Source organism: Nostoc sp. CALU 546 (assembly GCF_048836525.1).
In genome coordinates, this window is record NZ_JAWJTF010000050.1 from 1 (window position 1) to 57,421 (window position 57,421).

Below are 57,421 nucleotides of genomic sequence, written 5' to 3' on the forward strand. Positions count from 1 at the left end.
AAGACTTTTGATTTTTTCCAATCCTTGTGGTCGGAACATTTACCAAAAACTCTAATCCAAAATCGGCAGTCAACAGGTCAGCCTTGCTGCAACAGTCGAAAACAAAATTGAGAAAGTCTGAGGGTTGGATTCCACAGCTTTTAGTTTCCGGTGTCTGATAGCATATAATTTCGTTGCCAATTCCGAATTAAAGGTGAAGTATGTCTCGTCGTGGTGTTATTCAAAGGCGCCCAGTTCCGTCTGACTCCGTATATAACAGTCGCCTTGTGAGCATGATTATCAGACGGATCATGCGTCATGGCAAAAAATCACTTGCCGCACGTATTGTTTATGATGCATTAAAAACTATTGAGGAACGCACTGGTGCTGGTGCTTTGGAAACCTTTGAAAGAGCAGTGCGAAATGCCACGCCTTTAGTAGAAGTAAAAGCTCGACGAGTAGGTGGAGCAACCTACCAAGTACCAATGGAAGTGCGTACAGAACGGGGCACTACCCTAGCACTGCGTTGGTTAGTGCAATATTCCCGCTCTAGACCAGGCCGGACAATGGCAAGCAAACTGGCAAATGAGTTGATGGATGCTGCCAATGAGACTGGCAATGCCATTCGGAAACGTGAAGAAACGCACCGGATGGCGGAAGCTAACAAAGCATTCGCACACTATCGTTACTAAGTAGAAAAGCGATATATCGCCTTGCCGAAGCGGTATATCGTGGATTTACAAAACAAAGACGGTTTTCCGTAAAAGTATAGAATCTTAACAAAGAGTAATATACAAGATATCATGAGGCAAAAACTATAGGAGGTAGCTGTGGCACGCACGATCCCGCTAGAGAAAGTACGCAACATTGGTATTGCGGCGCATATAGATGCGGGCAAAACAACAACAACAGAGAGAATATTATTTTACTCTGGGATAATTCATAAAATTGGCGAAGTTCATGAAGGAACTGCCGTCACAGACTGGATGGATCAGGAGCGGGAGCGAGGAATTACCATTACTGCCGCTGCAATCAGTACCAGTTGGAAAGATCATCAAATTAACATTATCGATACTCCGGGTCACGTAGACTTCACAATTGAAGTTGAGCGTTCCATGCGTGTGTTGGATGGTGTAATCGCGGTATTTTGTTCTGTGGGCGGCGTGCAACCGCAGTCCGAGACAGTGTGGCGGCAAGCAGAACGCTACAAAGTTCCTCGGATAGCCTTTATTAACAAAATGGATCGCACCGGAGCGAACTTTTATAAAGTTCACGAGCAAATCCGCGATCGCCTGCGGGCGAATGCGATCGCTATTCAACTACCAATTGGTAGTGAAAACGACTTCCAAGGTATTGTTGACCTAGTACGGCAACGTGCGTATATTTACGCTAATGACCAAGGAACCGATATTCAGGAAACTGATATCCCCGAAGCATTGCAAGCTCAGGTAGACGAATTCCGCACCAAGCTAATAGAAGCAGCGGCAGAAACCGATGATGCTCTGATGGCTAAGTACTTCGAGGGAGAAGAACTTACAGAACAGGAAGTTCGGACTGCCCTGCGTAAAGGCACAATTGCGGGGACAATTGTACCAGTACTTTGCGGTTCGGCATTCAAAAACAAAGGCGTGCAATTGATGCTCGATGCAGTTGTCGATTACCTGCCTGCGCCAAGTGAAGTACCGCCAATTCAAGGCTTACTGCCAAATGGCGATACTGTTGAGCGGCGGGCTGATGACAACGAACCTCTAGCAGCTCTGGCATTCAAGATTATGGCTGACCCTTACGGTCGCCTGACATTTGTTCGTGTTTATTCTGGTGTCCTGAAAAAGGGCAGCTACGTTCTCAACGCTAGTAAGAATAAAAAAGAACGGATTTCCCGCTTAGTTCTAATGAAGGCAGATGATCGGCAAGATGTCGATGAACTGCGAGCGGGTGATTTAGGAGCAGCTCTGGGATTGAAAGACACCTTGACAGGTGACACGCTCTGTGATGATGGATCGCCAGTAATTCTGGAATCCCTATTCATTCCTGAGCCTGTAATCTCCGTGGCGGTTGAACCCAAAACCAAGAACGACATGGACAAGTTGTCCAAGGCTCTGCAATCTCTCTCCGAAGAAGACCCCACATTCCGTGTCCGCGTCGATCCGGAAACAAACCAAACCGTGATCGCGGGGATGGGAGAGCTACACCTAGAAATTCTAGTAGACCGGATGTTACGAGAATTTAAGGTGGAAGCGAATGTAGGTGCGCCCCAAGTAGCTTACCGAGAAACAATTCGGAAAGCTGTGAACAAAGTTGAGGGCAAATTCATTCGCCAAAGTGGTGGTAAAGGTCAATACGGTCACGTTGTGATCAATTTGGAGCCTGGAGATCCCGGTACTGGCTTTGAATTCGTCTCCAAAATTGCCGGTGGTTCAGTACCTAAAGAGTATGTTGGCCCCGCAGAACAAGGGATGAAAGAAAGCTGCGAATCCGGTGTTCTAGCTGGATATCCGTTAATTGACGTCAAAGCGACGCTAATTGATGGGTCATACCACGATGTAGACTCTTCGGAAATGGCTTTTAAAATCGCTGGCTCAATGGCGATGAAAGAGGCTGTGCTGAAAGCTTCACCCGTCCTCTTAGAGCCTATGATGAAAGTTGAGGTTGAAGTTCCTGAAGACTATATCGGGAACGTCATTGGCGACCTCATCGCCCGCCGAGGGCAGATTGAAAGCCAAAGCACCGAACAGGGACTTGCTAAGGTCGCATCCAAAGTTCCACTGGCGACCATGTTTGGCTACGCCACTGATATCCGGTCAAAAACGCAAGGTCGGGGTATCTTCACGATGGAGTTCAGCCACTACGAAGAGGTGCCTCGCAGCGTAGCTGAAACTATCATTGCAAAAAGCAAAGGGAACGCTTAGTTAAAATAAGGAAATGAGTATTCATGGCACGCGCAAAGTTTGAAAGGAATAAACCCCACATTAATATCGGTACAGTTGGCCACGTTGACCACGGTAAAACTACCTTGACAGCAGCCATCACCATGACCTTGGCAGCGATGGGTCAGGCTGTAGCCAAAGGCTACGACCAAATTGATAATGCCCCAGAAGAAAAGGCACGGGGTATTACCATCAATACCGCTCACGTAGAGTATGAAACTGCAAATAGACACTATGCTCACGTAGACTGTCCAGGACACGCTGACTATGTGAAAAACATGATCACCGGTGCTGCTCAGATGGACGGAGGTATCCTCGTAGTTGCTGCTACCGATGGTCCTATGCCCCAAACCCGCGAACACATCCTGTTGGCAAAACAGGTAGGCGTTCCCAGTCTGGTTGTCTTCTTGAACAAAGAAGATTTGATGGATGACCCAGAACTCTTGGAACTAGTAGAACTAGAACTTAGAGAACTGCTTTCTAGCTACGATTTCCCTGGCGATGATATCCCTATTATCAAAGGCTCTGGTCTGCAAGCTCTGGAAGCAATGACCAAGAATCCCAAGACCCAACGTGGTGAAAATCCTTGGGTAGATAAAATCTATGAACTGATGGATGCTGTAGATTCTTACATCCCCACACCTGAGCGGGATGTTGATAAACCCTTCTTGATGGCTGTAGAAGACGTGTTCTCAATCACAGGTCGTGGTACTGTCGCCACTGGTCGGATTGAACGGGGTGTAGTCAAAGTTGGCGATAACGTTGAACTAGTGGGTATCAGAGATACTCGTGCTACTACCGTAACTGGGATTGAAATGTTCAAGAAGAGTCTTGAGCAAGGTATGGCTGGAGATAACGCTGGCGTACTACTTCGGGGTATCCAGAAGGCTGATATTGAACGGGGTATGGTAATTGCCAAACCAGGTTCAATTAAACCTCATAATGAATTTGAAGGTGAGGTGTACGTCCTAACAGAAAAAGAAGGTGGTCGTAAGACTCCATTTTTCGCTGGCTACCGTCCCCAGTTCTACGTGCGGACAACCGATGTAACTGGTACTATCAAAGCCTACACTTCCGATGAAGGTAAAGAAGTAGAAATGGTGATGCCAGGCGATCGCATCAAGATGACAGTAGAATTGATCAACGCGATCGCTATTGAACAAGGAATGCGCTTCGCTATCCGCGAAGGCGGTCGCACCATCGGTGCTGGTGTCGTTTCAAAAATTATCAAGTAGCAAGCACCTTTTTGCTCATAACGAAGGAGCAGAGATGGTATTTATTTTGCCTCTCTGCTCCTTTCTCTTCCCCCTATAAATAAGGTAATAGGTTACAGGGGACAGGCAATAGTTTTCTGTAACCTATAACTTGTAACCTTTAACCTGTAAATACTCCCCTAATTACGCAGAACCTGGAAAATTAAAGATGGCAACTCTACAGCAGCAGAAGATTAGAATTCGTTTACAGGCCTTTGATAGGCGCTTATTGGATACATCTTGCGAGAAGATTGTAGACACAGCTAACCGCACCAACGCTACAGCCATAGGCCCAATTCCTTTACCAACAAAACGCCGGATCTATTGTGTGTTGCGATCGCCTCACGTAGATAAAGATTCACGGGAACACTTTGAAACCCGTACTCATCGCCGGATTATTGACATTTACCAACCCTCTTCTAAGACTATTGATGCCCTGATGAAATTGGATCTACCATCGGGCGTAGATATCGAAGTCAAACTTTAATTTAGTCATTAGTCATTGGTCATTTGTCATCAGAAAAGACAAAGGACGAAGGACAAAAGACAAATTACATTAGTATTAATATTTACATAGCCCTGAAGAAATATATCTCAGGGCTTTTATTTAGCTAGGAAACAAATGATAGAATGTAGACAAAATACGGGAAAAGCAGAGAAAAGGAAAATTTTAAAGATTAAGTTTATACTAAGGTAACAATGACATCATCTTCTAAAATTGCAGTTCGCGAACTACCTCTGTTCCCGTTACCCGAAGTAGTTCTGTTTCCTACAAGGCCATTACCCCTGCACATCTTTGAATTTCGCTACCGAATCATGATGAACACGATTTTGGAGAGCGATCGCAGGTTCGGTGTTTTGATGTTCGATCCAGTCAAGGGTACAATTGCAAGCACAGGTTGCTGTGCTGAAATTATTCATCACCAACGGCTGCCAGATGATCGGATCAAGATGTTGACTTTAGGACAGCAAAGATTTCGTGTATTAGAATATGTTCGTGAGAAGCCATACCGTGTTGGCTTAGTAGAGTGGATTGAAGACCAACCACCTACTAAAGATTTGCGACCTTTATCTTCTGAAGTAGAACAACTACTGCGAGATGTTGTGCGTTTGTCAGCCAAGTTAACTGAACAAAATATCGAACTGCCAGAAGATTTGCCTGACCTACCAACAGAGTTATCTTATTGGGTAGCTAGTAACCTTTACGGTGTCGCTCCAGAGCAGCAGCTCTTGCTAGAAATGCAAGATACTGCAACTCGTCTAGAGCGAGAAGCAGAAATTTTGACCTCTACTCGTAATCACTTAGCAGCTCGTGCTGTTCTCAAAGACACATTTAATGAAAAGTGAGGAGTTAAAAATTAGGAGTGAGGAGTTAGGAATTAGGAAGAAATAACAAAAAATAAAAGATTGGCAACTTATAATTTATATTCCCTAACTGAATCACTGATAACTCTTAACTTCTCAAGTAACAGTGCTGATCGATAAAACATTGTAAGCACCAAGAATTTTTAAAATCTCTGTGTGGGTAGTTAATTCTGCTAAAGCAGATTGCATCTGTGCCTCCTTGGCATCCGCTTCTAAATCCATAAAAAATAAATATTCGCCTAGCGATCGCTTCGTCGGACGAGATTCAATTCGGCTGAGGTTAATTCCTAGTTGAGCAAATATTTGCAAAGGCTTGACTAGTGCTCCCGGTGTGTTGGCAGGCATACTAAAAGCCAGCGATGTGTGACTAGCAGACGCTTTTGATGTCTGGTATCCAGCATTAGCTTCGCCATGACTGACTACCCAAAAACGAGTAAAGTTTTCTGGATAGTCGTTAATGCAACTAGCAAGTATGGGTAATTTGTAGAGTTGAGCAGCTCTACTAGAAGCGATCGCTGCCGTTGTTGTATCTTGCCCTAATCGCTGTAATGCTTCGGTTGTAGAATTGCTGGGAATAATTTGTGCAGTCGGCAGAAACCGCTCTAACCATCCCTGACATTGTGCCAAAGCTTGCGGGTGAGAGTAAACAGTTTTTATCTTATCTAAATTAGACGCGCAGGAAATTAACATATGGGCAATGGGTAATACCAAAGCCAATTGAATTCGCAGACTGTCTAATTGCCAGAGTGTATCCAGTGTTGTGGTTACACTCCCTTCAATAGAATTTTCCACTGGCACAACAGCCAACTGGGCTTGACCATCAGCAACGGCGTGTAGTGATTGGGAAATACTGGGATAAGGGCATAATATAGCTTCAATTCCCGTACTTTTGCTCAACCAGTTGACATAAAAAATAGTTGCTTGTTCTGCGTAAGTGCCAGGAGGCCCTAAATGTGCGATGGATAGAGTCATGCCTTTAGCCTTAAGTTACGAGTTTAATCAGTAAATAGAGGTATGGTATTTTCGTCTTGGCAAATATATCTAAAATTTACGCACTAAAGAAATAGACAGAAATATGTATCCAGGAAAACAAGTCATGGAAATCAGTCTTTTTTCAGATAGATTTCCTGGCAGTTTTTTTGCTAAATTTCTCTGAAGATTTCAAAAGAATTATATTAGTTTCTGTATAAAAAATGATGCACATTTTGATTTTTGTGTCAAGAGTCAATTCCTAATGTATATTTATTGAACTAAAGATAGTAATGGGAGTACCAACTTTTTGCTAATGATGGATAGTTGAGAAACAACAATCATTTTTATGGTCAATAAATTTTATACTTTTCTCATAATCAGAACTAAGTTGTTAAAAAATATTAAAATTAAGAAACAGATATTTTTATTCGCTCATGGCTACCCGGTTTACTGCCTCCCAATCGGTTGAAATCGCTGTTCCAGAGCAGCCTATTCCCATTCAGCACTACTTGCGTCAGCCTCAACGTCTAGTTAAGGCTTTGGTTGACAATAGCCGGATTCAGCAGGTTTCTGAGGAGGTATTTCGCTTGAAAATGCGCCCACTAACTTTTATGTCACTAAGTATTCAACCTACTGTGGATATGAGAGTTTGGGCAGAATCAAATGGAATAATTTATTTGCGATCGCTAGGTTGTGAAATCCTGGGTTTCGAGTATATTAACCAGCGCTTTGCTCTCAATTTAAAAGGCTATTTGTCTCCCAAAGAGTTTAGCACTGGCACTCGCCTGCAAGGAAAAGCTGATTTAGAAGTGCTGGTGGATTTCCCGCCGCCATTTTCCTTCACGCCTAAGCCGATTTTAGAAGCTACTGGAAATGGTCTGCTTAAAAGTGTGCTGTTGTCGGTCAAACAACGGTTATTAAATCAACTTTTGGCGGATTATCGCTACTGGGTGATATCACAAACCAAAGATAAAGAACTTGATGGTGATAGTAATGAATTGCCAATCCTGAATGCTGAGTAATTTTTTAACAAACAGAATTCAGGAGTCAAAATTTAATTCTGTAATTAGTGGCACGACTGAATCCCCGACTAATTTATTCTGAATTCTGAATTCTGTATTCTGTATTCTTCTTCAATCACTCAACACTCAGGCGTTTGATTTGGCAAGGACGAAAAGACTGACGATGCAGAGGCGAAGGCCCGTATTGTTGCAAAGCCAGCAAATGCCGCTGACTACCATAACCCTTGTTACTTTCTAGGTTGTACATAGGGTATTTTAATGCCAGACGCAGTACCAAATCGTCACGCCAAACCTTAGCAACAATACTAGCAGAAGCAATAGCAAGCGATCGCTCGTCTCCTTTAACTATTGTTTGTTGTGGCAATAGCAAGTCTTTTATCAACTGATTGCCATCAACCAAGCAAATTTCAGGCTGTACCTTTAACTTCAGCACAGCCCGCTTCATTGCTAATAGCGTCGCTTGCAAAATATTTATCTTGTCAATTTCGGCAGTAGAAGCAAATCCAATTTTCCAGTCTATAGCCAGCTCGCAAATTTGCTGCGCTAGCTGAGTTCTTCGAGAACTAGATAACTTTTTACTGTCTTTAATTTTAGCTGCCATTAGTATTGGCAAAGCGTGATCTGGTAGAATCACTGCTGCCGCCACCACAGGGCCAAATAAAGCACCTCGCCCTACTTCATCCACACCTGCAACCAACCCTGGAATCCCTGACAAGCTAGAAAACTCTAGCCAAGTGGATTTTTCCAAAGGCGTTGGCGATGTTTCTACCATAAAGCAAATTAATTATCCTCGATCGCTGAGGAACGACGACGGCGGCGACGGCTGGCAGTAGCGCTACTATTAGCTTCGCTTTCATCTGCGATCTCGTTCGCGGCTGCGGCTTTCGCAGACAAGCGTCCCGAAGGCTTCACAGTTAACTCTGGTGATTCAGTTGTCTCTTCGATCAAAGATTTTTGTTCTGGTTCAATAACTTTTGGTGTCGGTATTTTGCTTGCGGTTATTTCAGGTGTTGCTTTTTGTGGAATAGGAGTTATTTCAGGTATTGCCTTTTGGACAATAGCGGTTATTTCAGGTATTGCTTTTTGGACAATAGTTGATTCTGAGGTTGATTCAGTTGGGGTCGTTGGCAATTGACCGGGCTGAATCACATTAATAATCACAGACTTGGTATTTTTAACCTCTTGCTCTAACTTCACCAAGGGAGATATGCCCATCAAGGCAAACATATCCTGTTCTTGGAGGCTCATTTCTACAGTTCTAATCTCCGGTGGTTCTACCACTGGTTTAACTGGTTCTGCCTTGATGATTTTAGTGCGCTCTACTCTTTCACTCCAACCTGGTTTACCAAGGGTGGGTGAGGGAATTTCTGGTGCAACTCCTAGTTCTGGTTCCATATCAAGGTCTAAGTCTGGCTCGTTGACAAAAGCCAGTGGATTGGGAACAACCCGAGCTTCATCTTTCCCGTTTAACCCATTGACACCAATGCGACTGCGGCGAGTGCGGGTACGACGCTTATCATTAAGCTCTTGATAACTAGGATGATTGATCAGATTTAGGTTACTCAATTCCGAGTCGCCGTCAAATGCTTCCCCAAATCCATCGTATGTTTCTCGTGGTTCAGGGGTGCGGGCAGATGGCTGACGTGGTTCTCGGTGAGGTAAGGATACAAAACGTTCGCGCTCTGGTGTCTCTGCCGGTATCGGTAATCGGTTTTCGATTTCTCCAGGCAGACGCACGGTATGTCCTAAACCACCACAGGTTGGGCAAGTTTCACCAAACAATTCGTAAATATTTTGACCCTGACGTTTGCGAGTCAGTTCTACTAGACCCAGTTCAGTAAGTTGGGCAATCTGGGGACGAGCTTTGTCTGCTTTGAGTGCTTTATTAAAGTGTTCGAGAACTTGTAATTGGTCACGTCGCGATTCCATATCGATAAAATCAACAACGATCACTCCGGCGATATTCCGTAGACGCAACTGGCGAGCAATTTCTGTTGCCGCTTCGCAGTTTGTCCACAAAACTGTTTCTCTAGCTGTTGCCGATCGCGTGAAGGAACCTGAGTTAACATCGATTACGGTTAATGCCTCCGTCGGCTCGATGATGATGTAACCTCCAGAAGGTAAGTCTACCCTTGGTTTCAGAGCTTCTCTAATGGCAGCAGTGATGCGGAAGTATTCTAAAATTGGGGAGCGATCGCGATGATGGTCAATCAACAATCCCTGCGGTGTTTGACCACCACTCCAATTCTGCAAGTACTGTTTGACGCGTTTCAAACCAGTACTGGAATCTACGACAATCCGATTTACATCCGCGCCGTACATATCCCGCAATACGCGCTGAATAAAATCATCGTCTCGGTTGAGCAGTGCTGGAGCACGGGTAGAATGGGCTTCCTGCTGAATGGCCTCCCACTGCTTTTGCAGCAACTCCAAATCTTCCATAATTGCTTCTTCGGGTTTGCCTTCTGCTTCTGTACGCACAAGCAAACCCATTCCCGCCGGTTTGACCAAAATCGCTAATGCCCGTAAGCGGTTGCGCTCACTTTCACTTTTAATTCGTCGGGATAAATTTACGCCCCTACCGTATGGCATCAGTACTACGTAGCGTCCAGGTAAGGTGATATTACCCGTGAGTCTGGGCCCTTTTGTCCCCGTTGGCTCTTTCATTACTTGCACCAAAACTTTCTGTTGTGGTGCAAGTAGTTCTGTAATTGCCGCTGCGGTACGCTTGAGCTTCAATGGCCCCAAGTCGGTGACGTGAATAAAACCGTTGCGCTCTGGGTCGCCTATATTGACAAAAGCCGCATCTATCCCAGGCAAGACGTTTTCTACTACTCCTAAGTAGATATCACCTATTTGATGATGACCTGTAGCAACAACGAGTTCCTGTATTTGATCTTCAGAAAAAACCGCAGCAATTTGGTGCTGCTCCGCGATGATAATTTGTTTCGGCATTCAATTTCCTCAAAAATTGGCAGCACTTACAGGTTTGAGGTTTGTTGTATCAAGTCCGGTTAATTACTTGTAATTCAAAACTCCCTGCGTCTCCGCATCAGTTTTAATTATTAGTATTTTCTCGGTTTGATATTATACTTTTGCTGCCCTCACAACCCTCAAAAGGCGCTACTGATAATAAAAATCGCAAATCTGAGCTTCTAAGTTAAATAGCTATTGGCGCTCTTAAGAGCGTTTCCACGGCTGATTATTCCAGAACGGCTGCATATCGTTTAAGCAATTAAATCAACCGTCCGTGGTTGATTTGTGATGCAATACCCTCAATTAAGAGAGTTCTGAGTTGAAAGTTCTAAATCCTGAGTGAGCATTTTAACTCAGGACGCTTCATTTGATAGTAACCTACTGAATTCGTGAAGAAAAAGAAACTATTTCTATTTTCCATTCCCCGGATTTATCTTAGGGTTATACTCAGCAGCGCCAGTTGCTACCCTGCCTTGAGCCGCTCTAGCCTAAGACAAGCCGCGCTTTGCGCGTCTGTGAAAGTCTACAAGTCGGCATAACCGACAGCAGTTGCTTTAACTCTAAAAAGTAATGCACTAGCTCTTAGGCACTACGTGGATTAGACATTCAGCAGTTGTTTCAAAAGCATGAATTTGGAGAAGCTAACCGAGCCTGCTGTTAGTTACTGATTCACAAGGTAGCTATAGAGAGAGTGTGCATTCTTTAATCTGCTTTTTGTTTGTCTGGGATAAAATCCTAGAAGTTGCACTCTAATATCTTTGCTTTCGCCCCCTGAATACCAGGGTAGTGAACCAGCTAATTCAATGCAGCGCCAGAAAATTTCTCTTCAACCCATTCTAACGCAACCTTGCTAAAAATCAATTCATATTAAATGCAATGTTAGGACAACTACTAGCAAGTTGCCCTACAGGGATTATACCCCTAAAATTAGCCGATTGCGGTGGATGTGTAGGAGTTGGAATTCTACATTAGCCACTGTCTCTAGCATAAACAGAATTTGTTCAGGACGCAACAGCAAACCGTCCTGGCGATAGCTACCTAGATAACGGATCACAGATGACATAGATTCTGCTTTGCTATTGGAGGTTTCTACTAATTCCAGTTCAAATAAGCGATCGCGCAGATTTATTAACTGGCTCTTGCCTGACTTAGTTATTTGCTCGTACCAAAGTTCCTCTTTCGCTTTGATTGTATCAATCCAGTTTTGCCATTGTATGGGTGTTGTTTCTGCAAGTGCTGCTACAGTAATCAAATACTCTGCGGACTCTAGCAGTTGGGTAGCGGCACTAGCTTTTAAATCTATCTGCTCCACATTATATATAGGTATGTCTGTGGGCATTTCACGAGCCAACTGTTCTTGGAAAGTATCAATTTCCATTGGCACAGTTAACTCAAAATCTGCAATTTCACCGCTGCTAGTAGCCCCTAAAGCCAAAGCAGTTGCTAGAGAAATCCGCGGCATTGGATGAAATCCACCAGTGAAAGCGATTGGTAAGCCTGCTCGCCGCACAACTCGGTCAAAGAGACGAATTAAATCCAGATGACTCATCAAAGCCATGTTACCCTGTTTACCAAACCAAAGTCGCAGTCTTTGCGCCTTTGTTGTGTTGGGGACAAACTCACCAGCGAATTGTGGGATAGCAGGTGATTCAATCACGATGTTATGCCCAAAGTCTGTGCCACAGACGCCACAGTGAGAACAACCTTCAAAGGAGCAATCGGGTACAATTGCAGCTTCTAAGGCACGTTGCAAGTCTTCTTGGAGCCACTTTTTGTCAATCCCGGTATCAATATGATCCCAAGGCAGGGGAATATCGAGGGAGTGGGGAGGGACGCGATTAATCGTGTCTGTACTAGGGAGTGAGGAGTTAGGAGTTAAGAATTGGTCATTTTCCGCATCTTTCGATCTCTTCTGCTCTTGGACATGAAATAAATTCCATTCACCATTCTCTATTTGACGGTATTTCCAATCTAGATCGGCTTGGGCGATCGCAGACCCCCAAGCACTAAAAGCTTGATCTAAATTTTCATACCAGGAATCCATACCTGCTCCCAATTCCCAGGCACGGCGGACGACTTTGCTCAAATTGCGATCGCCTCGTCCCACAAAATCTTCCATTGCCGAAATGCGGACATCAGTAAAATTTACCTTCACTGCCTTGATTCGGCGGAATTCTTGCCGTAACAAGTTTTGTTTACGCTTAAATTCAGCGGTAGAAACTGAGTGCCACTGGAATGGTGTATGGGGCTTGGGCGTAAAGTTAGAAATTGTCAGGTTAAAGTTTAGGGGTTTTCTACCCTTACCTCGACATTCTCGCTGTAGCCAGCTTACTGTTTCGGCAATGCCCAAAACATCAGCATCTGTCTCACCCGGCAAGCCAATCATAAAATACAACTTTATTTTATCCCAGCCTTGCTCCCAAGCGGTTTTTACTCCCCGCAACAATTCTTCATTCGTCAAACCCTTATTTACGATGTCTCGCATCCGCTGAGTACCAGCTTCTGGAGCAAAAGTTAGTCCACCTTGGCGCGTACCTCCAAGGATGTTGGCAATATTCTCATCAAATCTGTCTACCCGTTGGCTTGGTAGAGTCAGAGAAATGTTTTCATTTTTTAAGCGATTTTTGATTTCCATCCCCACTGCTGGTAGGGACAAATAATCAGAACAACTCAGAGATAGTAGAGAAAACTCATTGTAACCAGTTGCCCGCATTCCCTGTTCAATTGCTTCTACAACCTTATCGGGTTCTACATCCCGTGCTGGTCGAGTCAGCATTCCTGGTTGACAGAAGCGACAGCCACGAGTGCAACCACGTCGAATCTCAATGGTTAAACGGTCATGCACCGTTTCTACATAAGGAACTAAACCAATGGAATATGCTGGTATGGGAGTTGCCACCCTTCGCAGAATTCGCTTCGGCACATCTAGGCGACAAGGATGAACTGAGCCATCCTTTGCCATGTCGTAAAACTGAGGCACATATACGCCTGGTATCTGTGCCAAATCCAGTAACAGATGTTCTCGACTTAATCCTGCTTGTTTGCCTTCTCCCAATACCAAACCAATTTCTGGCAGTAGTTCCTCTCCATCTCCAAGGGCGATAAAGTCGAAAAAGTCAGCGTAAGGTTCAGGATTTGATGTCGCTGTTTGCCCACCAGCGAAAATCAACGGAAATGAGGACTGGGTATCGGTAGATTCCCTACCCCCCTGCCCCTCTGCTCCTCTGCTCCCCTGCCTCTCTCTCCACGTCAAGGGAATTCCAGCCAAATTCAACATTTCGAGGATATTAGTTGCACCCAGTTCGTAACTGAGGCTAAAGCCTAAAATGTCAAATTCTGTTAGCGATCGCTTTGACTCTACCGCAAACAATGGCGTATTAGTTTCGCGTAGTTTGTCTGCCAGGTCTTTTCCTGGGAGGTAGGCGCGATCGCACAATTGACGTGGTTGGGCATTCAAAATGTTATAAAGGATGATGTGCCCTAAATTAGATGCACCGACTTCATACACTTCCGGGTATGTTAAAACCCAATGTATTGCTGTCGTATCCCAAGGTTTATGTACTGCTAACAGCTCGTTACCCAAGTAACGAGCTGGTTTTGAAATACCCGACGTTATTAATCTTTCAACTGCAACAACCACTGTGCTATCTTCTAGCTACCTTAATTACAGCTACTCAATCCCAACCTTAGCATTGAATTAGGTCTTCTAACAGAGTTTATCGTTGCAACTTACAACTCCTTTACATAAACTCCACTTAAATTTCCCGAACCTTTGTGATTTTACATAAATTTATATTTGGGACAACTCGGCTTCACCGTCTAATATTTCAAATACCCTATCGAGTTGCGTCAGTTCAAAAATAATTCTAATTGTTGGAGCAACAGCGCAAAGCTGGCAACTCCGTCCTAAAGTAAGAGCCAGCTTGTGTGTAGATAACAATGCCATCAACCCCGCACTGTCTAAGGATTCTACTGCTGCTAGGTCTACTACCAAGATGGAAATACCATTTTGTGCCAACGCTGTGGTCATATCTCGTTCAAATTCCAAGGCGTTTGCAGCATTCAAACACCCTTGGGGGCGAATAACTGCAATCTTGGGATAGTTAAGCACTGCTTGCATAGTTACATCCTGTTGAGAATTGTCGAAGCGTCAAGCTAAAGATTATTTGAACATAAACTCTATTTTGTTGCATCGACCATACGTCTTAGCTCTCTTTGCTGAATCTTTATTGGTTTAGTATGTCTGTTTAAAGATTGTTATAATTCCAGGTTAAAATGTGTTTATATATACTTTTTTTTTATCTCAGTTCAAAAACAATCAACTATAGACAGCCATAGAGCAGACAAATTATCAGTAACTATGCTGAGAAACCTTGCCTAGTCTATAACTAGAGCTAATTTAGCCAAGTCTTAACGGTAGGTTAAATCTCCCACTTTAGCGTTGCTAATGGTATACCGGAAAGTCATAGCGAATTATCTATCTAACTAATTAAATTGTGATATATATCACTAGCAAGTTAGTATTTGGATCACTCTTTATACTGAGACTGATCTGGGATGATTAGTATCATATTACAGTTGGGTTATTACTTATGAGAACTCAGTACGCTATTCGTAAATTGGTAGAAAAAGCTCTTGACATTAAAAAACTAACTCCTGAGATAGAAAATGAAATAAACTCAGAACTGACGGAACTTGGTTACATTTCTGATGTTGATTACGAAGCCTTAGAATTATTAATGGCAGAGATGGATGCTGGACGAGTCCAGTTGGTTCCTAGCCTGGGATTTTAAAATAATTTGTAATTCGTAATTCGTCGTCATGATGCTCTCTCTCTAAGAGAAGCTCTCGATAGCTTGCTTCTCTGTAAGGATAAGTAGACTCGCTACCGTTACGCTAACGTAATTAAGTTTTGTAATGGGGATTGAAAAAGAGCCATGAAACTTGTTTATGACGAGAGATTCTTGACTTAAAAACTTTTCTATGAGGCTAATTATTTAAATATTTAAGGTGGCGTAAACTTTGATAATGAACCTCTACATCGTGCATTCATAGTAAATCGCCAGTCATTGCTAAGTAAAAAACTCAGCACTTAGCACTCAGAACTATCTTGGTATGCTTGCCAAAGTTGGTGAATAAACTGATTGAGTTGCTGTTTGGCTACTGAGTCAGGTTCAGTTTTTGGTTCTTTTGCTAAAAGTTGGCTCAAGAAGGTAATCACTTCTGTATCTAAAGCTGGTCGAAATAAATTGGCAGGCCAAAGCAAGTCAGATGCATCTCGCAAATCGGTAATTAACGGCGATTCTTGAGTCCACGTGACCATTAATAAAGGACGCACCCAGCACAGCTGGCGGGAAACTACAAATTGAATAACTTCTGCATACAAATTTCTGTCGCCATACTTTAAAGACACAATTTGTCCCGGTTGAAGAAAATCTAGGCTCATGTCTATCATTATGCAGTTTGGGCAGGGGCAAGGATTATTTTGCAACTTCCTTAATCTTAAAAGTGAAAATGCGCTACGTTAAGGAAAGCTTCTGTAAAATTAGGGTAGCACTCTTATGGCAGCCATGTCTTAGACATCTGTCTCACAAGTGGCTACGCAAAACTAATACAACCAATCCCTGGCAGCAAAGAGTTTTCCTAGCATAGTATCTGAGCAGAAATACTATAGAATAGGTAAACGACTGTTAAGCGATCGCAAAACAGAGATTTTGTTGTAGTGAAGTAACGAGAAAAGAGCAAAGAGCCGTGTCAGTTGAAACTATTCAAAAGCCTTCCACAACCCGCAAGCTCGCGCCTCGGTATCGCGTTTTGCTCCATAACGACGACTACAACTCTATGGAGCATGTTGTACAGTCACTAATAGCCACTGTACCAAGCCTTACCCAACCCCAAGCTGTGAGCATCATGATGGAAGCCCATACTAACGGGCTAGCTTTAGTCATTACTTGCGCCCTGGAACACGCTGAGTTTTATTGCGAAACATTGAAAAGTCACGGTTTAAGTAGCACGATTGAACCTGATGAATAGTCATTGGTCATTGGTCATTGGTCATTAGTAGAAATATAGAGTATTGACTGGTGACTTAACATTGGTATGAAAAAAAACCTTGTCCATTTAGCTGAACGCCCTGCCCCTATTAGGCTGGGTGCTTTTATTTTGACTTTACTGTTGCTATGGTTGCCATTTGCTACACCAATATACTTACTAGTGCATGATTCAAACTTAGAAAGTATATTGACTTTGGTATTGTTATATGGAATATTTATTTTTCTCCTGAGACTATGGGGTAAATATGTCTACCAGCAGCCCCAAATTCTGAGGCATTATGGCTTAGAATTCACGCGGCAAAACGGTGTGGATTTACTGCGTGGCTTGGCTCTGGGGATAATTAATATTCTGATACTTTTTGGGGTACAAAGTTTGTTGGGTTGGTTGGTGTGGCAACAACCGAAAGTTTTTTTGCTGAAAGTTGTTTTTGAGGGTTTACTTGTTGCTTTGGGCATCGGATTTGCTGAGGAATTGTTATTCCGAGGCTGGTTGTTAGATGAGTTACAACGAGATTACAGTCTGCGTGTGGCACTGTGGACAGATGCAACTGCGTTTGCTACATTGCACTTTATTAAACCTTTGGAGGCAATTATTCATACACTGCCGCAATTTCCAGCTTTAGTACTACTGGGGTTAACGCAAGTATGGGGAAAGCGTTGGCGGAGGGGACGCTTGGGTTTTCCAATTGGTTTACATGGTGGTTTAGTTTGGGGTTACTACATTATTAATGTAGGTAAATTAGTGAAATATTCTGGTCAAGTTCCTGATTGGGTAACTGGTGTGAATAATAATCCCCTACAAGGAGTTATGGGAGTGTTGTTAATGAGTGTACTAGCTTTGTGGATACGAGGAAGAACAGAGCGATCGCTTGTCTGATAAGATAAGCGTTAGTTTTTTACGGCAGCAAAAGAGTCAGTTAGTATCTTCTTAAAATTATCTTGATACATATTTACAGGAAATAGTATTCACACCAAATTAATTGATTTTGCTATTATGCATCCCATGATTAAATTGTACAGTGCGTAAGTAAGTCCTAATATTAATGCTTAATTGCTGTGGCAATAGAGTAGTAAAGATAGGATTGTAAATTTAAAAATGATTTAATGAGCTTATGGAAGATAGAAGAGAAAATATCAACAGTCGAAAGTTACTCAAAAGATATGCGGCAGGAGAAAGAGATTTTGCTGGAATTCGCTTCAGTTCGTCAGCATTGGATGGAGTCGATCTGCGCGAAATTGACTTGAGTGAAGCTGATTTGATCAGGGTTGATTTAAGTGGTAGCAACTTGAGTCATGCCAACTTGAGTGGAGCCAGATTGCTGTGTGTAAATTTGTATGCTGCTAATCTCGAAGGTGCTAATTTGCGTGGGGCTGACTTGAGTGGTGCAGATTGCATAGGAACTAACTTCAGAAATGCAGACCTGAGCGAAGCTATTTTAAGTGGTACTGATTTCACTGGGGCTGACTTGTATGCGGTAGAAATGGATGATGCTATTTTGATTGCAACCGACTTTAGAGCAGCCCAAAATTTTAGCAGTCCCGGACAAGGTTCTTTGATTTGTAAAACCTTTTGGGCAGACGGTGAATTCTTCAAAGGCCCCGACTGGCTCGAATGATGTATTTATCAATACTTTTCGATTATGCAGTTTATTAAGTTAATACTCTACTGTTAATTCTCCATAAAATTCGGATGGGAATAAAAACGATCGCCATAATTCACCTTGCGCGATCGCACCTACGCCACATTTTTGACTGAGATAATTCCTTCACTACACCACTGGATCATGGGTAACTGGTGTGAATAAAAATCCCCTGCTAGGAGTGATAGGGTATTGTTAATGAGTGTACTAGCTTTGGGGATACGAGGGCGAACTGAGCGATCGCCTCTTTGATAGGATAAGCACTGGCTTACATACACACTAGTAATCAAGCGGACATGATATTAAAGTGCTTATCCAAACCGTATTAAAATGTATTTGACATTCAAACAAATATAGCTGTGATGTTTTTCATAAAAATTGCCAAGGAGAAAAAACAATGATACAGCCAGTCATTTTAGAAAAATTAGAAGAACTCCCTGAGTCTCTTCAGACAGAAGTGCTTCATTACATTGAGTTTTTGATAGAGAAGCACGTTAAAAACTCTACCGAAGAAAAGCAGACAAACAAGCGTCGCGTTGCTGGAACGATGAAAGGAATGTTTGTTCTGCCATTGCCTAATGACTTTGATGAGCCGCTTCAAGATATGAAAGAATATATGGAATGAATAGATTACTATTGGATACTCATGCTTTTATCTGGTTTGTCTCGAATGATGCCACCCTGCCAGTGTTAACTAGAGAAAAAATTGAATCTGCTGAGGCTGTTTTCTTTAGTATTGCCAGTCTTTGGGAAATGGCGATTAAACTCAACATTGGAAAACTATCCCTACAGGGTGCTTTTGAAGAGATTGAACCTAAAGTAATTGCTGCGGGTATAACGATTCTCCCTATTACCTTTCCCCATACTGTTCAATTCCGTTATTTACCACTCCATCATCGAGATCCGTTTGATCGTATTCTGGTGGCACAGGCGATAAATCATTCCCTTGTTTTGATTAGTCGTGATTCGGCTTTTGATGCCTATAATATTCAGCGGGTTTGGTGATGAAAAAGTGGTTACGGCACGTAGCATCAAATATCCTCCCGTGGAAAGCTAGCCCATTCTTCACTACGGGCTATATCGATTCATGTGCGGAAGGTGCATTTCCTAAATCAGCACATAGTCCCCACAAGGATTGGCGAGGAAGAGTAGAGAGTTTATCTGTTAACTCGCGTTCTATATCAGGAGCAATTTGCTGGATCAAACGTACTTTATCTACAGTTGAAAGCTGCTTTGCTAGTTTGATGATTTCTTGTAAACTCACAAATTTTCACCTGCTTCATCTGCAAAAATTTTAACAATAGCTAAGAATACTGCAAAACCACGAAGTAGTGACCTTCGGATGGGAATAAAAACGATCGCCATAATTCACCTTGCGCGTTCTTTTTTACATACAAACTTAATTTAATTACTGTGCGTTCGCTGATTTTAAGGCAGTCAAAGGAATTAATTCCTTGAGGGGTAATGATTAAGAGGATTTTTGAAGCAACTCCCTGATGAGAGTGGATTTGGGGGTAGTTTGAGTAGAGAATGATGTCAGGTGGTGGTGCATCGATGAGTGAGACAGAAGTAAAAATAAGCTCCGAGCGGATAGACGATATTCCATTAATAGTTGAATGGCTTGCTCAGATAGAGATAGCCAAACATATCGACCAAAAACTGAAGAAGCCGCACGGAAACCACCAAGGAATGAGCTACGGGCAGTTGAGTGTATTATTACTAACGTATATAATCACTCAATCAGACCATCGGTTATGTGCAGTCGAAGAATGGGTAGAAACACATCGAAAGATTTTGGAATTGACAACGGGGTGGTCGATAGGAAACAAAGATGTCAGTGATGACAGATTGGGAAGGGTAGTAGAAGAATTAGGCAAGCAATCACTTGCTAGACAAGAAATAGAAATTAAATTAGGAAGGCAGATAATTAGAGCATACGAATTACCGACAAAAATTGCACGCACAGACACAACAAGCTTCAGTGTAAATCATGAAAACACAAGTCATCTAGAAGACAATCTATTGCGTCATGGCTACTCCAAAGATAAACGCCCAGACTTATTGCAATATCGTCAGTTACTAGCAACGCTCGACCCGATGGGAATGCCGTTAGTCAGCGCCACTCTTGAAGGCAATGGAGCCGATGACCCTTTATATTTTCCCACCTGGCAAAAGATACAAAAAGTAATTGGGCACAAACATTTTGTCTTCATCGCTGACTGTAAGGCTGGTTCGATCTCAACCCGTGCCAACATCGCATTAAATGGAGGATTTTACTGTGTTCCCTTGCCAATGAGCGGACAAAACCCCCAATTGCTCAAACAATGGGTAAAACAATCATCAACAGAAATCATCGATATTCGTTTACCCCAACAAGAAGAACAAGAAACTGCTGTTGGTAAAGGTTTTGAGGTTGAGTTGGGTAAGTTTTGGTTAAATCCAGAAACAAATAAATGGGTTCGTTGGCACGAACGCTATTTGGTAGTTTATTCCCACAAGCTTGCTCTAGGAGCGATTGATAGTCAAAACAAACGCATCAATCAAGCTCAACTTGCCTTGGAGAAATTAGCCAATAAACCAGGAACCGAGCTAGATGTGCTTACTTATAAGGTTGAGAATATCCTCAAACGCCATCGCGTTACTGATTTTTTCTCAACTACGATTACAGAACAAACACGAACAGAAACTCGCCATCAAAGACGAGGACGACCCTCGAAAAATACTCTACAACAACAGGTTACTTCGACACGGCTTCAACTCCAAATTGAGAAAATTGATAGTGCAATTGTTGAAGCAGAAATTTTGGCTGGTTGGCGATTGTACGTAACTAATGCACCTACCGAACAGCTAACTTTATCTGAGTCGGTAATGTATTACCGAGACGAATGGCTTCTTGAACGCGGTTTTCATCGCTTTAAAAGGGGTTCTTTGCCTGCTTTACCGATTTACTTCCAGAATCAAAACCGAATCACTGGCTTGATGTTTTTATTAAACATTGCTTTGCGCGTTTTTACCCTTATGGAGTTTGTTGTCAGGCAGGCACTTCAACAAGCTGAAGATTCTTTGCAAGGTCTTTATGATGGCAATCCCAAACGAAAAACTCCTCGTCCTTCTGCCGAACAAATGCTTAAGGCTTTTTGTCACCTAACTCTTTACTTCCTCCCTGATTCTACGGTCTTCATTACCCCTATTAACCAGCTTCAAAAACAGATTCTTTTATTGATGAAAATCCCTGAATCCATTTATGAGCTTGAACTTAAGCCCTGTAAGACATAATTCTCACTCACAAGGTCAAAATGAGCGAACGTCCAGTAATTAGGCTTGACAATGGGTAATCCCAACCAGTCATTTAGTTCAGTAACTAACCAATCAAGTTCATCTTCAGACACTAAAGATATAGAAATCCTGTATTTAGATTCTCCCGCCCAAATAATAATTTCAGATTCATATATGCTACCTAAGTAGTCAGGTGCATAGTCAGATAAAGAACTAAGTTTTATATGGCGTTTAATACGTTCTAACTTGTTAATATCTTGCCGGGCATTGGAGTTTTCTTCATATATCCTCACTCCCAATATTTCCTGAATTAAAGAAATTTTTTTCTGATTAATCTCTAGCCGTGTATTTGCCAAAATCTTGCCAATATAATTAGCAAATATAAAGAACATTGCTATGGCAAAAATCCCCCAAGGAATAGAGAATAAAACTAAGACAATTTTAGAGGACAAATCAGCCCAATAAATACCAAAGAGAATTGCAACCAAGACTATACTAGGAATAAGAAACATTATCCCGAAGGTAATTAGAGCCACATAAACTTTGCTAAATCCTGGTAAGGGAAATATGATTTCCAAAGACTCTTCGTCTTTCTTTAATATGACTCTACTATTTTGTGGTTTTGGCATATCAGATTGGACTTATGAGGAGCAAGCAACTTGATATCCAGAAGGTGCTATTTGGGCTATAGTATTTTGGGCAGATATCAGGAGGTTGGGTTACGCAAAGCCTCCACCCAACCTACAATTTCTTTGCAACTTTGTTCCATGAAGGAGAAAAAACTACACCTTTCCGCGATCCTCATAAACTCGTCTCAACCACAGTACCCACCAAACAGGCTTTATTCAAATTAACACCGCTCAAATTTGCACCTTCTAACTCTGCACAAAGTAAATTAGCTCCCGTCAAATTCGCCCCTGCCAAATTCGCCCCCCGTAAATCAGCTTCTTCCAGGTTTGCTTCACTCAATAAAGCCCCTTGCAAATCGGCGCGACTCAAATCTGCACCTTTGAGATTTGCCCCTGTCAAATTTGCACCGCGCAAGTCAGCACCGCGCAAATCAACGCCTTGTAAGTTGACGTTCATCAAATTAGCACCACTCAAGAAAGCACCCACCAATGACACATCACTGAGTCTGGCTCCCATCAAGTTAGCGCCGCGCAAATTACTACCCCGCAAGTCAGCGCCCGTTAAATCTGCTTGCATCAGGTTTGCTCCCATCAGATTCGCCCGCAAGTCAGTTTGTTGGAGGTTGGCTCCCATCAAATTTGCCCCCTCCAAATGTCCACCTTCGAGTTTAGAACCAGCAAAATTAGCACCTACAAGGGTAGCGCCAGCAAGATTAATCCGGCTTAAATCCAGTCGGGAGAGTTCCTCGTCTTCTAAATTTGCGCCTGGAAGTTGTTTGAGTTTTCCTAATTTAATGGCTTCAATATTCATGTAAAGTAACTACTAATCTCTTCACTGATCTTGCTGTGGCTATCCCATTGGGAATCAAGTATCCAGATGCCGGCGCTGAATTTGGGTGTCATCAAGGGTAAGTCGAGTCCCTGTTGTAAACCCATAACTAATAAAGCTAGGGTATCTACAAGTTTAGGGTCAAAGCGCGTAGATTCTTGCTGTTTGCACTCATCTAAAGCTTGAGTAAATATCTGTTCCCGGCTTTGATTTGACGATTTTCGCTGATTGACTCGCCACTGAAAGTCTGCCAATAATGCCAAAATTCTCGACTCTAGGGGAATTTCATCTCCAGCTAAACCTGCTGGTTCCCCTGTGCCATTCCACCACTCGCTTTGGTGAGTAATAATTTGGGCAACTGCTCGTAATCTTGGCATAGTTCGCAATACTTGCGCCCCTGGTATTAAAGGACAACTGGGGGCATCTTCTTGATAGCGTGTTGGTATATTACCAGAAGTCAGGACACTTTCGGCATTTTGTAATGGATCTATGCGATGTAACAAAGCCGCTAGCCGCAATCTCTTAATCTGCCATGCGGGAAGATCCAAAAGCTGGGCGATCGCTTCAGCAAGTACTACTACTTCCGCAGCTGCCATTGGATTGTTGACATCTGCCATATCCATCAGTTGCGCCATTCGCAAAAAGGCTTGGATTTCGTTAGAAACCAAGTTGCGATCTAGGGTTTGTTTCTGAAGGGCTGTAGGGATGGATAAATTCTCTTGCCCAGTCTGGAGATAATCTACTACACGAGAGACAACTGCACCTAAATTTTGGGATCTATCCATTGACGGTACAATTTGCTGCTTATCGCTTGTGAGTTTTTCCGCCAATTCTGGATTGTATTTTTTGATGTGAGCGATCGCAATTTCTGCTGTCTCTTGTACTAACTCTGGCTCAAATGTCCACAAGCCATAAAATTTACGCTCTAAATCTGATGTCGGTACTCCAGCGCTGCCATAATCAGCCTCAGATAATTCTTGACAAATTACCATTGCTGTGTATTTAGACGATAAAATAATTAAGTGCCACTCTTGCGCCACCGGATCGCCTGCATCTAATCCTACCAAGTCTACATTGGGTAGCTGGCTGGTAGGATGTTCAGCAAAGCCAGATTCCGCAGCTGCCATAATCGCAATTTCGCGGCTGTACTGGGCGATGTCTGCATATCGATCAGCTTCTTGTAGATACCATTTACCTTGTTGAAAGGCTGTAATGACTAAGGGTGTACCGTCATCGGTTAAGATATGGTCTTCTAAAGCGTGGCACAGGGCAACTAAGGTATTTTTGTAGTAAACACCGAATCGAATTGGCCTGGTGGTATGACGATGGGCTGCTTCAAGCTGTTGTAGGATTGAACCTTCTAACATGGGATTTGGTAAAAATAACCGCAGAGGCACTGAGGAAGATAGAGGGAGAAATTCAGAATTCTGAATTTCCCCACATTTTAGTGTTTTCTAGGATACACCCGCTAACTGTTTTTCTTTCGTCTCTAATGGTGCTGTCAGTGCTGCTTCTAAGTCAGCACAACCCAGTTTTTCTTCTAAGATTTTCATGACTTCGCGTCCGAAGTCGTTGGGGTTTTGTTGCCAAGCTTGCAAGCAGACTTCGCCGAAGAATGAACCAAGGGGTTCGGGATTCCAGAGAAGTTTTTTGGCTGTCCACGGCATCAAACTCATTGGATCGTACCCTGGTTTGAGGATGCCTTCTTTGAAAGCGTATTCTTCTAAATGGGTATGGGGTTGTAGTCCAATAAAGAAAATGGCGGGTTCGACTTTATCAGCACCAAAAATCCGTTCTAGTTCGCGGTGGTAAGCGATGGTTTGACGGATGGTTTCGGGACGTTCGTCAATCACGTTAAAGGAGTAATTGACGGAAACTACGTCGTTGAAACCAGCAGCTTTTAAGTCACGGCAGTTTTGCAAGACGGTTCGCAAGTTATACCCCATCCGCATTTTCCGCACGAGTTCTTGAGAACCACTGGTAATCCCGATTTCAAAGTAGTTCATCCCGGTTTTCGCCATCAAGTCACACAACTCTGGTGTCAAATTGTCGGCTCTGATATATGCTGCCCAGTGGATATCTGTCATACCAGAATCAACTATTTTTTGCAATAGTTCTACAGCATCGGGGATAAATTTTTTCGCGGGGATGAATTGGGCATCGGTAAACCAGAAATTGCGAATGCCGCGATCGTATAATTGGCGCATCTCAGCAACTACTTCATCTGCTGGGTTGATGCGTACTTGTTTGCCTTCGACGACGGTGTAGACGCAATAACAACAGTTGTGAGGACAACCACGCTTCGTTTGTACACCTATATAAAAGTCTTGTTCTTGCAGGTAAAAGTTAAATTCCGGCCAGATGCTTTCGATATAGTCGTAGTTACAAGCTGTTTTTTCTATTGGGGTGGGTTGTTCGTGAATTAGCCGTTTTCGTGGTTGAGTTTCTCCGGCAACGTAACAGCGTTCATCTCGAAAATCTCTGCCACTTAAAAGTTTTTCCAGCAGAGTTTCGCCTTCACCCACAGAAATAATTGTTCCTTGGGGTAAGCTTTTACCCAATTGTTCGTAAAATACACTGACTGCACCGCCACCGACAACTACACGAGCATCAGAATTATATTTTTGGGCACGCTTTAAACCGCGTTTGATTAAGCCCTGATTTTGCCACAACTCTACATAGTAAGCGATGAAGATTCGCAAACCGCCCAATCCCCCACGTAGTTTCAGTAGAGGATTCTTGGCGTAGTAAAATTCAAAGGCGTTTTGCAGTGGGTTGCCACCACGTCCACCAACTGGGGCATAAATTTGAATATCCCGCCAAGAGAATACTAGTAGTGTCGGTTTAAATTCATCAATACAGCGATCCAGAGCCGAACTGTAATCTAAAGGTGGCACTGTTCCTAAATCAAAGATGCGCTGTTCAATATTAGGAAACTGCTTGTGGACATGATCGCTCAGGTAGACAACCCCAATAGGAAAGATGGGGTTACAAGGAAGGCGAACGTAAAGAATTCGATTTTCCATCATCTGTGTTTTAACTTCCATCTTGCCAATCTGTGGAGAAAGCGAGAGAAACATCTAGTCTTACAGTGTGTGCTTGTTTTATTTGGTTTTATTTATCACAATCGTGCTTGACATTTCAGCCGATTGTTGGTATTAGAAACCTGCTGTTAGCAACTGCGGAAAACGCTAAAATTGCTGTGCATAAAACATACATAGAATCTATAGAGAGGTTTATGAAGACATTTTTCATATAGCTTTACCATAACATCGAGTTTATTCATTAAGTGATGATCCCAGGCGATTAATTCTGAGATAGATGAAACAGCAAAACTCACTTCCTCGCTATGATAAAAGCAAGGGGATCGTTGTTATGTCAATTCCCTAACAATCTGCTTTCAGAGAATTTAAGCTTTTATACCAGGATAAAATATTAAAAACTTTTATTTATAGTGTATAATTCCGAAAAAGGTGTGAATAATTACAAAATTTTCATAACTAAAAATATATCTTTAGACAGAAATAATCTACAAATACTCAGTTGGTATTCGCAGTTACAACAACTGGGGATCAGTGGATGCTAGGCTTGGCTAGTGTAATGTAAAATTGTGGCGTAAAGCTCCTCAGCAGTTATGGCTCAAATATTAGATCCTCTACCACCTGAGCAATCAGGAAAAATTCTCTGCTGCTACATTAATGCCACGAGCAAAATACAGGTAGCTCGCATCTGCAATATTCCCAACTGGTACTTTGAAAGGGTTGTTTTCCCTGGACAACGTTTAGTTTTTGAAGCTCCGCGAAAAGGTCAAGTGGAGATTCATACAGGGATGATGGCAAGTGCAATTTTATCCGATAAGATTCCGTGCGATCGCCTGATGCTCGAAGAACCCAGTACTTATGAGTTTGATACAGACTCATCAGATGGAAAAGACCCTATTAATACCAAATTAATGGTGCAGCAAATTAATACAAAAATCGGAGATACTACAAAACCCTTGCAAATCCTTGGTTTAGCATCGGTTGATTAAAAAAAACAATTTTATCTAAATTTAAGGGTTGCTAATTCAGCAGCCCTTTTTGTTTATATATTTATTGGTCATTTGTCATTAATTATCCTCCTCTGCTCTCCTGCCCCCCACTCTCATTTACAATCAATCTTATGAATCTGCCTTCATTTCTTTGGTTGTGGAAAATAGCCGCCTGGTCTATGGGGTTGTCCCTGCTGGCATATCTGATGTTAGCAGTCACCGGCGTTTGGATGTTTCGGGCGAGAACTTCGCAGCAATTTCCTTTTATCACGCCATTTATGGGCGGTAATAAAGGGGTGCGATCGCTCCACTATGCAATGGGCATCAGCATGGTAAGTTTAGTGCTACTGTTGCTAGCAATTGGCATTGTTGGCACTTGGGGGCACTTTGGTTCACTAGGACACTCGTCACACTTAGTTGCTGGGTTAATAGTCGTAGCATTAGTTTTACTATCTGCTTTTAGCGCCACACAAATTAGTGTCAGACGACCTTGGGCTAGACCCTTACACATCGGCGTAAATATTATTCTATTTATAGGATTTGCCTGGGTATCCCTTACTGGTTGGATTGTAGTACAAAAGTATTTACCCTAAAAAATTACGAATTACGAATTATTAAAGTGGCATACCTTATTTGCAACACTCCAGCTAAAACATAGACCTACCCTACAATGAAGAAAAACATTGTAATTGAGCCGTGACAGCAAACTCAGCCAATATCTCAGCTTCTATTTTTCGTCTGTCTCCTTTGATTCGGATAACGTTGCTAAGTCTATACATAGCACTCACAGTCCCATTACCTTTTTTATCGCAGGTAACAGCCGCACCCGTACCTCCAGAATTATTGTGGATAGGGATTGGTATAGGTTTTGTTGCCTTGTACGCAGTATTAACTGAACAAGTAATGGTAGATGACGAGGGAATTCAGGTTACTTACCCCGCCTGGGTGCCGAGGTTTTTTCGTAAAGGCTGGTATTTACCTTGGTCACAAGTCAAAGAGATAAAACCCCGCAGCACTGGACAAGGAGGGCTAGTTTATTACTTCCTCAGCCAGGATGGGAAAGCTTATTTATTACCGATGCGTGTAGCTGGATTTGCCCGTTTGGTGCAAATTGTCCAAGCAAAAACGAGCATTGACACCACAGATGTTCGCCCTTTAGCGCAGCCGTGGATGTACCTGATTTTACTAGTATTCACACTGCTGCTACTATTAGTCGATGGTTGGGCGATCGCTACAGCATTAACTACTGCACAATTAACTTAAAATTGGGTGTGGGTATTGTTTTATCCCCACTCCCCACTCCCCACTCCCCACTCCCTTGAACACAGCAAAAGCCACACTCAGGCTAGAGCAAGTTAATCTGTTTACAAAGCTGAAAACCCAACTTCCTGGCAATCAGCAGGGATACCCCATATTGCAGGATATTTCCTTAGAGGTATTCCAGAGCGATCGCATTGTAATTGTAGGCCCAGTAGGCGCTGGAAAAACTTCGTTATTACGCCTTATCAACCGCCTAATTGAACCCACAAGTGGTAAACTCTATCTCGAAAATCAAGAATATCGCCAAATTCCTGTCATCCAGCTACGCCAAATAGTGACACTTGTATTGCAAGAATCTAAACTGTTGGGGATGACAGTTGGGCAATCCTTGGCTTATCCTTTAGTTTTGCGTGGTTTGCCCAAACAGACAATTCAGCAACGAGTCAATTACTGGACAGACCAACTGCACATTCCCAATGAATGGTTAGAGCGAACAGAGGTGCAACTTTCTGCGGGACAACGACAACTAGTAGCGATCGCTCGTGCTTTAGTCATCCAGCCTAAAATATTATTATTAGACGAGCCAACCTCTGCCCTAGATGCTGGTACGGCTACTTATCTAATGCAAATCTTAACCCAGTTGAGTCAAACTCATCAAACCACAATTCTGATGGTAAATCACCAACTGGAACTAGCCCAGATGTTTTGCAATCGGTTATTACACCTGCAACAAGGTCATTTATTCGCAAATCAAACAGCCTCAGAGATAGACTGGATTGAATTACGAAAAAGCCTGATTCAAGCAACAGAGCAAGACGATTTTGGATTTTAAATTTTGGATGAGTCAATTGTCATTGGGCATGGGGCATTGGGTATTGGGCATTGGACATAAGTTATTTTCCTCATCTCCCTCATATCCCACTCCCCATTTCCATCACACTTGACTACTACTAAGTGTTGAACGTTGATTACTAAATCTTTCTCTAGCTAACTTTGTTGTTTGTGACTGTGAAATATTAGTATTCAAAATTTCCATGTTAAAACGGTATCCAACATTGCGGATAGTTTGAATCAAATTGGGTTGCCGGGGATCAAGTTCAACCTTTTTCCGCAGCGACAAAACATGAGTATCAATGGTACGAGGGTTATCGATAGCATCAGGCCAAGCACGACGCAGCAATTCCGACCTACTCAGAGGTACTCCCCCAGCTTGTGCCAAAACGTACAGCAAACTGAATTCCTGGGGCGTTAAGTCAATGAACTCCCCTTGGAAACGGACACGACGCTGAACTAAATCGATTTGCAAAGTGCCATAATCCAAGTAAGCTGGTGCAGTAGGTGTGCGCTTCCGCCGAATCAGTGCCTCTACCCGTGCCAAAAACTCTTGCATCCCAAAAGGTTTGCTCAAGTAATCATCTGCACCCGCCTTTAAACCTGCAACGATATCAGCTTCACTATTACGGGCAGATAGCATTAAGATTAGAGGCTGTTGCTGACGATGCAACCAACGACAAAACTCAATGCCATCACCATCAGGCAGGTCTGCATCTAAGACTACCAGTGTTGGTTGATGGCTTAAAAATACTTCCCTTGCTTGATAAATGCTGGCAGCTTGATGCACACGGTATTCCAGTTGTTGCAAGTGCCAACCCAACAACGACCTCAGATGGGGATTCCCCTCAATGATTTCTATACAAACCGAACCCACGGCGGCAAGACCCCTTAGCGTCTGATGACTTTCAAAGTAACAAGCCCATCTCTAAGGTTTTGTAGCCTTTGTTACTTCAATTACTATTAGCTTTACATTTCCTCATAAAAAGAGTGGCAATATCTTTAATTTATGCCTTGCTAAAAGGCGATTAGAAATATTGTTAAATTTTTATTAAATTTATCGAAAGTTTTGTTAGACTTATCAAAAGTTCTTTTAGCTTAATATTCTGTTTTTAGATAGGTGTAATGTGGAAAATATTTATAATGCAACCAGCTAACCATTACTACAACAGCTTTTTAACCTGATGATGAAAGTAGATTTTTTCCACAAAAATCTAGCGTCCCCTATCCAGGAATATAACACCAATAGAATTGGGCTGTTGATCATGAAAATCACAAAAATAACTTAGCTAGTCACTAGAATCGATGTTTTCTGGAATAGGATTAAAGTAGCTTGTAGCTGCTAGGAGGGTACTGATCAAACGTATATGTGTTGACTTTGAGTTGATGCCAAAGTGAAATTACACTTCACATTTGAGCGTGAATCATTTACAATTCTCATTCCAAAGAGATTAATACAGCAGTTATGCTCCAAGACACACAAACCATCCGCTATTACCAAAGACTCACCGACGCCTTCGCCGAGTTATGGAATCGCGGTTATCGCACGGATGATATGCGGATGTATTTGGATGGATATCTAGCCGCATTGCGACATAGCAACGTCATTGAACCATATCTGATTCATCGCCTAGAAGAGGAAGCCAGCCGCTACTTGTACGATGGGTCAAATTTTGCAGTGCCGCAACCACAGCCACAACCCGATTACTACTAAGTACCATTTACTTGGTTATTGATAGTAACCGTTAATTACCGCAGATAACTATAGCATATTATCTGTATTGGTCAACGGGTTGCTGTGGTGTGAAATTTGGAGAAATTATTGTATTGATAAAACGCATCCCCTCAGCCCTATATTGGTCTTGCCAATGCGACTGAGGGGATTGTTGACCTAAGTAAGTGGGCGTAAATAATTAAAGGTTTGTAGTGGGGACTTTAGTCCTCATAAAAAAATATCCAATTATTTATTGTGAGGTGGGGATCTCGTCATTGATGTCAACTTAAGCCGAAACCCATTTAAAACCTCGTTTCTAGCTTCTAGCTGTAATTGTGGGCTGTAGCCTCATTAGGTATTCCTAGTCTTTGACTGGGAACAAGATAATTTCTAAAATCTTGTTCTAAACGGGCTTTCTGGTTATTTCGGTCAAGTCTTTTGATCAGAAACCTATTAAAAAACCTTGAAAGGGGAGGTATATATATTTCCCCTTTCAAGGACATTAAAAACGATACATTGCCTTGATTGCAAAGCACAGATTTAACAACAAACCAAAGGGTATGTTGTTAACCAGAGATTACGAGGCTAGAGCTACTTCTACCTTTTGTTGCAATTCACCTTTCTGGTACAGTTCAATCAAGATGTCAGAACCACCAACGAATTCACCATTGATATACACTTGGGGAATTGTCGGCCAGTTAGAGTATTCTTTAATACCTTGACGGATTTCAGAGTCTGATAGAACATCAATCGTCTCAAAGGGAACTCCCAAGGTATTGAGAATCTGCACAACGTTGTTGGAGAAACCACATTGGGGCATTAACTTGTTTCCCTTCATGAAAACTAAAATCTTGTTCTGTTGTAGCAAGTTATCAATTTTGTCTTTGAGTTCTGGTGTCATGGTACTTGTGTTTCCTATGTTGCATTAGTAGAGTGAGGAGTGAAGAGTGAGGAGTTAAAAATTCATAACTCCTAACTTCTAACTCATAACTTTAGGAACTTGCTGTTGCTTGCCAAGCTTCGGGAGTGTATGTTTTTACCGCCAAGGCATGAATTGCTTCAGTTGACATAGCTTGACCCAACGCACCATAAACTAACTGGTGCTGTTGCACTAGTCCCTTACCTGCAAAGTGCGATGAAACTACTGTCACCTGATAGTGGTCACCGCCACCAGTCAAGTCTTGCACCTGAACCTGGGCGTCTGGCAGTTCCGCCTTGATCATTGCCTCAACCTGCTGCGGACTAATCATCGCAATTCCTGAAAAAACTTACTTTTCTATTATTAACAGATATGGAGCAAATGCCTGTGCCAACTTTAGGTTTTGGCAAGGCTGTAGATAAACACGCCTCTGAGGTGTATTTTTGAGAACGCTCAGTTTTTGGCTACGGTAGATAGCTCTATCCTAGCACTGGGGGATTCCCAGGCGACTGGTTGGGGAGATAAGGAAAAACAGGCAACGCCAATTTAATTTATTTTTTTGGGGATGAGGAAGATGAAGTACCACCTTCTCTGGGATAGGGAGAATCAACAAAACCCAATTCAAACAACTGTTTATAGGCTTTCTTGCCTAAATCCCGCGTCGGATTTTGACTCTTAATTATTTGAACTAACAACGGTACAGCTAATTCTGGCTGATTTTGGGCGCGATGTACCAATGCTAGCTGAAAGGTAGCTTCATCTCGCTTTTGGGCTGTTAATAGAGCTTTTTGACGTTGAGAATCAGAAACTCTATTGTCAATTCCCGAAAAGCTAGAATTTAACTCTTGATAAAAATTAGATAGCTGATTATAAACTTGGCGTGCTTCTTGCAGTTTCTTAGCAGCTAAAGGGTAGTTTTGAGCAGAAACGGCTTGTTCTGCATCTTTTACTAAGCGATCGCCACCTTCAATGCTCAAAAGGCTGTTACTTTGGGTTATGGGGCGGAGGTTATTGGGATCGTTGGGGTCAATGGGTTGTGGTTGGCTGGTAGTGCCTGGTGACTGTGATACCTGAGCATTCACAGGTGATAGCAGACTAAGGACTGCTATGACTGATAAAACAGTACGGTGCATCAAGGTAACAGCGGCAGCAGTGTTCATGGGATCAATTAGTGCGACAACTATATAAACAAGTTATGGAAACTTCGGGTATCTTAACTCTGTTTTGGTCTTGGACAAAGCAAAGTTACATCCTAAGTATCTCTGATTTAGGACTGAAAATCGGTTTAATAGAGTTCCCATTACCCCTGTATAGTAACTAACTTAAATAGTTGTGATTAGCGATACCCACAGTGGACTGAGTTAACACGTTAATTCTCTATATATCATCAATCAATTCAATAGTTTGCAGACAACTCTTAGCTATTTACTCAAAAAAATGCCAATTTGGCTGAATATCGCGTAGATAGAGAGTAATCTATATATGTATACATCCTCAAAGGTTACAAAATATCACTAATCTTTTGTGACTTATTCAGGATGGATATAGCAGTTAACAATTAGTGTCAAACCTTGAAAACGTGCAGTTTCTTAATCATGCACGGTTAATGGTCAATGCTTAAGAGCCAGTCTTGGAACTCTTGATGTTTAACTAGATCAAGAATTAGTAATTTCTGCAAATGCGTGATTAGTAACTTTTGTTTCTTGATGGCTTAATTGTTGCAGTGCCTTTGCCAAATCAGATGTGATGCTTTTGGCATCTTGTTTTATACAGCCACTCATGTAATCCGTCACTCTGATTGGGGAGCCAATGTCAATACTTACATCTGTACCCCAATTTGGATAGGGTTGGCTGTAATTAATACCTATGGGTATAATTTTCACTCCCAGCCCGGAATAACTAGATTCAGCACTCAAAGCAAGACGAGCAATTCCCGGCTTTAACTGGTGAACTTGGCCATCGCGAAAAATATTACCTTCTGGAAAGATTACCAGGGTTTTGTGCTGCTGAAGTAACTCTACTCCATGTCGCAGTGTGCGAATTGACGGATGCTTAGAATTCACAGGAAACCCCCCAAGCGTCGGACAAACCAGCCTTGCAAACCTTGGCATTCGTCAATAGTCACCATAAACCGCAAGTCTTGCTTTCTCAGACAAGCAGTAGCGTAGGGTACAAGCAACGCATCCCAACGCGCCCGATGGGTAGGCGCAAGGATCACAGGCCCGGTTGTGGGGATATTTTTTTGTCCGGTTATTCTAATTTGTCCAAAGAATAATGGTAATAGGCAGTGACGCCCTAATAAATATGCCAGGGGACTTAACCAAGGAGAAACCCTTGAGGTAGTACGATCTACCTGAGGATTTCCTGGTGGGTGCTGGCAGGTATCGGATGAAGAGTAAAATTCCATCATGACGGATGCAGCTGATTGACGGGTAAAAATTTAACGAAAAGCCTGATTAGTTACACCGTAGATTCTCTTGCGTGACTTGTGTCGTACTAGATGGACAGTTTTACCTCTGTCCGTTAGTTTACCCTACGCCGCTTAGTGGCAAACCAAGTCTGTAATTGCTGACGACAAGCTGACTCTAGAATGCCTCCGATTACTTGGAGACGGTGATTAGAAGCAGTACTGTCGGGTATGTTAATAACTGTACGAATTGCGCCAGTTTTTGTATCGTCTACTCCATATACAAGTAATCCTAGACGCGCTTGGACGATCGCACCCGCGCACATCGGGCAAGGTTCAAGAGTTACATAGAGTGTGCATTCATTAAGATGCCAATTTTGTAAAGTTGTTGCAGCTCTCTTGAGAGCGAGAATTTCCGCATGGGCAGTAGGGTCTTTGTCGCGTTCTTTTCTGTTTTCTCCTTGTGCCAGCAATTTGCCTGTTGGATCAATGATAACAGCACCTACAGGGACTTCACCTGCATCACCTGCTGTTTTTGCTAATTTTAGGGCATAACTCATCCATTGTTGATGTATAAGATATTCTGTGTATTTAGTTAGCATATTCTTATCAAGAAAGGCAGAGGGCAGAAGGAATACTGCTTCTTGCTATCTGCCACAACTTCTCATAGAGCAAGGGTTTAAAACAAAAACGCCAAATTTTAAGGGCTAATTGTACAAAATTGTGGGTTTTTGAGACGCGATAAATCGCCGTCTCTACAAGTGTTTTGGTCTTATCTGAACTGTATTGGGTCTGAATCCCCAACTGAGGTAAAACCTCTTGCCCTCTGCCTCCTTTAATACTAAATAGCGGCTTGGGCTAAAAGGGGATCGAGTTGACTTTGTGTGTCTAGCTGATATAGGTCATCACAGCCGCCAATGTGCTGGTTATTGATAAAAATTTGTGGTACTGTACGGCGGCCGTTAGCGCGTTCTGCCATTTTAGCTCTGGCTGCTTCGTCGCCGTCGATTTTATATTCAGTAAAGTTTACACCTTTCCACCACAGCAATATTTTGGCACGAATACAGTAAGGACAAGTTGCCCATGTGTAAAGTTCGACGTTGGCTTTAACTCGCTCTGGATGGCGATTTAAGAGGGGATTAAGAAAGTCCAGCATATTTTTATTAAGCAAGGTTTTAACCATGTCTCTAGCCTAGAACATTGCTTACCGCATCGGCGCTGGAACCCACTTTTGGAAACCCTCTAAATGATTCCAATAAGCTAAATATCCAGTCAATGCCCAAATTAGAGCGGCTACTATCAGCACTGCTACACCAATTAGCCGCCAAGTTCGGTTGGTTTTCCAATAGAGAGTTGGCGCTGCAAAAACACCACCTAACCCGGTTAAAATAAAGCCGATTCCCGATAAAAGCGGTTGCTTTGTCATATTCAAGTTGATGATGCGGATACCGACTACGATCGCAACTACGCCAGCAAAAAAACCATAAACTGCTATTGTCAATAAATCCCAATTTTGAGCGAGTGCGATCGCAGCTGCTACAAACAAGATTCCAAAAAGAACACTTGTTTCACCGAAGGCAATGTTAAAACTACCGGTAACAGGCCAGGTAAAACTCATGTGTAAACCAGTTGTGAGTGCGATCGCGCCTGTAATCCCAAAACCGGGAATCCACTGCCTCTGATTAGAACTATTTATACCCCGATATACATAGTCAGCCAGTAGAAATAACCCAGCTACCATATTGATCAACATGAGTGTGATGTAGTCTATAAACACGATTAACCTCTTAATTTGACAAGATATTTACTTTGTGTATCGTTTTTCAGTTTTTAGTGAATCTACTAGCTTTCTTGTTTGTTATTTTATACCTAAAGATAGACCTGAATAAAAGCAACATTATGGATATACACTGCTAAATATTTGTACCAGTTCTTAACTTAGTAACTTTTAAACAGGTTTTATACTGGAGTTGTAGGAGTGAAAAATTAGGATGTCTTAACTGGCACTTTTCTAACGAGTTAGCAGTAAAACTTAACTTTCTTCCACGTGTATCCGCCCTTTGGTAGACTTGAAAACTGAAATAGGCAGATAAAACGACGCAAATTCAAGCAGCTGAGAGGGCAAACTCTGTGGAAAATACACTTGGTTTAGAGATTATTGAAGTAGTAGAGCAAGCCGCGATCGCATCTGCAAAGTGGATGGGCAAAGGCGAAAAAAACATCGCTGACCAGGTAGCTGTGGAAGCTATGCGGGAGCGGATGAATAAAATCCACATGCGCGGTCGCATTGTGATTGGGGAAGGCGAACGTGACGACGCGCCTATGCTATACATCGGGGAAGAAGTTGGTATCTGTACCCAACCAAATGCCGAAAGTGTCTGTAACCCTGATGAATTAATTGAAATTGATATCGCCGTTGACCCCTGTGAAGGTACCAACTTGGTAGCTTATGGACAACCTGGTTCGATGGCTGTCTTGGCAATTTCTGAAAAGGGTGGATTATTTGCTGCTCCTGACTTTTACATGAAGAAGTTAGCAGCACCCCCCGCAGCTAAGGGCAAGGTAGACATCAACAAGTCAGCAACAGAAAACCTCAAGATTCTCTCTGAGTGTCTAGATCGGAGTATTGAAGAACTTGTGGTCGTAGTCATGAAGCGCGAACGCCACAACGATTTAATTAAGGAAATCCGTGAGGCTGGAGCGAGAGTCGCCCTAATTTCAGACGGTGATGTGGGTGCAGCTATAAGCTGCGGTTTTGCTGGAACCAATATCCACGCTCTGATGGGTATCGGTGCGGCTCCTGAAGGCGTAATCTCAGCAGCAGCAATGCGTGCTTTGGGTGGACACTTCCAAGGTCAACTGATCTACGATCCAGCTGTAGTCAAAACAGGTCTGATTGGAGAAAGCAGAGAAGCCAACATCGATCGCTTAAAGTCTATGAATATCAATGACCCCGATAAGGTCTATGATGCTCATGAACTGGCATCTGGTGAAACTATTCTGTTCGCGGCTAGCGGCATTACCAGTGGTAATCTCATGCAAGGTGTACGTTTCTTCAAAGACGGGGCAAGAACTCAAAGCTTGGTAATTTCTAACCAGTCTAAAACTGCTCGATTTGTTGATACAATTCACTTGTTTGGTGAACCAAAAGTTCTCCAACTGAACTAATTTTTAGGGAATGGGGAATGGTAAAAGTAAGGGTAAAGCATTTGGAAAGAAATGTTTCTATAAAACGGAAAAATCATCACCGAAATGCTTTACCTTTACAGTAGTTAGTAGTTAGTAGTTAGTGATTAATGGTTGGTTAGAAAACTATCAACCAATAAACAAAAATTCCCCATTCCCTATTCTTACTTAATGCCAGATTGCCAACTACCAACTAGTAACTACAATTTAGCAAATGAATATAGCAGTGGTGGGGTTAAGCCATAAAACAGCCCCAGTAGAAGTCCGGGAAAAACTGAGCATTCCAGAACCACAAATTGAAAGTGCGATCGCTCAACTGGCCAGCTATCCCCATATTGACGAAGTTGCAATTCTTAGCACTTGTAACCGCCTGGAAATTTACATTGTCACCAGTGAAGCAGACCAAGGTATCCGGGAAGTAACGCAGTTTCTTGCAGAATACAGTAAATTACCCGTGCTTTCTCTGCGACAACATTTATTTATGTTGCTACATGATGATGCAGTAATGCACGTTATGCGGGTAGCTGGTGGTTTAGATAGTCTGGTACTTGGAGAAGGTCAAATTCTGGCTCAGGTGAAGACTACTCACAAACTGGGACAGCAATATAGTGGTATAAAAACCATTTTGAATCGATTATTTAAACAAGCGTTAACAGCTGGTAAGCGGGTTCGTACTGAAACTAGTATTGGTACTGGTGCTGTCTCTATCAGTTCGGCTGCTGTGGAGTTAGCACAAATTAAAGTAGCAAATTTAGCTGCTTGCAGAGTAGTAATTCTGGGTGCTGGTAAAATGTCGCGGCTGCTGGTGCAACACCTAATTTCTAAAGGTGCTGTGGAAATTAGTATTGTAAATCGCTCTCGCGATCGCGCCCTAGAATTAACAAAGCAATTCCCTCAGCAACCGATCAATATTCATCCGCTATCGGAAATGATGAGCGTAATTGCCGATAGTGATTTGGTGTTTACAAGTACTTCTGCTACAGAGCCAATACTTGACCGTGCCAAATTGGAAATGGTTTTAGAAGTTCAGCGCTCTTTAATGTTATTTGATATTTCTGTGCCGCGTAATGTTCATGCGGATGTGAATGAACTAGAAAATGTGCAAGCGTTTAATGTCGATGATTTGAAGGCAGTAGTAGCGCAAAACTACGAAAGCCGTCGCAAGATTGCACAAGAAGCCGAGCGACTTTTAGAGGAAGAAGTGGAAGCCTTTGATATTTGGTGGCGCAGTTTAGAAACTGTTACCACTATTAGCTGTCTGCGAAATAAAGTCGAAACCATCCGTGAACAAGAGTTAGAAAAAGCTTTGTCGAGATTGGGTTCGGAATTCGCGGAAAAACATCAAGAGGTGATTGAAGCATTAACACGGGGAATTGTCAATAAAATTTTACATGACCCGATGGTGCAATTGCGATCGCAGCAAGATGTTGAAGCTAGACGGCGCTGTATGCAAACTCTGCAAATGCTGTTCAACCTCGATGCAGAGGAACAATTTAGTTAAACTGAACAAAAAAATCCCCGATTTCTATGAGAAGTTGGGGATCTGAGCTTTTCAATTAGATATAGGAATCCGCTTTGATTTCTGAACGAATTTGCGTAGACAGGCAATAGGCAATAGACAATAGGAAAGAAGGCTTCTTAGTTGTACTGAGTTTTTTCAGAAATCAAATATGAGTCCTATATAGTTCTAATTAGATAGATATCTAATTAGAAGTTAATTGCTCAAGTCTACTGAAGTAGACTAAAAATTTTCGCGCTCTTTAGTCCTCTTCAGAGGACTTTAGCTATGAGACAGGGATTTACAATCCCTGGCTATTTTGCAAAATCACCTATCGAATCGGGATTGTAATTACAAACTCTGCACCCTGTCCCGGTAATGAAATGCACTGTAACGAGCCGCCATGTTTTTCAGTAATAATTTGGTAGCTAATAGATAATCCCATACCAGTACCTTTACCAACTGGTTTTGTAGTGAAAAAAGGGTCAAATAGATGTGATTGGATTGCTTCTGGAATCCCTGTGCCATTATCAGCAATCTGAATAACGACATTTTCATTCACCTGCGCTGAAGAAATACGAATTATTGGTTCTGGACAAAGCCCATTTTGAAAAGCCTCTTCTAAAGCATCAATAGCATTTGCCAAAATATTCATAAATACTTGATTTAATTGTCCTGCAAAGCACTGAATTTTAGGGATTTCAGCGTACTCTTTAATCACTGTGATTTGAGGGCGATGACTTTGGGATTTGATCCGGTGTTGTAAAATTAATAGAGTACTGTCAATCCCTTCATGGATATCAGCAGTTTTAAACTCGGCTTCATCCAAACGAGAAAATATTCGTAAACTGAGGACAATTTCCCGGATGCGACTGGCTCCAATCTTCATGGAAGTCAACATTTTAGGCAAATCTTCTGTTAAATATTCAATATCAGCTTCTTCTTTAGCTTTTTGAATTTCTGTTTCTGGGTAGGGATAATGTTTTTGATAAAGTTGAAGTAACCACAATAACTGTTGTGTGTAATCATCGGTATGCTTAAGATTACCGTAGATAAAATTAACTGGATTGTTGATTTCATGAGCAATGCCAGCAACCAACTGTCCCAAAGAAGACATTTTTTCATTCTGGATTAATTGAGACTGAGTATGCCTGAGTTCTTGTAAAGTATCCTTGAGAGCAATATTTTTTTGTCGTAGTGCTTGGGTTCGTTCTTCTATTTTTTCTTCTAGTGTTTGGCTGTAAAACTCTAATTTTTGTTTCGCCTCATATTGTTCTACTAATAGTCGCTTTACTTGTTGAATTAACTGGTTAAAAGCAATAGCTAAGATTCCCACCTCGTCTTGAGTCGTTACAGGAGCTTGCAGATCAAAATTAGATTCTTGGGTGACTCGTTGTGCTACTTGTGTAACAGCTTGCAGATGGCGAGTAATAGTCTGTGCAATTAAAAACCCAATAACTGCCACAATACTGCTTCCTGACAAAAACAACAATCCTAAATGCGTCCATAACTTCCATTGAGCAACTTCTAGAAGCGAGGTAGGATACAATACTGTGGTTGTTAAAGATTGACTTACTCCTCTAAATATGATGCTTTTAGCTAAATAGTTTTTGTGATCAATAGTGATTTGTCTAGGAGGTAAATTAGGATGAGGAAATTCCCAAGTTCCATCTTTGGCTATCAACAAGGTTGTTGCAACTACACGATTTTGTCTGTGGACAATCAGTTGTTTTGAGGAACCCTCAGCAATTTTTTGTATTAGGGTATCGTCTACTAAGTTACCAATGATGATTCCTCCCAAAAGTCCTGCTGATGATTTGATTCCATTTGTTACCACTTCGAGAACTTGTTGCTTGCTTTCTACATTTACCAAATCGACTAAATGCGCTCCTCTACTGGCAGTGCTGGTAACTACTTCGTCTAAGAGATTGGCTTGACTTAAGGAATTATTTCGTAAATCTACGAGGACATTACCCTGAGTATCAATTACCTTAATCCAATCCAATTTCAATATAGATTTGAGTGGTAGCAATACTTGCAAAAGCAAACTTTGATCTCGCTGTTCCACAGCCTGATTTAGCATATCTCGATTAGCAATAAGTTCGATTTGAGTTTCTAGGGTTTGCTGTTCATACTGAAAATCCTGATAAACTCGTTCAGCAAAACTTTCTATTTCTTGGTGAAAATTCTGCTGTAAACTATCGGTAAACCAATTTCCTAGCACTACTAAGCCCAGCATAAATACGCTCAGGCAAACTGCAAGCATCGGTAGAACAATTTTTTGGCTGAGTTTCAGCCCCCTGAAAAATCTCTGCATGGCACATTCAACAATAATTACTAATTCGTAATTCGTAATGGTCTGCGCCCCGCTGCGCTAACGTAATTCGTAATTACGAATTACGAATTACGAATTGTTCATTTATTTAGCCGGAACAAAGCCATTATTTTGTAGTACTTTTTCACCTTCTTTGCTCAATATAAAATCAATAAAACCCTGAGTAGGTGCGGAAGGTACTTTGTCATAGAGGATACCTATATGACGCACCATTTGATATTTACCATTGGCGAAGTTTTGCGATTTGGGAGCAACACCATTGAGACTGAGATGATTGACAGGTGATTTATTGATGAGAGAATAAGCCAAAGAAAAGGCGCCGATAGAATTAGGAGTACTTTGTAAGGTTTCGATTAATTCTCCCTCTTTGTTCAAAATCACGGCTTTAGTTGTGGTTTTCTCTGTTCCCAAATAATATTTCCGCAATAATTTTTTCGCTGATTCGTCTTCAGGTCTATCCAATACTACAATATTTGCGTCAGCACCGCCTAACTCTCGCCAATTTGTGATTTCACCTTTGTAAATTGCTTTTAATTGCTTGGTTGAGAGGTTATTAACACCTTTAACACTATTATTAGTGGCAACAAGTAACAAATCTTGTGCAATTTCACGATATTGAATTTTTCCGTTATCTTCTTCTGGTTTGAGTTTGTGACTGCTACCAGCGATATCAATAATATCGTTTTTTAAGGCTGCGATCGTACCTTCGGATTGACTATTGGAGATAAACTCAATTTTGACAGTTTTGTTTTGAGATTGATAAGCTTGCGCTAAAAGTTTTAAAACTGTGATTGTTGAACTAGAACCACCAATTTTGATAATTTTTTGTGATTGAGAATCAGCTTGGTTAGTAACTTGATTAGAAGTTGTTAAATCAGTCGGTTTGACTGAGTTACAACCGCACATACCAAAGAAGATAATGCTGATGATCGTTGACTGAACAATCTTTTTCATAAGTGAGTCTTTAAGTATCTAAAACACTATATATAGTGCAAGCTTTCATAACTTAATATTCCCAGATTTTTATAAAATGTAACGGTAAAATTAAATCCTTCATGATAAGCAAGAAAAAGATCCCCGACTTCTTTAAGAAGTCGGGAATATGTGGCTTTAATTTGAAAATATATTTTTAGCTCACAAATTATTTTCCCAAATCAGCTTCACTAAATTTGTGTTTCTTCCTCGGTAAAGATAGGAGGCCACAATTCAGTAACGGGCAATTCCCAACCGGGAAAAAGTTCTGGTATAGTTAAAATCTCGCCATTTTCTAAAACTGTCGGTTCGCCTGTAGAGCGATAAATTGTAACTGTCTCTTCATCAGGGTCAATCAGAATACCGACGATCGCTCCTAATTCTATAAATTTCAGAATTTTGGCTGCTATAAGTTTAATTTTATCGCTCTGAGATTTAATTTCTACCACCAAGTCAGGGACAAGTTCTCCAAAGTAACGAGGACTTTGGAGAAGTCGGGAAGCTCGAACAAAGGAAACATCGGGTGCTTTGAGGTTTGTATCTGGCATGATGAAACCGCCAGCAGAATCAAATACTCTTCCCCAGCGACGAGGATTTATCCAAGCAAAGAGAAAGGCGATGAGACGACTACTGATTTCGCTGGATAAAATATCTGACGGGCCTATGACTGAAATTTTCCCATTTTCGAGTTCCAGCTGGTAATCTAAACCTGCTTCGGTAAAAGCGGTTTGAACTTGCTCTAAATCTTTGATTGTCATCATTGACATAAAAAACTTTTTCTACTGAGATATACAACTTGATTTTAACAAAAGCCAAATTTCCGAAAAAATTAATCAATCAGATGACAGCAAAACAATATCACCTTCTTTAGCAGCATTCTGAAAAAATTCTACCAATTGTGGATATAGCTCAAACAACGGTTCTATCTCTTCTTCATCCCATCCTCCAGGGCTAGGATTTGGGTATATTTCTGCTGCATTAAACACGCTAGAATTAAATCGACTCTTCAATTCTTCAACAGAAATTTGACTTAAGGCATCTGCAACATCTCGAACCTCTTCAAGTGTGAGATACCGTACAAATCCGTAAGTCGCTTCAAACTGCGTCGGCGTACCTCCCATGACTACATTAGAAAGAGGTGGCAATGTTTGGGTATCACCTTCCAAACTTGACTCTCCAGTGAGAAGAAAATGTAGTGCGTGCCAATCTTCAAGCCTGAAGTAATGTTCATTGCGTCGCCGATCTTGTAGTTTGGCAATCATTACCTGTGGATTACTAAAATCAAAAACTAAATTATCTAAATCAAGCTTAAAGAAAGATGCTGCCGCTTCAGGAGCATTCTGAATTTCTGCAAATTTTTGTGGTGTAATGCGTTTATAGCTAGCTGTAATACCCATAATATTTACTCTAATCTAAGCACTATTAATAGTGTTAAATTTGACTTTGAACAAGTAACAGTATTCATGTACTTTTATTTGTCCAAAGTCCGATCGCTAAATACATTGCATAAACAGAAAGTCAATCACACTCTATTTTCCCAAATAAGCTTCTAGAACTTTGGGATTACTCTGAATCTCTGCTGGTGTCCCATCAGCTAAATTCTGTCCTTCGGCAAGTACCCAAACGCGATCGCACAAGGACATAACAACATCCATATTGTGTTCGATAATCAAAAAGGTCATCCCATCTTGGCGGTTCCAAGTGATAATGCGATCGCAAATATCATCAATCAGTTTCGGATTCACGCCAGCAGCCGGTTCATCCAACAAAATTAACTTGGGATTAGTCATCAGCGCCCGTCCCATTTCCAGCAGCTTACGTTGTCCACCAGACAAGCAACCAGCGTAATCGTGTGCTTTTTTTGCCAAGCCCACTGATTCTAATAAAAACATTGCCCGTTCTTGCAGTTGCTTTTCTTCCTTAGCAACAATGTGCGGTTGCAATTGTACTTGCCAAAAATTTTCACCAGTTTGTTTTTGCGCCGCCAGCAGCATATTTTCTAACACCGACAACCGCGAGAGAGTGCGTGCAACCTGAAAAGTACGGATTACTCCCTGCTGGGCGATTTGGTATGGTTGCAAGTTTTGAATCGGTTCACCATCAAAAATTACTCGTCCCTTATCTGGGCGAATGAAGTTTGAGAGTAAGTTAAACAAAGTGGTTTTACCAGCACCATTGGGGCCAATCAAGCCCGTAATACTGCCTTTAGCAACTTCGATTCTTGCCTCATTAACTGCTTTGACACCACCAAAGCTTTTAGAAAGTCCAGTGGCTACCAAAAGGGGAAGTGGCGATGACTGGTTATTTACCAAGGGTAAGTTCCTCCTTTTTCCCTAAGATACCTTGAGGACGCCAAATCATCAGTACCATCAAAATTAGTCCGATTACCATGATCCGAAATGCGCCCAAACGTGCTTCATCAAGGGTAACGATTCTGGGTAAGACTTCCCGCGTCAGCGCATCGTAAGCAAAGAAAATTACCGCCCCTAAGATTGTGCCAACGTTATTGCCAGAACCGCCTAAAATCACCATGATCCAAGTGTCAAAGGTGATCTGTGGTTGAAAATTATCAGGGTAAATGGCGGACAGTTGCCAAGCAAAGAAAGCACCAGCGATACCTGCGATCGCACCCCCTAACATTAATGATTGTAATTTATACCAAAAGACATTTTTTCCCAGTGCTTTGGGAATTTCTTCATCTTCACGGATAGCTTTGAGAATTCTACCCCAAGGCGATCGCACCAAAATTTCTAAGCGCCAGTATACAAATGCTAAAACCAACAGCAACACCAGCATTAAACCCGCTTTTGGGTTGTAATTATACAGTCCGATTACCCCAGAAACATAAATCGCTGCTGCCAAAGCTGCTAACACAATTCCCACAACCAAGCGGGATATAAATTCTTGTTTACTAGTTGTCCTTTTGCCTAAATCAGTAGTCCGAGATATTTGAGTAATACGAATCCATCGCCATAACGAAAAAAAAGTTACAGCAGCTAGCAGCGTTAACAACCCAATCATCACGAATCTTACAAACAAACTCGGCTCTGTAGATAAGGGTATGGGATAACTTTGCACACCAAACGCCCCAGAAATCCAGGTGTCACCCACAGGTAATTCCTGGTTATTTACTACTAAACGAATTAATTCGCCTGTACCAATGGTGACAATTCCTAGATAATCTTCCCGTAAGCGGAGAGTTGCAAAACCAATTATCAAACCCAACAAGGCGGCGACAATTGCCCCAGCCAGTGCCGATATTAGTAGGGGTACGCCCTTTAAGCTTAATAATACCGTTGTATATGCTCCCAGGGTCATGAAAGCAATATGACCAAAGTTAATTAACCCCGTAAAGCCCCACTGTAAATTGAGTCCCAGACCGAATAGAGCAAAAAGTGCTGTAGAAATTGCTAAGAAAATGAGATAGTCAACCATATTGAAGGAATGGGGAATGGGGAATGGGGAAGGGGGAATGGGGAATGGGGAATGGGGAATGGGGAATGGGGAATGGGGAATGGTTATTTTCGCTTGTCCCCCTACTCCCTACTCCCCACTCCCTACTCCCTACTCCCCACTCCCACTCACTAAGCGAATAAATTTTAGCGTAGCTTGAGCGTAGCTAATTTTGTGGGAATACTATTTATTGTTGGTGTTTGCTGGTAGGGAATAGTTGACGTATGAATTTGCTGCGACTGAGAATGCATCACTTAATCGAGCAGTTAGCCGATGACGATTTGCAAGACATTTGGGATGTTCTCGAAGCTTTACATTGTGACTTTTATATGCTTAAAGCGATACAACAAGTTAAGCGATCGCAGCAACCGTGGGATATCTTAACCCATGAAGAAGCAGTAAGACTGTTGATGTTTTTCTGATTCAGCAGCACTCTTTTGGTGTCCCTCAAGTTTTGGTTAAGGTAACGCCTAGTGAGTCTGGAAATGCGCTATGCAAGGTCTTTTTTACTAGACCTGAAAAATTTAGAACCTGCCGCCTACGAGCGGGTACATGATTTTGTGTTTATTGAGTTAGCCCAAAAGTGGCAACTGACTGATTTAAAAGAACTGCGACAGCTTGATGGTGAAGGCATTTTTCACCGCTTCACCCTAGACAATTACCTGATTGGTATAGAAATTAGGGGTGAAATTGTGAAATTTCTGCGTGTCATCCCTATGCCAGATGTTTAAAGTGAAGAGTCAAGCGAACACTTAAAACTGTAAACTGTATAAGGCTAGGCAGGGATCGCTATAACCTTACATTAAACTGGTTTTTGAGAAAACACTTTATTTGAGATTTCCCTATGGATGCTAGGGCACTTTGGCAACGATACCAAAACTGGTTATATTTCCACGAGGGATTGGGACTGTACTTAGACATCAGTCGAATGCGGTTTGATGATGCCTTTGTGGATTCGTTGCGGCCGAAGTTTGACAAGGCGTTTGCGGATATGGCTCAACTGGAGAAGGGTGCGATCGCAAATCCCGATGAGAACCGCATGGTTGGACATTACTGGCTGCGAAATCCTGATTTAGCGCCAGCTCCAGAACTTACACAAGAAATAGTCCAAACCCTAGAACTAATCGAAGCCTTTGCGGAAAAAGTCCAAACAGGTGCTATTCATCCTCCCAGAGCAAGCCGCTTCACGGATATTATCTCCATTGGCATTGGTGGTTCCGCCCTCGGCCCCCAATTTGTCGCGGAAGCTCTCGCTCCTGATTTCCCGCCCCTGAAACTTCACTTTATCGATAACAACGATCCAGCAGGTATCGATCGCGTTATCAATCATCTGCGAAATACCCTCGCCAGCACTTTGGTATTGGTGATCTCCAAATCTGGGGGAACACCGGAACCTCGCAACGGCATGATTGAAGTTAAAAAAGCTTATGCCGGACACAATTTGGATTTTGCTCAATATGCGGTAGCAATTACCAGCGTTGATAGCAACCTCGATAAATTGGCTAAAGACGAAGGCTGGCTGGCCAGATTTCCCATGTATGACTGGGTAGGAGGACGCACCTCAGAAATGTCTGCTGTGGGGCTAGTACCAGCCGCATTGCAAGGGATTGATGTTCGCGCCATGCTAGATGGTGCAAAAGAAATGGATGACGCTACCCGCGTCCCAGATGTGAAAAATAACCCAGCAGCCTTGCTTGCTTTGTCTTGGTACTTTGCAGGTAACGGAAAGGGCGAAAAAGATATGGTTGTCCTACCTTACAAGGACAGCTTATTTTTATTCAGTCGCTATTTGCAACAGCTAGTGATGGAATCCTTGGGCAAGGAAAAAGACTTAGACGGCAAAGTTGTCCATCAAGGCATCGCCGTTTATGGCAATAAAGGCTCAACAGATCAACACGCTTACGTTCAGCAGTTGCGTGAGGGTGTAGCGAATTTCTTTGCTACCTTCATCGAAGTGTTGGAAGATCGTCAGGGCCCATCCACTGAAATAGATCCGGGAGTTACATCAGGCGATTATCTTTCCGGTTTTCTCCAAGGAACCCGACAAGCGCTTTATGAAAATCACCGCGATTCCATTACAGTCACCATTCCCCAAGTTAACCCCCGAACTGTAGGGGCATTAATTGCTTTGTATGAACGCGCTGTTGGTTTATACGCTAGCTTAGTTAATGTCAACGCTTACCATCAGCCAGGGGTAGAAGCTGGCAAAAAAGCAGCCGCTTCCATTCTCGATTTGCAAACACGAGTGGTAGCAGTCCTACAAAAAGAAAAAAATCCCATTTCTCTTGAGGAACTTGCCGAAAAAGCCGGCGCATCAGAGCAAGTTGAGGAAATTTACAAAATTTTGCGTCATATCCATGCCAATCAGCGAGGTGTGGTTTTGCAAGGTGATCTTCAGAAACCTGGCACTTTAACCGTTTCTGCTAGCTGATAGCTCTAGTCTAAATATCACATTTTGTCCATAATTGTTGTATCAGCAACAATTTTTTATTGTGAAGCATCCTAGATAGAAGTTTTCTCTTCCGTCTAGGATGCTTCACTGTATAATTCGTAGTTCGTAATTCGTAATTCGTAATTAATACCAATTCAATTAATGATTGCAACACATCCTTGGGTAAAGACGCGATGAATCGCGTCTCTACAAATGGCCTATTTGTCGCATTATTTTTTCAAATTTGTATAAGTTTTATAGCTGAATACAGTTCAGATAAGACTAAAACACTTGTAGAGACGGCGATTTATCGCGTCTCGAAACCCACGATTTTGCACTATTAGCCCTTAACTGAACCGTATTGTTTTATAGCGGGAATTGAGACGCAGCCACGCCTAGAGGCTTAGACCACCGACTTCTTAAAAAGTCGAGGATCTTTTTATTCCTGACTCCTGAATTCTGAATTCTGCTGTAATTACATTAGCGACTGTGCGTACCATAAATTACGAATTACTACTTACTAAGATGCGTTGATTAAAATAGCTCTTGGGTAAGAAACAGCGATCGAGTAAAAAAGGATTGTTGGTATCTCCAGATAATAAATTATCTGGTTTCTCTCGATGACAAAATGGTGGCACAATTCCCCAGTATTCTGCCAGCCAAATCCAGTATCCGATTTCAATTCTGCCGTAGCTTGATACTGTGAGAATCTCTCCAACGCTGTTGTTAATAGATACTAATTCTGAAGATGATTTGATTTCAATTAACAACCAAGCTAACTCTTCCACAGAAAAGTAATAGCCATTTTCAGCAGCGATGTTAACGAACTGCTGCGGATCTTTCGCTATGAGCAATTCTTCTTTGAGAGATGGCGTTTTTTGTGCAAAATCAAAAAGATCCCAAATCTGTCTTCTCGTAACTAGAAACCAAGCAAGTTCTTCTGCTGTCAAATTGTAACCATTTTCTGTTGCTAACTTGAGAAACGGCTCAATACTATCGGTTTCTGCTAGTTGACTTTTTAATTGGAAAGTTTGCTCTACTAACGACAAAAAATCAATAATCTTTTGCCATGTAGCTTTGTCAAAAGTTTTGTTAACTTTTATTTTTTCTTTCCAATAAATGTATTTATCTTCTTTAAGAAAGAAATTCCAAATTTGATAATACATGGGTCATTTAACCTAAGTTTTGAACTTGGTACAGGTTGGTTATTAATGAACACCAGTGTAGTAAGTATAATGTGTTTCTTCGACAGTACAAAAACTACTAGCTTATGTAAATGAAGTTACACAGTGGCTAAGTATGAATTTTCTGTAAAGTTTATCACTATAAATAAAATATACTGAGGGAAATAGTGATACCTGCGGTGGGTTGTGCGATCGCTCGTTATTGCTTCCCATAAAATAAAGTTAAGGCCGCATCAATAAGTAGGATTAATACTATGACTGAATCAACTGCAAAACAACCTGCACGTCGGGGTAGAATTTTTCCAGAACGGACTTTATCACCAGAAGAACTTGCTAAACGGAAAGCTGAAGATGAAGTATTTTATCGGCGTTGTCGGGTAATCTTTGAGCGTGTGCGTCCAGATTTGATTCAGGAACACTATGGCTGGTATATTGCAGTAGAGCCAGATAGTGGTGATTACTTAATTGATGTGGATAAAATGCAAGCTCATAAAAAATCCCTTGAAAAATACTCAAATAGTAGACATTGTGTATTCTGTTTAAATGAAACAGGCACAACTGGCACAATATGATTCAAGGGGACTTTGGAGATAATGGGCAACTATTTTTTGAAATTGAGTTAATTACATCTGATGGATTAGATTTGCCTGTAGATGCTATGTTGGATACTGGTTTTACAGGCTTTATTGCTATTAACAAACAAGATTTAGAGGGTCTAGACTGGTTTTATATCGGTGAGGAATCTCTACGAACTGCTAAAGGAGAATCAAGATTTGATATTTATCTAGGCAAGGTGATATTAAACGAACAAGAGTATGAAATTAATGTTTATGTGGGCAATGAAATTACGGAAGTATTGTTAGGTTCAGAGTGGCTAAAAATTCTGCCGTTGGTAGTAAATTATCAGGCTGGTATATTAACTTTAGGATAACTGCGATCGCTCTTAAAATTAACTTACTTTAATTTTTGTTATAACAAGGTTAAAGCTCTCAACAAACTGAAGATATAAATTATGAATATCCAAATTAAACCTGAACTGGAGCAAATTATCCAAGCCCAAATTGCTACAGGTAGATACTCAAATCCTGAAGAAGTTATTAGTAAAGCGTTGAAGTTGCTATTAGAGTGGGAAAAAGGTTATCAGCAGTGGGTTCAAGAAACACGGGAAAAAGTTGATGTTGCTATTGATCAGCTGGATAGAGGGGAAGGTATTGATGGGGAAGTTGTAGTTGAACAATTGCGAGATAAATTGCGTAAGGCGAGAGAATTATAAGGATGACGCAACATATTATCTCTCCAGAAGCTAGTCAAGATTTATCAACAATTATTGATTATTTTGTCAGAATGAATATTGATGCTGGGGAGCATTTTATTGAAAAGTTTGATAAAAAGTGTAAATATTTAGCTAATTTCCCTAATATGGGACGCAGCTACGGAAATATTAAACCTGATTTACGTGGTGTTCCTTTGGATCATTACATTATTCTTTATCGAGTTATAAATACTGGAATTGAAATTGTCCGTGTAGTTAATGGTTATCAAAATTTGGAATCTTTATTTGCAGAATCAGATGAGTAAGTTGGTGTTTGAGTTTGCTTCCAATTATCTTTTAGCAGCTAATAAGTAAATCGCGGAGAAAGTAAAAGCGATCGCTATTCCAATCACTGCCTCTTATTCGTCCTAAATAGCCTGTTAAGGGTGAAGAAAGTTCTATCAGAATTTCGTGCATTTCTGCTGTTTTTATTGGCTGTGGCGGATGTGAGCCAAAATACGCACCATGTAAAGCTTCAACACCAGCAGATTCTATACCTGAGTTTTCTAAGTAGTTTTTTACAAGCTGAACAATGTGCGATCGCAACCTTATAGATTGTTCAACTTGATCGATATAATTATTAATTTTATCTTCAGCTAAACCAAAAGGAGCTTGTTGTAAACACTCTTTTAATTCTAACAAATTGATAGAATTTTTGTAGTGTGCTTGCAGTTCAACTAGTTTTTGTAGAGTTTCTGGGCTAATAACATTCATTTGATTTTCGGTAGCTGTTCTTGATGCGAAAAAATTTAGTTCTCCGGCGGCTACAATTAATTTAATAGAAGTGTCATACTGAAATTTACCAAGATGGTTCATACCTATTTTTAATAACTGTGCAGGTGTACCATCAGTAACTTTTTCAGTTTTAGTTGCTTTGCACTCTCCTACTATTGGATAAGGTTGTTCAGTGTAAAAATCCATCCCTCCTGCGCCACCCGTTGCATCTGGATTCAAACCTGAACCTGTAAAGCCTAATTTTAGTAATCCTCTACGAACTAATTTTTCAAATGTATGTCCGTCACTAGAGTTTCCAACTTTAGCAATTTTCTGAATCCAAGATAAGTCTAAATCTAATGGATTTGTTGGTTTATCACTACTCCAACCCAAAAATGCTTTGATGTCGTCGTCTAATTGTTTCGCTGCTGGTTGGCTAATGGTTAGGGATGCGATCGCACTCTGCAATTCTTCCAATTCAGGATGCAGCGGGGGTTCTAGCTTTTCTAATTGGCGTTTGCGTTGGGTGAAGGTGCGATCGTTAATTACTGGGTTTGCTTCAGAAACCGTTAGAGAATTAGGTAAACTGATAAATTTTCCTAGCTTTTCCTGAATGTTGGGATTTACTGATATTTCTTGTAACTGAGGTAAATGATAGACACGCAAGTAAGCTAGGAAAAGATACTGTTGTTTTTGTAATATCTCCTTTAATACTTTTGGTGTCCATATTGTTAATTTAGACAAAATCTCTAATGGCTTAGTCTCATCTAAAATTTGGCAAAGTTCACATTTAGCCCAAGCTTTAATTGAAACTGAAGAGTCAGCAGGATAAAGTGCAAATCTCTGCCCAGGACGAATAAACATTTTCGGTAAAGCTGCAATTGTTCGCCCCTGTATTAAGGCTTCAATATCAGGGGCGGATAGACATAGCGCTGTTGGAATTGAAAACTGCTGATTCATTTATAATTAGCTATGGATTTAGTTCGATGTAATCGGCAGTAGCAACGCTTTGAGGAATACTAATAGGTAATCCATCATCAGTTAAATTAGTAGGTTCTTGTCCAGAAGGATCGCTAAGTATTTCTCGAATCAAAGGATTGTTGATTGCTAGTTGCTTCTGCTCAATAAAATCAAATACCTCTTCTTCTGTAAGTTCGTAACTATCTTTGTTATACCAAACAAAATAGATAGCTAATAGAGGTTTAATATCTTGGCTTTGCAAGCTTACCCACTCTCCACCCTTTTCTTTCAACAGTATTCTTAAACGTTCTCTAGCTAATCCCGCACCTGAATTAATCTTTTTTGAACGAACCAAACAACCGCGAGTTAGATCAAACCTTCTGTAGTCAATTAATCGATTCAATGCTGCACCAATAAACTTGCCGTCTTGCTGAACTACAGTTACTCCAATTCTCACTTTTCTATTTTTGTCAACAATTCTGAAATCTATATAGCCATCATCTGCTGCACTAGCTTTTATTTCTTCAATGTCTTCAATTGTTACTCCCTCTACAGTTTCACCAATTAAACTATTGAAAGCCAGCCAAAGAGCATTAGCAATTGTTGCTTCTTCTTCTATTAATGAATCAATAGAAGCTTCAACATTTGCTAGTTCACTATTGAAATACGGTTTAACTGGATGTAGTGGTTGTGGAGGCGGTATTACAGGTGGTGGTAGAGGAGACAATATTTTGCCATCTGGAGGTAAAAGAGGTACAAAATTCTCTGCACACCATTTCAAAACTGACCTAACTGTAGGTCTACTCTTACCAAGTTCTCTAAGTTTAGTTTCATCAAATGGGTAAAGAGGATGAGGCGGGGTTTGTTGATGTTCCTCATAAAAATCTTGTAACCATTGACTAACGAGAGCAACGATATCATCAGAATTGAGAAAGCTTAATTTTATAGGCTGTCTGTCAGATTGATCACTGACTAATCTATCTATAACTGCTTCAGCTTCCGGTAAAGCCTTGATTTGGTCTTCCCAGGTACGAGGATACATTGCTAACAGTAAAACACCTTGTTTAAGACTGTTATATAAATCCTTAACTAAGCTTGCAATAACTTGTGCTGCTAAAAATCCATTATCAGCAGCATCTACAATATCTAATTCGTCAAAACAAATCACTGGAACTCGATAATGACTTGTAATATCTAGAATTTGACGAACAGTGCTTAATGCTTGAGCTTCTTTATCCTCACTTTTAGGATTTGGTAGTCCCATCTCTTCAGCTTGTGTTTGTGTTAATTCCAAACCAGATAACCAGTAGGTTGCAAAATTAGCGTGGACTGTAGAGAGTGTCCATAAAATTGCTTTCACTATGTAAGGGTTGGTTATTTCAGGCTTGACTTGCAAAACCATTTCTGTTAAATGGTCTATCGCCTTAGTTGAGTGTTTACTTAACCAACTTGGATACATACTAATATACTGTTGTGGCGTATAGTTCCATTGCTTTGCTTCATTAATTAAAGCTGCTGCGATCTCTTGCCATTGCATTAACTTTTGACTACCAAATGCTCTAAGGCTAGAGGCAACTGTTTGGAGAAATTGATACTTAATTTGATTCAGATTATCATACTTGCTCATATAGATAAACAAGCTACCATCTTCTGTCTGTAAACGATGTCGAATCCTACTAATAATATGGCTTTTGCCTAATCCTTTTTCTGCTGTAATTGTGATACCTACAGTTTCACGTTTTCCTTTACGGACTTTATCAACGGCATCAAAAACTGCATTGGATGCATGAGCATTAATTGAGGGAACATCAGGAAAACTTTTACCCCATATTTGTTGTGGTCTGACCACAATATGTCCTGCAAAAGGGTTTTGATTTCTAATCAGATCATCAATGGTAGATGTGGTAACAGTCATAGTGTTGTGAAGTTAATGTGTGAAGAAGTCAAATAAGGTTTAAGGTTTCAGGCGTGTGGCGTAGCAACGTAATCCATCTAATTCTGTAGCTACCGAATCTTCAATTTTGTCGGGTGCGCTGTCTTCTACACTCCCGCCTTGCAGTTGCAAAATGTCGTCGGCTTGGGTTTCTAGCAGCCAATCATTAAACTCTGTACGACTCACGCGATCGCCAATTCCTCTTCTAATGCGATAAATTGGCACTAGATTATTAAAGTTGTACTCATAGTTCAACTTGTCGTAGACTTCCAACGCCACAGATTTAAATTCGTCGTAAGATGCGATCGCACCTTTAACCCCATTAACTGATACATCTGCACTAGTTACCGCAACATCAATCTGACTAATCCACCGCAACAACGCATTCGCCGCCCAAGTACCGACAATCGTCCCTTCAAACTTAAACTCGCCACTCCTCAAACCCTCACCCAATACCTCTAAACCCTTGGGAGATGTCAGAGAATATCCCTTTTTGGAGATTGCGATCGCACCCTGATTCTGCAATTCCTCAAATAAAGCCTGATAATCTGCGACCTTCTGACTTTTAGATACAATTCGCTTAGTGAGTTGACCCTTCTTAACTTCTTGCTGCGTTCCTCCCAAATCCCACAGAGCCAAAAGGAGACGAGTTCTAGTTTTGGCTGTATTTTTTGATGTCATATTGAGTGTATTTTTTGACAAAGATGATCATAGTAGCTGTATCTTTGTAAATTATTTATTCAGAAAAAATAACCGAGAAATTGCTGAAGATTTCAGCGTTTCAGCCAAATAGATTCAGAAAAAATCAATAAGATATTTCCTTGGGATGAATGCTGTTTCTCTCAAAGGCAGGATGGAATACTTGAGAAAATCGATCATCATTACAAATGAAACGCTTTAGCTGTGCAGTTGTAAATTGAGTGGTATATGTTTTTTCAACTCGAGGCGAAATAACAGGAATTCCAACTTTGTTTTTGCAACAGCAAAGCTTTTAGAAAATACAGGTGATGACAAAATCCGATGAACACAATATTTAAAGAACGTAAAATAGTTTCGCGTCTATTTGCAGTGCTGCTTTCGGCATTACTAATGGTACCCTTGCTGAGTAGCTGCGGAGGCGGTTCGCAAAAGGCTTCAGTTCCACCACCTGTTGATGACACCATTGGTAGAACAGTGAGCAATCGCACCACAAACCAACCCGAAGTTAAGAAGGGAATGGGTACAGGACAAAAAGTGGCAATATTGGCTGGAGCAGCCGCACTTTACTACATGTACAACCAACATAAAAATGCTCCCCAAGAAGGAGCAGAGGGTAAGTACTATCTTTCCAAGAACGGGCGTGTATACTACCGCGATGCTGAACATCGCGCTCACTGGGTAACTCCACCAGCAGAAGGAATTCGAGTACCCGAATCTGAGGCACAAAAGTATCAGCAATTCCAAGGCTATAACCGGAGTTCTACAGGTCGTGATCTCACTGGCATAACTGCATCCGCAGCACCAGCACTCTAGATAGCGAAGCGTGTGTAAATCTAAAGCGGGTTTCCCGGAGGATAACGCCGATCGCGCACGTGGGAGACACGAAACTAAATCAGGAGAAGGATTATGGTAAATTACTTTTTGCGAAAGGCGAAAGATTTCCTCTTGGGATCGAACAGCGATCAAGCTGAAAATACAGAATTCCGCGATCGCAATGTTCGTCCAGCCAGCGAAGACCCTTATGGTGATCCCGCAGATCCGGCATCTTACGGCAAAGTTCGCCCAGCCAGTGAAGACCCTTATGGCGACCCCGCAGATCCAGCATCTTACGGCAAAGTTCGCCCAGCTAGTGAAGACCCTTACGGCGATCCCGCAGACAAAGGCGAGTTTGGTGACGTTCGTCCAGCCAGCGAAGACCCCTATGGCGACCCCGCAGATCAGGATTCCCGCCGTTAACTTAACGCCAAACCTAACCCCCTAAACCCTTCCCTACTAGGAAATGGGGAAAATTCCAAGCCTCTCACCTAGAAAAAGAGAGGTTTTCCCAATTTGATTTGTAATACCAATTTGAAAAAAGAATGTGACAAATAGACCATTTGTAGAGACGCGATTCATCGCGTCTTTACCCAAAGATGTGTTGCAATAATTAATTGAATTGGCATAAGGCAGCAGGATGTTAACCTACTGCCTTTTGTTTGTGCAGTTATTTCGACAAATTACGAATTACGAATTATTTATTTCCTGCGATCGCTGAATATTTTGACGCACAGATTCAGCCGAAGTATACAAAGCCTCTCTTTCTTCATCACTGAGTGTCAATTCCAAAATACTCTCAATCCCACCGCATCCCAACCGACAGGGAACACCAATCACAACATCTTCTAAACCGTATTCACCTTGCAGATATGTTGCCACAGGTAACAACCGCGACTGATTTAGCAAAATCGATTCTACCATCACACTAGTAGCTGATGCCGGAGCAAAAAAAGCGCCTCCCGTCTGCATCAATTCCACAATTTCTGCGCCACCGTTGCGAGTTCTTTCTACCAAGCGTTCAATTGTGGCTGCATCCAGCAATTCAGTGATGGGAATGCCATTAACGGTAGCGTAACGAGACAAGGGAACCATTAAATCGCCGTGGCTACCCAATACCATCGCTTTGACATCGGCGGGTAAAACGCCCAATTCTAGGGCAATGAAAGTTTCAAAACGGGCGGAATCTAATACACCAGCCATACCCATAATGCGATCGCGTGGTAAACCTGTTGCTTGCCAAGCTAAATAAGTCATCAGATCCAACGGATTGGTGACGACAATAAAAATAGCATTGGGAGAATGAGCGATCGCATTTTTTGCCGCTTCCACCACAATCTTGGCATTGGTTTTCAGCAAATCATCCCGACTCATCCCCGGTTTGCGGGGAAGTCCAGCGGTAATTACCACAATTTGAGAACCAGCTGTATCAGCATAATTATTTGTGCCGATAATCTGGCGATTATGTATTTCAATTCCCCTGGCTTCCATCAAATCCAGCGCCAAACCTTGGGGCATTCCCGCAATAATATCTAGTAAAACTACATCTGCCAGGTTTTTCTCTGCAACCCGTTGGGCTAAAGTACTGCCAACCCTACCCGCACCCACGATGGTGACACGGGGTAAATTACAGACAATTGGGGAGTTAGGAGAAGAAGACATAAATTTTAAAATGCGATTTTTTGAAGAAGAATTCAGAAGTCAGAATTCAGGAGTCAGAATAAATGCTGAATTCTGAATTCTGATTCCTGAATTCTTTTTTATTATTTAAACTCTTCCAGTTGATCCACACGTAACCAAACGTTTGGTGTTGGCACTTTCCCGAACTTAATCAGGGCGTAATCACCTT

The 57,421-nt window shown here is 41.7% G+C and carries 59 protein-coding genes and 1 pseudogene (1 of these 60 cut by a window edge); 29 read left to right on the forward strand and 31 right to left on the reverse strand.

Features of this window, described 5'->3' with window-relative positions; genetic code table 11:
* Positions 1–200 precede the first annotated feature (200 nt).
* From rpsG to RRG12_RS22640, 5 genes are all read left to right on the forward strand, one after another.
* Entirely contained in the window at positions 201–671 is a 471-nt protein-coding gene (gene rpsG, locus RRG12_RS22620; protein WP_069070112.1) for a 30S ribosomal protein S7, read from the forward strand.
* A gap of 138 nt (positions 672–809) precedes the next feature.
* Positions 810–2,888 (forward strand): elongation factor G, encoded by a 2,079-nt coding sequence (gene fusA, locus RRG12_RS22625; protein ID WP_069070113.1) that lies wholly within the window; start codon positions 810–812, stop codon positions 2,886–2,888.
* 23 nt (positions 2,889–2,911) lie between these two features.
* Positions 2,912–4,141 carry an elongation factor Tu gene (gene tuf / locus RRG12_RS22630; RefSeq protein ID WP_069070114.1) on the forward strand — a complete coding sequence of 410 codons (1,230 nt, stop codon included), beginning with the start codon at positions 2,912–2,914 and terminating at the stop codon, positions 4,139–4,141.
* 187 nt (positions 4,142–4,328) lie between these two features.
* Positions 4,329–4,646, forward strand: a complete 318-nt coding sequence (rpsJ, locus tag RRG12_RS22635; protein WP_008232935.1) for a 30S ribosomal protein S10 — start codon at positions 4,329–4,331, stop codon at positions 4,644–4,646.
* A gap of 212 nt (positions 4,647–4,858) precedes the next feature.
* The gene (locus tag RRG12_RS22640) at positions 4,859–5,506 is read left to right on the forward strand and encodes an LON peptidase substrate-binding domain-containing protein (RefSeq protein WP_420758700.1); all 648 of its coding nucleotides are present in this window, start codon (positions 4,859–4,861) and stop codon (positions 5,504–5,506) included.
* 114 nt (positions 5,507–5,620) lie between these two features.
* On the opposite strand, the gene pheA is transcribed toward RRG12_RS22640, so the two are convergent.
* On the reverse strand, positions 5,621–6,496 hold the full coding sequence (pheA, locus tag RRG12_RS22645) for a prephenate dehydratase (protein ID WP_069070116.1): 876 nt from the start codon (positions 6,494–6,496) through the stop codon (positions 5,621–5,623).
* A gap of 434 nt (positions 6,497–6,930) precedes the next feature.
* Between pheA and RRG12_RS22650 the strand changes: the two genes are divergently transcribed.
* Entirely contained in the window at positions 6,931–7,518 is a 588-nt protein-coding gene (locus RRG12_RS22650; protein WP_069070117.1) for a DUF1997 domain-containing protein, read from the forward strand.
* 115 nt (positions 7,519–7,633) lie between these two features.
* Here RRG12_RS22650 and RRG12_RS22655 read toward each other — a convergent pair whose 3' ends face one another.
* From RRG12_RS22655 to RRG12_RS22670, 4 genes are all read right to left on the reverse strand, one after another.
* Positions 7,634–8,290 carry a ribonuclease HII gene (locus RRG12_RS22655; RefSeq protein ID WP_420758701.1) on the reverse strand — a complete coding sequence of 219 codons (657 nt, stop codon included), beginning with the start codon at positions 8,288–8,290 and terminating at the stop codon, positions 7,634–7,636.
* Positions 8,291–8,298: 8 nt separating this feature from the next.
* Complete coding sequence (locus RRG12_RS22660) at positions 8,299–10,473, reverse strand: Rne/Rng family ribonuclease (RefSeq protein ID WP_069070119.1); 2,175 nt, start codon at positions 10,471–10,473, stop codon at positions 8,299–8,301.
* 934 nt (positions 10,474–11,407) lie between these two features.
* Positions 11,408–14,134, reverse strand: a complete 2,727-nt coding sequence (locus RRG12_RS22665) for a TIGR03960 family B12-binding radical SAM protein (protein WP_420758702.1) — start codon at positions 14,132–14,134, stop codon at positions 11,408–11,410.
* A gap of 150 nt (positions 14,135–14,284) precedes the next feature.
* Complete coding sequence (locus RRG12_RS22670) at positions 14,285–14,614, reverse strand: STAS domain-containing protein (protein WP_420758703.1); 330 nt, start codon at positions 14,612–14,614, stop codon at positions 14,285–14,287.
* A gap of 472 nt (positions 14,615–15,086) precedes the next feature.
* On the opposite strand from RRG12_RS22670, the gene RRG12_RS22675 reads away from it, so the two are divergent.
* Positions 15,087–15,287: a hypothetical protein gene (locus RRG12_RS22675; protein ID WP_069070122.1), complete on the forward strand. Its 201-nt coding sequence runs from the start codon at positions 15,087–15,089 to the stop codon at positions 15,285–15,287.
* Between the two features lie 299 nt (positions 15,288–15,586).
* On the opposite strand, the gene RRG12_RS22680 is transcribed toward RRG12_RS22675, so the two are convergent.
* A complete protein-coding gene (locus RRG12_RS22680; protein ID WP_069070154.1) occupies positions 15,587–15,940 on the reverse strand; it encodes a hypothetical protein in 354 nt (117 codons plus the stop codon).
* Positions 15,941–16,245: 305 nt separating this feature from the next.
* Between RRG12_RS22680 and clpS the strand changes: the two genes are divergently transcribed.
* The 5 genes from clpS to RRG12_RS22705 all read left to right on the forward strand — a co-directional run bounded on the left by clpS (position 16,246) and on the right by RRG12_RS22705 (position 19,192).
* A complete protein-coding gene (clpS, locus tag RRG12_RS22685) occupies positions 16,246–16,527 on the forward strand; it encodes an ATP-dependent Clp protease adapter ClpS (protein ID WP_069070124.1) in 282 nt (93 codons plus the stop codon).
* Between the two features lie 66 nt (positions 16,528–16,593).
* Positions 16,594–17,424, forward strand: coding sequence for a CPBP family intramembrane glutamic endopeptidase (locus tag RRG12_RS22690; protein WP_420758704.1), 831 nt, complete (start codon positions 16,594–16,596; stop codon positions 17,422–17,424).
* A 235-nt stretch (positions 17,425–17,659) separates the two neighbouring features.
* Positions 17,660–18,163 (forward strand): pentapeptide repeat-containing protein, encoded by a 504-nt coding sequence (locus RRG12_RS22695; protein WP_420758705.1) that lies wholly within the window; start codon positions 17,660–17,662, stop codon positions 18,161–18,163.
* 421 nt (positions 18,164–18,584) lie between these two features.
* On the forward strand, positions 18,585–18,812 hold the full coding sequence (locus RRG12_RS22700) for a DUF2281 domain-containing protein (protein ID WP_420758706.1): 228 nt from the start codon (positions 18,585–18,587) through the stop codon (positions 18,810–18,812).
* Entirely contained in the window at positions 18,809–19,192 is a 384-nt protein-coding gene (locus RRG12_RS22705) for a type II toxin-antitoxin system VapC family toxin (RefSeq protein ID WP_420758707.1), read from the forward strand. Before RRG12_RS22700 ends, RRG12_RS22705 begins: the two co-directional genes overlap by 4 nt.
* 70 nt (positions 19,193–19,262) lie before the next feature.
* Here RRG12_RS22705 and RRG12_RS22710 read toward each other — a convergent pair whose 3' ends face one another.
* On the reverse strand, positions 19,263–19,451 hold the full coding sequence (locus RRG12_RS22710; RefSeq protein ID WP_420758708.1) for a hypothetical protein: 189 nt from the start codon (positions 19,449–19,451) through the stop codon (positions 19,263–19,265).
* Between the two features lie 269 nt (positions 19,452–19,720).
* On the opposite strand from RRG12_RS22710, the gene RRG12_RS22715 reads away from it, so the two are divergent.
* Positions 19,721–21,463 (forward strand): IS1634 family transposase, encoded by a 1,743-nt coding sequence (locus tag RRG12_RS22715; protein ID WP_420758750.1) that lies wholly within the window; start codon positions 19,721–19,723, stop codon positions 21,461–21,463.
* On the opposite strand, the gene RRG12_RS22720 is transcribed toward RRG12_RS22715, so the two are convergent.
* The 4 genes from RRG12_RS22720 to RRG12_RS22735 all read right to left on the reverse strand — a co-directional run bounded on the left by RRG12_RS22720 (position 21,430) and on the right by RRG12_RS22735 (position 25,968).
* A complete protein-coding gene (locus RRG12_RS22720) occupies positions 21,430–22,092 on the reverse strand; it encodes a hypothetical protein (protein ID WP_420758709.1) in 663 nt (220 codons plus the stop codon). The genes RRG12_RS22715 and RRG12_RS22720 overlap by 34 nt on opposite strands.
* 172 nt (positions 22,093–22,264) lie before the next feature.
* Positions 22,265–22,903 (reverse strand): pentapeptide repeat-containing protein, encoded by a 639-nt coding sequence (locus RRG12_RS22725; protein WP_420758710.1) that lies wholly within the window; start codon positions 22,901–22,903, stop codon positions 22,265–22,267.
* Positions 22,900–24,288, reverse strand: coding sequence for a DICT sensory domain-containing protein (locus tag RRG12_RS22730; RefSeq protein WP_069070155.1), 1,389 nt, complete (start codon positions 24,286–24,288; stop codon positions 22,900–22,902). The genes RRG12_RS22725 and RRG12_RS22730 overlap by 4 nt, the downstream gene beginning before the upstream one ends.
* A gap of 87 nt (positions 24,289–24,375) precedes the next feature.
* Positions 24,376–25,968 (reverse strand): photosystem II high light acclimation radical SAM protein, encoded by a 1,593-nt coding sequence (locus RRG12_RS22735; protein WP_069070129.1) that lies wholly within the window; start codon positions 25,966–25,968, stop codon positions 24,376–24,378.
* 587 nt (positions 25,969–26,555) lie between these two features.
* Between RRG12_RS22735 and RRG12_RS22740 the strand changes: the two genes are divergently transcribed.
* The 4 genes from RRG12_RS22740 (at position 26,556) to RRG12_RS22755 (ending at position 29,043) form a co-directional block, all read left to right on the forward strand.
* Positions 26,556–26,951: a DUF1830 domain-containing protein gene (locus RRG12_RS22740; protein WP_069070130.1), complete on the forward strand. Its 396-nt coding sequence runs from the start codon at positions 26,556–26,558 to the stop codon at positions 26,949–26,951.
* A 131-nt stretch (positions 26,952–27,082) separates the two neighbouring features.
* On the forward strand, positions 27,083–27,544 hold the full coding sequence (locus RRG12_RS22745) for a DUF4079 domain-containing protein (protein WP_069070131.1): 462 nt from the start codon (positions 27,083–27,085) through the stop codon (positions 27,542–27,544).
* Between the two features lie 103 nt (positions 27,545–27,647).
* Positions 27,648–28,214, forward strand: a complete 567-nt coding sequence (locus RRG12_RS22750) for a hypothetical protein (protein ID WP_420758711.1) — start codon at positions 27,648–27,650, stop codon at positions 28,212–28,214.
* Between the two features lie 55 nt (positions 28,215–28,269).
* Positions 28,270–29,043 (forward strand): ABC transporter ATP-binding protein, encoded by a 774-nt coding sequence (locus RRG12_RS22755; RefSeq protein WP_420758712.1) that lies wholly within the window; start codon positions 28,270–28,272, stop codon positions 29,041–29,043.
* A 102-nt stretch (positions 29,044–29,145) separates the two neighbouring features.
* Here the strand turns inward: RRG12_RS22755 and RRG12_RS22760 are convergent, their stop codons facing one another.
* Positions 29,146–29,919: a response regulator transcription factor gene (locus RRG12_RS22760; protein ID WP_069070133.1), complete on the reverse strand. Its 774-nt coding sequence runs from the start codon at positions 29,917–29,919 to the stop codon at positions 29,146–29,148.
* Between the two features lie 588 nt (positions 29,920–30,507).
* Here RRG12_RS22760 and RRG12_RS22765 point away from each other — a divergent pair.
* The gene (locus RRG12_RS22765) at positions 30,508–30,756 is read left to right on the forward strand and encodes a DUF6761 family protein (RefSeq protein ID WP_069070134.1); all 249 of its coding nucleotides are present in this window, start codon (positions 30,508–30,510) and stop codon (positions 30,754–30,756) included.
* Positions 30,757–31,333: 577 nt separating this feature from the next.
* Here RRG12_RS22765 and grxD read toward each other — a convergent pair.
* The 7 genes and pseudogenes from grxD to RRG12_RS22800 form a co-directional block, all read right to left on the reverse strand.
* Positions 31,334–31,657, reverse strand: coding sequence for a Grx4 family monothiol glutaredoxin (grxD, locus tag RRG12_RS22770; RefSeq protein ID WP_420758713.1), 324 nt, complete (start codon positions 31,655–31,657; stop codon positions 31,334–31,336).
* A gap of 91 nt (positions 31,658–31,748) precedes the next feature.
* The gene (locus tag RRG12_RS22775) at positions 31,749–32,006 is read right to left on the reverse strand and encodes a BolA family protein (RefSeq protein WP_069070136.1); all 258 of its coding nucleotides are present in this window, start codon (positions 32,004–32,006) and stop codon (positions 31,749–31,751) included.
* A 220-nt stretch (positions 32,007–32,226) separates the two neighbouring features.
* Complete coding sequence (locus RRG12_RS22780) at positions 32,227–32,835, reverse strand: hypothetical protein (protein WP_069070137.1); 609 nt, start codon at positions 32,833–32,835, stop codon at positions 32,227–32,229.
* Positions 32,836–33,330: 495 nt separating this feature from the next.
* Positions 33,331–34,085: pseudogene (locus RRG12_RS22785) on the reverse strand (lysophospholipid acyltransferase family protein).
* A gap of 113 nt (positions 34,086–34,198) precedes the next feature.
* Positions 34,199–34,684 carry a tRNA adenosine(34) deaminase TadA gene (gene tadA, locus RRG12_RS22790; RefSeq protein ID WP_420758715.1) on the reverse strand — a complete coding sequence of 162 codons (486 nt, stop codon included), beginning with the start codon at positions 34,682–34,684 and terminating at the stop codon, positions 34,199–34,201.
* 239 nt (positions 34,685–34,923) lie between these two features.
* Positions 34,924–35,238 (reverse strand): glutaredoxin 3, encoded by a 315-nt coding sequence (gene grxC / locus RRG12_RS22795; protein ID WP_420758716.1) that lies wholly within the window; start codon positions 35,236–35,238, stop codon positions 34,924–34,926.
* 48 nt (positions 35,239–35,286) lie between these two features.
* A complete protein-coding gene (locus tag RRG12_RS22800; protein WP_420758717.1) occupies positions 35,287–35,859 on the reverse strand; it encodes a DUF981 family protein in 573 nt (190 codons plus the stop codon).
* Positions 35,860–36,212: 353 nt separating this feature from the next.
* Here RRG12_RS22800 and glpX point away from each other — a divergent pair, with 353 nt between their 5' ends.
* Entirely contained in the window at positions 36,213–37,250 is a 1,038-nt protein-coding gene (gene glpX, locus RRG12_RS22805; protein ID WP_069070142.1) for a class II fructose-bisphosphatase, read from the forward strand.
* A gap of 232 nt (positions 37,251–37,482) precedes the next feature.
* Entirely contained in the window at positions 37,483–38,769 is a 1,287-nt protein-coding gene (locus RRG12_RS22810; protein ID WP_069070143.1) for a glutamyl-tRNA reductase, read from the forward strand.
* A gap of 328 nt (positions 38,770–39,097) precedes the next feature.
* Here RRG12_RS22810 and RRG12_RS22815 read toward each other — a convergent pair whose 3' ends face one another.
* The 6 genes from RRG12_RS22815 to RRG12_RS22840 all read right to left on the reverse strand — a co-directional run bounded on the left by RRG12_RS22815 (position 39,098) and on the right by RRG12_RS22840 (position 45,508).
* Positions 39,098–41,083: an ATP-binding protein gene (locus tag RRG12_RS22815; RefSeq protein ID WP_420758718.1), complete on the reverse strand. Its 1,986-nt coding sequence runs from the start codon at positions 41,081–41,083 to the stop codon at positions 39,098–39,100.
* 102 nt (positions 41,084–41,185) lie between these two features.
* A complete protein-coding gene (locus RRG12_RS22820; protein ID WP_420758719.1) occupies positions 41,186–42,055 on the reverse strand; it encodes a substrate-binding domain-containing protein in 870 nt (289 codons plus the stop codon).
* A 209-nt stretch (positions 42,056–42,264) separates the two neighbouring features.
* A complete protein-coding gene (locus tag RRG12_RS22825; protein ID WP_420758720.1) occupies positions 42,265–42,840 on the reverse strand; it encodes a Uma2 family endonuclease in 576 nt (191 codons plus the stop codon).
* 66 nt (positions 42,841–42,906) lie between these two features.
* The gene (locus RRG12_RS22830) at positions 42,907–43,470 is read right to left on the reverse strand and encodes a YfbM family protein (protein ID WP_420758721.1); all 564 of its coding nucleotides are present in this window, start codon (positions 43,468–43,470) and stop codon (positions 42,907–42,909) included.
* 132 nt (positions 43,471–43,602) lie between these two features.
* Positions 43,603–44,385, reverse strand: a complete 783-nt coding sequence (locus tag RRG12_RS22835; RefSeq protein WP_069073151.1) for an ABC transporter ATP-binding protein — start codon at positions 44,383–44,385, stop codon at positions 43,603–43,605.
* The gene (locus RRG12_RS22840; protein WP_069073152.1) at positions 44,375–45,508 is read right to left on the reverse strand and encodes a branched-chain amino acid ABC transporter permease; all 1,134 of its coding nucleotides are present in this window, start codon (positions 45,506–45,508) and stop codon (positions 44,375–44,377) included. Before RRG12_RS22840 ends, RRG12_RS22835 begins: the two co-directional genes overlap by 11 nt.
* A gap of 242 nt (positions 45,509–45,750) precedes the next feature.
* Here RRG12_RS22840 and RRG12_RS22845 point away from each other — a divergent pair, with 242 nt between their 5' ends.
* From RRG12_RS22845 to RRG12_RS22855, 3 genes are all read left to right on the forward strand, one after another.
* Positions 45,751–45,948 carry a hypothetical protein gene (locus RRG12_RS22845; protein ID WP_069073153.1) on the forward strand — a complete coding sequence of 66 codons (198 nt, stop codon included), beginning with the start codon at positions 45,751–45,753 and terminating at the stop codon, positions 45,946–45,948.
* A gap of 51 nt (positions 45,949–45,999) precedes the next feature.
* The gene (locus tag RRG12_RS22850; RefSeq protein WP_069073154.1) at positions 46,000–46,257 is read left to right on the forward strand and encodes a cytotoxic translational repressor of toxin-antitoxin stability system; all 258 of its coding nucleotides are present in this window, start codon (positions 46,000–46,002) and stop codon (positions 46,255–46,257) included.
* A gap of 113 nt (positions 46,258–46,370) precedes the next feature.
* Positions 46,371–47,957 carry a glucose-6-phosphate isomerase gene (locus RRG12_RS22855; protein WP_069073155.1) on the forward strand — a complete coding sequence of 529 codons (1,587 nt, stop codon included), beginning with the start codon at positions 46,371–46,373 and terminating at the stop codon, positions 47,955–47,957.
* Positions 47,958–48,460: 503 nt separating this feature from the next.
* Here the strand turns inward: RRG12_RS22855 and RRG12_RS22860 are convergent.
* Complete coding sequence (locus tag RRG12_RS22860; protein ID WP_420758722.1) at positions 48,461–49,123, reverse strand: Nif11-like leader peptide family natural product precursor; 663 nt, start codon at positions 49,121–49,123, stop codon at positions 48,461–48,463.
* A 272-nt stretch (positions 49,124–49,395) separates the two neighbouring features.
* Between RRG12_RS22860 and RRG12_RS22865 the strand changes: the two genes are divergently transcribed.
* From RRG12_RS22865 to RRG12_RS22880, 4 genes are all read left to right on the forward strand, one after another.
* The gene (locus RRG12_RS22865) at positions 49,396–49,713 is read left to right on the forward strand and encodes a hypothetical protein (RefSeq protein WP_420758723.1); all 318 of its coding nucleotides are present in this window, start codon (positions 49,396–49,398) and stop codon (positions 49,711–49,713) included.
* Positions 49,710–50,072, forward strand: coding sequence for an aspartyl protease (locus tag RRG12_RS22870; protein ID WP_420758724.1), 363 nt, complete (start codon positions 49,710–49,712; stop codon positions 50,070–50,072). Before RRG12_RS22865 ends, RRG12_RS22870 begins: the two co-directional genes overlap by 4 nt.
* An 81-nt stretch (positions 50,073–50,153) precedes the next feature.
* Positions 50,154–50,414, forward strand: coding sequence for a ribbon-helix-helix domain-containing protein (locus RRG12_RS22875; protein ID WP_069073159.1), 261 nt, complete (start codon positions 50,154–50,156; stop codon positions 50,412–50,414).
* A gap of 2 nt (positions 50,415–50,416) precedes the next feature.
* Positions 50,417–50,719 (forward strand): type II toxin-antitoxin system RelE/ParE family toxin, encoded by a 303-nt coding sequence (locus tag RRG12_RS22880; protein WP_069073160.1) that lies wholly within the window; start codon positions 50,417–50,419, stop codon positions 50,717–50,719.
* A gap of 31 nt (positions 50,720–50,750) precedes the next feature.
* Here RRG12_RS22880 and RRG12_RS22885 read toward each other — a convergent pair whose 3' ends face one another.
* The 3 genes from RRG12_RS22885 to RRG12_RS22895 are packed head-to-tail and all read right to left on the reverse strand — an operon-like array spanning position 50,751 to position 54,741.
* On the reverse strand, positions 50,751–52,127 hold the full coding sequence (locus RRG12_RS22885) for a DUF1802 family protein (protein WP_420758725.1): 1,377 nt from the start codon (positions 52,125–52,127) through the stop codon (positions 50,751–50,753).
* A gap of 10 nt (positions 52,128–52,137) precedes the next feature.
* Positions 52,138–54,042 carry a hypothetical protein gene (locus RRG12_RS22890; RefSeq protein ID WP_420758726.1) on the reverse strand — a complete coding sequence of 635 codons (1,905 nt, stop codon included), beginning with the start codon at positions 54,040–54,042 and terminating at the stop codon, positions 52,138–52,140.
* Between the two features lie 39 nt (positions 54,043–54,081).
* Positions 54,082–54,741, reverse strand: a complete 660-nt coding sequence (locus tag RRG12_RS22895) for a hypothetical protein (RefSeq protein WP_420758727.1) — start codon at positions 54,739–54,741, stop codon at positions 54,082–54,084.
* Between the two features lie 339 nt (positions 54,742–55,080).
* Between RRG12_RS22895 and RRG12_RS22900 the strand changes: the two genes are divergently transcribed.
* Positions 55,081–55,572, forward strand: a complete 492-nt coding sequence (locus RRG12_RS22900) for a hypothetical protein (RefSeq protein ID WP_420758728.1) — start codon at positions 55,081–55,083, stop codon at positions 55,570–55,572.
* A gap of 93 nt (positions 55,573–55,665) precedes the next feature.
* Positions 55,666–55,995 carry a translation initiation factor gene (locus RRG12_RS22905; RefSeq protein WP_420760797.1) on the forward strand — a complete coding sequence of 110 codons (330 nt, stop codon included), beginning with the start codon at positions 55,666–55,668 and terminating at the stop codon, positions 55,993–55,995.
* Positions 55,996–56,262: 267 nt separating this feature from the next.
* Here the strand turns inward: RRG12_RS22905 and mdh are convergent, their stop codons facing one another.
* Positions 56,263–57,234: a malate dehydrogenase gene (gene mdh / locus RRG12_RS22910; protein ID WP_420758730.1), complete on the reverse strand. Its 972-nt coding sequence runs from the start codon at positions 57,232–57,234 to the stop codon at positions 56,263–56,265.
* Between the two features lie 101 nt (positions 57,235–57,335).
* A protein-coding gene (locus RRG12_RS22915) for an NAD(P)H-quinone oxidoreductase subunit O (RefSeq protein WP_069073167.1) crosses the window boundary here: on the reverse strand, positions 57,336–57,421 show its end. The gene runs 130 nt beyond the window's last position; only the last 86 of its 216 coding nucleotides appear in the window; its start codon lies beyond the right edge, outside the window; its stop codon occupies positions 57,336–57,338.

What these genes read in the sequence shown, in the direction of transcription:
- RRG12_RS22820 (WP_420758719.1), bottom strand. Translation starts at nt 42,055, where the DNA reads ATGAAAAAGATTGTTCAGTCAACGATCATCAGCATTATCTTCTTTGGT.
- RRG12_RS22720 (WP_420758709.1), bottom strand. Translation starts at nt 22,092, where the DNA reads ATGCCAAAACCACAAAATAGTAGAGTCATATTAAAGAAAGACGAAGAG.
- RRG12_RS22855 (WP_069073155.1), top strand. Translation starts at nt 46,371, where the DNA reads ATGGATGCTAGGGCACTTTGGCAACGATACCAAAACTGGTTATATTTC.
- RRG12_RS22765 (WP_069070134.1), top strand. Translation starts at nt 30,508, where the DNA reads ATGCTCCAAGACACACAAACCATCCGCTATTACCAAAGACTCACCGAC.
- RRG12_RS22650 (WP_069070117.1), top strand. Translation starts at nt 6,931, where the DNA reads ATGGCTACCCGGTTTACTGCCTCCCAATCGGTTGAAATCGCTGTTCCA.
- RRG12_RS22900 (WP_420758728.1), top strand. Translation starts at nt 55,081, where the DNA reads ATGAACACAATATTTAAAGAACGTAAAATAGTTTCGCGTCTATTTGCA.
- RRG12_RS22725 (WP_420758710.1), bottom strand. Translation starts at nt 22,903, where the DNA reads ATGAATATTGAAGCCATTAAATTAGGAAAACTCAAACAACTTCCAGGC.
- RRG12_RS22715 (WP_420758750.1), top strand. Translation starts at nt 19,721, where the DNA reads ATGTCAGGTGGTGGTGCATCGATGAGTGAGACAGAAGTAAAAATAAGC.
- RRG12_RS22700 (WP_420758706.1), top strand. Translation starts at nt 18,585, where the DNA reads ATGATACAGCCAGTCATTTTAGAAAAATTAGAAGAACTCCCTGAGTCT.
- grxC (WP_420758716.1), bottom strand. Translation starts at nt 35,238, where the DNA reads ATGCTGGACTTTCTTAATCCCCTCTTAAATCGCCATCCAGAGCGAGTT.
- RRG12_RS22705 (WP_420758707.1), top strand. Translation starts at nt 18,809, where the DNA reads ATGAATAGATTACTATTGGATACTCATGCTTTTATCTGGTTTGTCTCG.
- RRG12_RS22825 (WP_420758720.1), bottom strand. Translation starts at nt 42,840, where the DNA reads ATGTCAATGATGACAATCAAAGATTTAGAGCAAGTTCAAACCGCTTTT.
- RRG12_RS22830 (WP_420758721.1), bottom strand. Translation starts at nt 43,470, where the DNA reads ATGGGTATTACAGCTAGCTATAAACGCATTACACCACAAAAATTTGCA.
- rpsJ (WP_008232935.1), top strand. Translation starts at nt 4,329, where the DNA reads ATGGCAACTCTACAGCAGCAGAAGATTAGAATTCGTTTACAGGCCTTT.
- rpsG (WP_069070112.1), top strand. Translation starts at nt 201, where the DNA reads ATGTCTCGTCGTGGTGTTATTCAAAGGCGCCCAGTTCCGTCTGACTCC.
- RRG12_RS22730 (WP_069070155.1), bottom strand. Translation starts at nt 24,288, where the DNA reads ATGTTAGAAGGTTCAATCCTACAACAGCTTGAAGCAGCCCATCGTCAT.
- RRG12_RS22675 (WP_069070122.1), top strand. Translation starts at nt 15,087, where the DNA reads ATGAGAACTCAGTACGCTATTCGTAAATTGGTAGAAAAAGCTCTTGAC.
- RRG12_RS22875 (WP_069073159.1), top strand. Translation starts at nt 50,154, where the DNA reads ATGAATATCCAAATTAAACCTGAACTGGAGCAAATTATCCAAGCCCAA.
- RRG12_RS22890 (WP_420758726.1), bottom strand. Translation starts at nt 54,042, where the DNA reads ATGACTGTTACCACATCTACCATTGATGATCTGATTAGAAATCAAAAC.
- RRG12_RS22870 (WP_420758724.1), top strand. Translation starts at nt 49,710, where the DNA reads ATGATTCAAGGGGACTTTGGAGATAATGGGCAACTATTTTTTGAAATT.
- mdh (WP_420758730.1), bottom strand. Translation starts at nt 57,234, where the DNA reads ATGTCTTCTTCTCCTAACTCCCCAATTGTCTGTAATTTACCCCGTGTC.
- RRG12_RS22880 (WP_069073160.1), top strand. Translation starts at nt 50,417, where the DNA reads ATGACGCAACATATTATCTCTCCAGAAGCTAGTCAAGATTTATCAACA.
- RRG12_RS22670 (WP_420758703.1), bottom strand. Translation starts at nt 14,614, where the DNA reads ATGCAAGCAGTGCTTAACTATCCCAAGATTGCAGTTATTCGCCCCCAA.
- RRG12_RS22745 (WP_069070131.1), top strand. Translation starts at nt 27,083, where the DNA reads ATGAATCTGCCTTCATTTCTTTGGTTGTGGAAAATAGCCGCCTGGTCT.
- RRG12_RS22680 (WP_069070154.1), bottom strand. Translation starts at nt 15,940, where the DNA reads ATGAGCCTAGATTTTCTTCAACCGGGACAAATTGTGTCTTTAAAGTAT.
- RRG12_RS22860 (WP_420758722.1), bottom strand. Translation starts at nt 49,123, where the DNA reads ATGTATTATCAAATTTGGAATTTCTTTCTTAAAGAAGATAAATACATT.
- RRG12_RS22780 (WP_069070137.1), bottom strand. Translation starts at nt 32,835, where the DNA reads ATGAACACTGCTGCCGCTGTTACCTTGATGCACCGTACTGTTTTATCA.
- RRG12_RS22840 (WP_069073152.1), bottom strand. Translation starts at nt 45,508, where the DNA reads ATGGTTGACTATCTCATTTTCTTAGCAATTTCTACAGCACTTTTTGCT.
- RRG12_RS22815 (WP_420758718.1), bottom strand. Translation starts at nt 41,083, where the DNA reads ATGCAGAGATTTTTCAGGGGGCTGAAACTCAGCCAAAAAATTGTTCTA.
- RRG12_RS22695 (WP_420758705.1), top strand. Translation starts at nt 17,660, where the DNA reads ATGGAAGATAGAAGAGAAAATATCAACAGTCGAAAGTTACTCAAAAGA.
- RRG12_RS22660 (WP_069070119.1), bottom strand. Translation starts at nt 10,473, where the DNA reads ATGCCGAAACAAATTATCATCGCGGAGCAGCACCAAATTGCTGCGGTT.
- RRG12_RS22655 (WP_420758701.1), bottom strand. Translation starts at nt 8,290, where the DNA reads ATGGTAGAAACATCGCCAACGCCTTTGGAAAAATCCACTTGGCTAGAG.
- tuf (WP_069070114.1), top strand. Translation starts at nt 2,912, where the DNA reads ATGGCACGCGCAAAGTTTGAAAGGAATAAACCCCACATTAATATCGGT.
- RRG12_RS22885 (WP_420758725.1), bottom strand. Translation starts at nt 52,127, where the DNA reads ATGAATCAGCAGTTTTCAATTCCAACAGCGCTATGTCTATCCGCCCCT.
- RRG12_RS22690 (WP_420758704.1), top strand. Translation starts at nt 16,594, where the DNA reads ATGAAAAAAAACCTTGTCCATTTAGCTGAACGCCCTGCCCCTATTAGG.
- RRG12_RS22735 (WP_069070129.1), bottom strand. Translation starts at nt 25,968, where the DNA reads ATGGAAGTTAAAACACAGATGATGGAAAATCGAATTCTTTACGTTCGC.
- RRG12_RS22845 (WP_069073153.1), top strand. Translation starts at nt 45,751, where the DNA reads ATGAATTTGCTGCGACTGAGAATGCATCACTTAATCGAGCAGTTAGCC.
- RRG12_RS22640 (WP_420758700.1), top strand. Translation starts at nt 4,859, where the DNA reads ATGACATCATCTTCTAAAATTGCAGTTCGCGAACTACCTCTGTTCCCG.
- grxD (WP_420758713.1), bottom strand. Translation starts at nt 31,657, where the DNA reads ATGACACCAGAACTCAAAGACAAAATTGATAACTTGCTACAACAGAAC.
- tadA (WP_420758715.1), bottom strand. Translation starts at nt 34,684, where the DNA reads ATGCTAACTAAATACACAGAATATCTTATACATCAACAATGGATGAGT.
- RRG12_RS22895 (WP_420758727.1), bottom strand. Translation starts at nt 54,741, where the DNA reads ATGACATCAAAAAATACAGCCAAAACTAGAACTCGTCTCCTTTTGGCT.
- RRG12_RS22905 (WP_420760797.1), top strand. Translation starts at nt 55,666, where the DNA reads ATGGTAAATTACTTTTTGCGAAAGGCGAAAGATTTCCTCTTGGGATCG.
- RRG12_RS22810 (WP_069070143.1), top strand. Translation starts at nt 37,483, where the DNA reads ATGAATATAGCAGTGGTGGGGTTAAGCCATAAAACAGCCCCAGTAGAA.
- pheA (WP_069070116.1), bottom strand. Translation starts at nt 6,496, where the DNA reads ATGACTCTATCCATCGCACATTTAGGGCCTCCTGGCACTTACGCAGAA.
- RRG12_RS22775 (WP_069070136.1), bottom strand. Translation starts at nt 32,006, where the DNA reads ATGATTAGTCCGCAGCAGGTTGAGGCAATGATCAAGGCGGAACTGCCA.
- RRG12_RS22865 (WP_420758723.1), top strand. Translation starts at nt 49,396, where the DNA reads ATGACTGAATCAACTGCAAAACAACCTGCACGTCGGGGTAGAATTTTT.
- RRG12_RS22740 (WP_069070130.1), top strand. Translation starts at nt 26,556, where the DNA reads ATGGCTCAAATATTAGATCCTCTACCACCTGAGCAATCAGGAAAAATT.